This is a genomic window from Luteimonas aestuarii, from assembly GCF_004357985.1.
In the GTDB taxonomy this organism is placed as follows: Bacteria; Pseudomonadota; Gammaproteobacteria; order Xanthomonadales; family Xanthomonadaceae; genus Luteimonas; species Luteimonas aestuarii.
Genome location: NZ_SMTF01000008.1, coordinates 113,958 through 170,491, shown reverse-complemented (window position 1 = coordinate 170,491; position 56,534 = coordinate 113,958). Strand labels below are relative to the sequence as shown.

Below are 56,534 nucleotides of genomic sequence, written 5' to 3'. Positions count from 1 at the left end.
CGCGACCGCGCCGGCCCTCGCGCACGGCACCTTCTGCGCGCAGCCGTTCCAGCACGCCGGCACCGTGACGGTACAGGTCGGCTACAGCGGTGTCGTGGGTCAGTTCCCGGTACCCGCCGGCAAGCGGCTGCAAGTCGAATACGTCAGCGCGGGCCTGCGAATGTCGACCAACGAAGGACGCGGCGCATTCGCCATCGGCACTCGGGTCAATGGCGTCTACGCTTCGCATCCGCTGCCGATCCTGACCGGATACGCGCTCAGCGACCGCATGACCAGCAGCCAGGTCAGCCTGTATGCCGACCCGGGCTCGTACGTTTCGGTCGAAATCAACCGCGCCACCGGGACCAACGTGGCTGCAGTCGGTCGTTTCGTCGTGACGGGGTGCCTCTACGACGTCTGAGCTCAGATCGACGCCATCCGCCCGCCGTCGACGGCGAGGCTGACGCCGGTGACGTAGGCGGCGGCGGGTGAGCACAGGAACGCGATCACGCCGCCGGTCTCCTCCGGCCTCGCCAGGCGCCCGACCGGTACGTTGGCACGCATCGCGTCGCGGATGTCGGCTTCGGTCTGGCCGGTCGCGGCCACGCGGTCGCGCACGATCTGGTCGATGCGGCCGGTTTCGGTATAGCCGGGCAGGACGTTGTTGACGGTGATGCCGTCCGGGGCCAGTTCGCGCGACAGGGTCTTGGCCCAGCTGGCGACTGCGCCGCGGGTGGTGTTGGACACGCCCAGCCCGGCGATGGGCTCGTACACCGAGGTCGAGACCACGTTGACGATGCGGCCCCAGCCGGCGGCGCGCATGCCGGGCACCACGGCCTGCACCAGCACCTGGTTGGCGAGCACGTGCTTGCCGAAGGCGTCGATGAAGGCATCGGCTTCGGCGTCGAAGACCGTGCCACCGGGTGGACCGCCGGTGTTGTTGACCAGGACGTGCACAGGCGCCTCGGCAACCAGCGCGGCAAGCGCGGTGCGCAACGCCTCGCGATCGCCCATGTCGCCCACCACGCTGCGGTGTACCTGGCCGCTTTCGCGGGGCAAGGCGGCGACCACCGCATCCAGCGCGTTCTGGCGACGCGCCAGTACGGTGACGTTCGCGCCCAGCAAGGCGAGCTCGTGCGCGGTGGCGCGGCCGATGCCTTCCGATGCGCCGCAGACAAGCGCCTGGCGGCCGGTGAGGTCGAGATCCATGGTCATTGCTCCGGTTCGGGGGAAGTGTTCTGGCGCATCAGCGCGGCCACCGCATCGGCGTTCGTATCGCCCAGCGCCTCCAGCGCCGATGCCACGGCGACCTGGTTGGCTTGCGGATGGTTCTGGCTGAGCTTGGCCTTCAGGTCGATCCGCATCGGCACGAAACGGAAACCGACGATGCCGCGCAGCTGCGCGCGATGATCGTCGCGCTGCGGTTCGAACCGCCAACCCTGGCCCACGCTGGCCTCGAAGCGGTCGCTGAGGCGGGAAACGATGTCGGCAAGCCCGGCCTCGTCGTCGAACCGCTGCAGCGTGCCGTGCAGGTGGGCGGTGGCGTAGTTCCAGGTAGGGACGCGAGCCGCCGTTTCCTTGTCGGGGTACCAGCTGGCGGAAATGTAGTGGTGCGGGCCTTGCACGATCACCAGTGCACTGTCGCCCTGCCGCGCCTGCGGATTCGGCTTCGCCCAGTGGCCTTCGATCAGGACGGCATCGCCTTCGCGGCGGTACAGCACCGGCAGGTGCGAGGCGAACGGCGCGCCCTCGGCGTCGGTGGTGACCAGGGTCACGAAGGGGTCGGCAGCGACCAGCGCATCCAGCAGCGCAAGGTCGGTCCCGGCGAAGGCGCGCGGCAGGTACATCGCTAGCGCCCGTCGCGCATCGACCGGCCCTAGGCGCGCGCGCCGAGCGACTGCACCATGCGCGGACGCAGCGCATCGTCGTGCGTGCCGACGGGTAGGGCGAGTTCGGCCAGCGAGAAGCCCCGCTCCAGCGCATCGGCTTCGTCGAGGCCGTCGAAGGCGACGAAATCGGCATCGAGCAGCATCGAACGCGCGGTGTCCTCGCTGTCGTAGACCAGCGTGTTGCCGTCGCTGTCGAAGACATCGGCGGTGCCGGCCTCGCGCACGCGAAGCCGCGCCCACACCACGGTGCGGCCCAGGCTGGCCAGCCACCATTCCTCGTGCACGTGCCGGATAGGGTCGTCCATCGTCTCGCTCATCGGAATGCAATCGCCCACAGCAGCATCAGCGCGGACATGCCCAGCGCGAACAGGGTGACGACGGCCGACACCCGCGCCGGCGTGGCCAACCCTGTGAACTGGCGGTCGGCCACCTCGCGGTAGCGCCCGGTCAGCAGCCAATGCAACGCAGACGGGCCGAGGAAGGGGCTGTCCCCCAACGCCTCGCGCACGGCCGGATGGCGGTCGCGCAGGTGCACCAGCGACAGCGGCCAGAAGATCACGAAGGCACAGATGCCACCGATGGCGATGCCCACGAAGCACAGGCCGAGGAACAGGAACATCAGTACTCCGCCGTACCGGGCGCACGCGGGTAGGGGATGGCATCGCGGATGTTGGACAGGCCGCAGACGTACACGATCAGGCGTTCGAAACCGAGGCCGAAGCCGGCGTGCGGCACCGTGCCGTAGCGGCGGAAGTCGCGGTACCAGCCATAGTGTTCGGCATCGAGCCCGAACTGCGCCATGCGCGCGTCCAGCACGTCGAGCCGTTCCTCGCGCTGCGAGCCGCCGATGATCTCGCCGATGCCCGGCGCCAGCACGTCCATCGCGGCGACCGTCTTGCCGTCGTCATTGAGGCGCATGTAGAACGCCTTGATGTGTTCGGGGTAATTGGTCACCACCACTGGGCGGCCGACATGCTGCTCGGTCAGCCAGCGCTCGTGCTCGGTCTGCAGGTCCAGGCCCCATTCGACCGGGAAATCGAACTTCTGGCCGGACTGCTGCAGCAGTTTGACCGCATCGGTGTATTCGATCCGCTCGAAGGGCGCGTTGATGAAACCCTCCAGTCGCGTGATCGCATCCTTCTGCACGCGCTCGGCGATGAAGGCCATGTCGTCGCCACGTTCGTCCAGCACCGCGCGGAACAGGTACTTCAGGAACTCCTCGGCCACGCGCGCGTCCTCGGCCAGGTCCGCGAAGGCGATCTCCGGCTCGATCATCCAGAACTCGGCCAGGTGGCGCGTGGTGTGGCTGTTCTCGGCGCGGAAGGTCGGACCGAAGGTGTAGACCTTGCCCATCGACAGGCAGAACGCCTCGACGTTGAGCTGGCCCGACACCGACAGGAACACTTCCTTGCCGAAGAAGTCGCGGGAGAAGTCGACGTTGCCCTTGCCGTCGCGCGGCAGGTTGGCCAGGTCCAGCGTGGACACCCGGAACATCTGCCCGGCGCCTTCGGCATCGGAGGTGGTGATGACCGGCGTGTTGATCCAGTAGTAGCCGTTCTCGTGGAAGTAGCGGTGCGCGGCCTGCGCCAGGCAGTGGCGGATGCGCGTGACGGCGCCGAACAGGTTGGTGCGCGGACGCAGGTGGGCGACTTCGCGCAGGAACTCCAGCGAGTGCGCCTTGGGCTGGATCGGGTACGTTTCAGGATCGTCCACCCAGCCGACGACTTCGATGGCCGATGCCTGGATCTCGAAACTCTGGCCCTGGCCCTGCGACGCCACCAGCGTGCCGGTGGCGATGACCGCGCAGCCGGCGGTCAGCCGCTTGACCTCGGATTCATAGTTGTCCAGCGTCGCCGGCGCCACCACCTGGATCGGCGCGAAGCACGAGCCGTCGCTGACGTTGACGAAGCTCAGGCCCGCCTTGGAATCGCGCCGGGTGCGCACCCAGCCGCGGACCGTGACTTCGCCGCCGGCGGGCAGCTTGCCCGCGAGCGCGTGTTCGACGCTGGAAACCGTCATGCCTTGAATCTCTGAGGAGGAGGATCGATATCGGATGAACAGTTTACCGTGCCCTCGCGGGCGACCGCTGGCAACCGGGCCGCTCATCGCTCGCCGACGTCCTGTCGATCGTCATGCCCGCGAAGGTGGGCACCCGTGGGCGTTCGAGGTCACGAAGGCCAGGCCCATGGATCCCCGTCGTCGCGGGGATGACGATACTTTCAATGATCTTCAGCCCTCCGGCGTTAGAATTGCACCATGGCCATTCACCTGACTCCCGCCGCCTTCGACCGCATCCGCCAGTTCCTCGCGGCCAACCCCGACGCGCTCGGCCTGCGCTTCGGGGTCAAGCGCACCGGCTGCTCCGGCTGGGGCTACGAGGTGGAACTGGCGCAGGCAGAGCAGGCTGGCGATACGGTCAGCGAGCAGGACGGCGTGCGCATCTACGTCGACGCCACCAGCCAGCCGATGGTCGATGGCACCACCATCGACTTCACGCGCAAGGGGTTGAACCAGGAGTTCGTGTTCGCCAACCCCAATGCCGCCGCCGAATGCGGCTGTGGCGAGAGCTTCACCACCGACGCCGACAAGGCCGCCTGACGATTCCGCGAGCGCGTCGCGAGGCACCCCGACGGTGGGTCGTCATCCCCACCGCGCAGGCGGGGATCCAGGACGTCGCTGTTCGACGTCGACACGCCCATGGGCCCTGCCTGCGCGGGGGTGGCGAGCGTAGTCCGATTGCTGCCCGGCGCCTCGCGCCGGGTCTCCTCAGCACTGAAACGGTAGACTCCGGCCATCCCATCTGAGCGCCCGCGATGTCCCGTCTCCCGCTGCTTGCCCTGTTCCTGTTCCTCGCGTGCTTCGCCGCGCCGCCCGCTGCTGCCAACGACACCGGCCAGGCGCTGCACGCCTTCTTCGAAGCCGAATGGGAGCGCGGCCTGCGCGAGAGCCCGGAGGTCGCCAGCTACCGTGGCGACCGCCGCTACAACGACCGCTGGACCGACCTCTCGCTGGACGCCATCGCCGCGCGCCAGGCCGCCGACCGCGAGGCGCTGGCAACCCTGCTGGCCTTCGACCGCGAGGCGCTGAATGACGCCGACAGGCTGCATTTCGACGTGATGCGCTGGCAACTGGAGAAGTCCATCGAGCGCCAGCAGTACCGCGAGTACCTGCGCCCGGTGAACCAGCGCGGCGGCCCGCAGACCATCGCCCAGATCGCCGAGGTGCTGCCGTTCGCCACCACCCGGGACTATCGCGACTGGCTGGCGCGGATGGCGGCGTTGCCGCGGCGGCTGGAGCAGGTGGTCGTGCTGATGCGCGAAGGCCTGGCGGCCAACGACACGCCGCCGCGGGTGCTGATGGAACGCATTCCGGCGCAGATCGCCGCGCAGGTCGTGGACGACCCCACGCAAAGCCAGTTCTACAAGCCGTTCCTGCGGTTCCCGGACACCGTGCCGGCGGCCGAGCAGGCCGCACTGCAGAGCGAGGCGCAGCGGCTCGTCGCACAGGGCATCGTGCCGGCCTATCGCGCTTTCGGCGAATTCTTCGCCAATGAATACCTGCCCGCGACCCGCACCGAGACCGCCGCCGTCGACCTGCCCGGCGGCAAGGCCTACTACGACTTCCTGGCATCCACCTTCACCACCACCGACATGACCACCGACCAGATCCATGCGGTGGGCCTGGAGGAAGTGGCGCGCATCCGCGGCGAGATGGAGGCGATCCGCAACGAAGTGGCGTTCGAAGGCGACCTGCGGGCGTTCTTCGAGTACCTGCGCACCGATCCGAAGTTCTTCCACGACACGCCCGAAGCGCTGTTCGACGCCTACCTCGCCGTGTCCAAGCGCATCGATCCGGAACTGGTGAAGGTCGCCCGCATCATCCCGCGCCTGCCGTACGGGCTGCGGCCGATCCCGGACAACATCGCGCCCGACACCACCACCGCGTACTACCAGCCAGGCGCACTCGACGGCAGCCGTGCCGGCTTCTACTACGTGAACCTGTACAGGCCCGAGGTGCGGCCGAAGTGGGAGATGATGGCGCTGTCGCTGCACGAGGCGGTCCCGGGCCACCACTTCCAGATCAGCCGCGCGATGGAACTGCCGGACATGCCGACCTTCCGCCGCACCGGCTACTTCACCGCCTACGGCGAAGGCTGGGCGCTGTACGCCGAGCGCCTGGGCTACGAGATGGGGCTCTACGACGACCCCTACGACCGCATGGGCCAGCTGGCCTACGACATGTGGCGCGCGGTGCGGCTGGTGGTCGATACCGGCCTGCACAGCAAGGGCTGGAGCCGGCAGCAGGCGATCGACTACTTCATGGACAACGCGCCCAAGACCGAGCAGGACGTGACCAACGAGATCGACCGCTACATCGGCTGGCCGGGGCAGGCGCTGGCCTACAAGATCGGCCAGCTGAAGATCTCGGAACTGCGCGACCGTGCCGAGGCACAACTCGGCGAACGTTTCGACATCCGCGATTTCAACGATGCCGTGCTCGAGACCGGCTCGGTGCCGCTGGAGACGCTGGAGCGCCACATCGACGCCTGGATCGCGGCGCGAAAGGGGTAGGGCGGGGCCCGGCGCTCCGAACCCCGGCTTTCCCGGCAGTCCCCCACCATCCCGAAATCCAGTCATCCCGGCGCAAGCCGGGACCCAGCGTCTTTTGGCTCTTCACCCAAGTGCGGGGACGCCGGGGGCGCCTGCCGGGGCCACGCCGAGTCGCGGCCCGATATCCGCTTGGTCGGCGCGGCCCCGGCAGGCGCCTCCACACATCCGGCGAACGGAACGGAAAGCCGGGGCAAAGACAGCGTCGCTTCTGCTTTTCTGAACGGGCGACGGTCTATCCGGCGCAGGTCCGATGCCACCGCAACCAAGCGGATATCGGGCCGCGACTTGCGGTGGCATCGGACCTGCGGGCCCTGCGTCGGAGCCTTTCCCTCGGTCGGGAGAGGAACCTTTTTCCCCAACGCGACCTGGCAAAGTCCGGCAGCCATACCCGCCACGCTGCAACGCGCGGGCCGCCGAAGTCCATGGGTCCCGGCTTGCACCGGGACCGGTATTCGGGGCGTCGCCCTTGCCCGGCGCCCGGTACGACGCCGGCTCGAGGGGAGAGGGAAGTCCCGGGTCCCATTTGCAGCCAAGTCCTTGATCCTCCATAATGCGCGGCTCCCTGCGGCCAGGCCGTCGGGAGCCCTTGCTCCACCGCGTCCACTCCGGGCAGCGGGGAGCTGTCCGGCCCGCCCGTCGCGGCGGCCGAATACCCGAAAGGAAACCACAATGCGTCATTACGAAATCGTGTTCCTGGTCCATCCGGACCAGAGCGAGCAGGTGCCCGCGATGATCGAGCGCTACAAGGCGCTGATCGAGGGCGGCGAAGGCAAGATCCATCGCCTCGAGGACTGGGGCCGCCGCCAGCTGGCCTATCCGATCGACAACCTGGTCAAGGCCCACTACGTGTTGTTCAACGTCGAGGCCGGCCAGTCCGTGCTCGACGAACTGGTCGAAGGCTTCCGCTTCAACGACGCGGTGCTGCGTCACCTGGTCATCCGTCGCGATGGCCCGGAGACCGAGCAGTCGCTGATCATGAAGAACAAGGACGAGAAGGGCGACAAGCCCGAGCGCGGCGAGCGTCGCCGTCGCGACGACGACGAGTCGCCGTCCACCGACAACGACAACGACAGCAGCAGTGACGGCGACAAGGCCGACACCGCCGAAGCCGCCTGAGGAGCACACCCATGTCCAAGTTCTTCCGCCGCCGCAAGTTCTGCAAGTTCACGGCCGAGGGTGTCAAGGAGATCGACTACAAGGATCTCAACACCCTGCGCCAGAACCTCACCGAGAACGGCAAGATCGTGCCGAGCCGCATCACCGGCACCAAGTCGCGCTACCAGCGCCAGCTGGCGACCGCGGTCAAGCGCGCCCGTTACCTCGCGCTGATCCCGTATACCGACAACCACAACGTCTAGGAACGAGTGGCGCCTGTGGCGCCTGGAGGAACGAGAAACGACAAGGAAAGCCTTCCTCTCGTTCCTCTTCATTCGTTCCCCATTACACCCGTCCGATTCGGACAGCCACCGTTGCGGCGCCGATGCGCCGCTAACGAATCCGGAGACACCCCATGGAACTGATCCTCCTGCAACGCGTCACCAACCTCGGCAACCTCGGCGACAAGGTCAAGGTCAAGCCCGGTTACGGCCGCAACTTCCTCGTCCCGCAGGGCAAGGCCGTACCGGCCACCGCCGCCAACTTGGCCGAGTTCGAAGCCAAGCGCGCCGATTACGAAGCCAAGGCCAAGGCCATCTCGGACGAGGCGCAGTCGCGCCTGGCCAAGCTGGAGGGCGCCAGCGTGACCATCTACGCCAACGCTTCGGCGGAAGGCAAGCTGTACGGCTCGGTCGGCCCGCGCGACATCGCCGAAGCCCTGACCAAGGCCGTCGCCCCGGTCGAGAAGTCGGAAGTGGTGATGGGCGAAGGCCCGCTGCGCAACATCGGCGAATACGACATCGTGGTGCACCTGCACGCCGACGCCGAAACCACCGTCAAGGTGGTGGTGGAGCCGGAAGCGGCCTGATCCAGGCCGCCATCGCGTGAACCGGACGGGCGCCTTCGGGCGCCCGCTTCCGTTGCGGCGCGCGATCGTCGCAGGATCTGCGATGCCCACCGGTTATCCACAGCGTTATCTGCAACGCTTTACGGCCGGGGTGGTTACGATGGCAGTCCAGTCCATCGCACCACGGGACCGCGAAGACGGTCCCGACACGGGAGTCACTTTTCAGATGTCAGCGCGCCCGGAGTTCCGGCAGGACCGGTCCGACAGTCGTATCGAGCAGCTCCGCGTGCCGCCACAGTCGATCGAGGCCGAACAGGCGGTCCTCGGCGGCCTCATGCTCGCGCCCGAGGCCTACGACCGCGTCGCCGACCTGCTGGTCAAGGACGACTTCTATCGGCGCGACCACCAGCTGATCTGGCAGGCGATCTCCGAGCTTGCCGAAAAGAGCCGCCCCTACGACGCGGTGACGCTGGGCGAGTGGTTCGATTCCAAGGGCCTCTCGGAACAGGTCGCCGGTGGCGCCTACCTGGTCGAGCTGGCCAGCACCACGCCGTCGGCGGCGAACATCAAGGCCTATGCCGACATCGTGCGCGACAAGGCGGTGCTGCGGCAGTTGATCGAAGTGGGCACCGAGATCGTCAACGATGGCTTCCAGCCCGACGGCCGCGAGAGCGGCGAGATCCTCGCCAAGGCCGAGCAGCAGGTGTTCCGGATCGCCGAGGCGGGCGCGCACGGCAAGCAGGACTTCACGCCGATCCGTCAGGCGATGCAGACCGCATTCGACCTGCTGCAGAAGCGCTACGACGCCGGCGGCGGCGTCACCGGGCTGTCGACCGGCTATGACGAGTTCGACCAGATGACGGCAGGGCTGCAGCCGACCGACCTGATCATCCTCGCCGCGCGACCGGCCATGGGCAAGACCACGCTCGCGCTGAACATCGCCGAGTACGCCGCCATCAACCCGAACAACAAGAAGTCGGTCGCGGTGTTCTCGATGGAAATGTCGAGCGACCAGCTGGCGCTGCGGCTGATCTCCTCGGTCGGCCGCGTGAATGCCACGCGCCTGCGGACCGGCCAGCTCGAGGACGAGGACTGGAGCCGCGTCAGCAGCGCCATCTCGCTGATCAAGGGCTCGAAGATCTTCATCGACGACACGCCGGCGCTCTCGCCGGAAGTCCTGCGCGCCAAGGCACGACGGCTCAAGCGCGAGCACGACCTCGGCCTGATCGTCATCGACTACCTGCAGCTGATGGCCGTGCCCGGCAACAGCGAGAACCGCGCCACCGAGATCTCCGAAATCTCGCGCTCGCTCAAGGCGCTGGCCAAGGAACTCAAGGTGCCGGTGATCGCGCTGTCGCAGCTCAACCGCTCGCTGGAAACCCGCACCGACAAGCGCCCGGTGATGGCCGACCTGCGCGAGTCGGGCGCCATCGAGCAGGACGCCGACATGATCTGCTTCATCTACCGCGACGAGTACTACAACAAGGATGCGTCGCCGGACAAGGGACTGGCCGAGATCATCATCGGCAAGCAGCGTAGCGGCCCGACCGGTGCGTTCAAGCTGAAGTTCTTCGGCGAGTACACGCGCTTCGACAACCTGGCGCACGACTCGATCGGCAGCTTCGAATAGCATCCTCCGGATGAACCTCCCGGTCGCGCAGCGTCCCAGCCGCATCGTGGTCGACCTCGACCGCATCGCCGGCAACCTGTGCGCGATCCGCGCCCACGTCGGCGTGCCGGTCATGGCCATCGTCAAGGCCAATGCCTACGGTCACGGGCTGGTAGCGGTGGCGCGGCACCTGCAGGCGCAGGGCGCGGAGCGTTTCGGCGTGGCCTTCGTGGAAGAGGGCATCGCGCTGCGGCAGGCGGGCATCACCCTGCCGATCCTGGTGATGGGTGGCATCTTCGGCCACCAGGTGTCGCAGTTCCTCGCGCACGACCTGGAGATCACCGTGTCGTCGCTGGACAAGCTGCGCCAGGTGGAGGCCGCGGCCGAAGCCGCCGGCAAGCGCGCGCAGGTGCACCTGAAGATCGACACCGGCATGGAGCGCATCGGTGTGCACAGCTACTCGTGCGGGCCGTTCATCGAAGCGGCGGTCGCCTCGCGCTGGTGCGGACTGGCCGGCGTGTACTCGCACCTGGCCTGCGCCGACGATCCCGCGTCACCGATGACCGCGCTGCAGCTGGAGCGCTTCCTTGAAGCCTGCGGGCACTTCACGCGGATTGGTGCGCCCATGCCCGTGCGCCACCTCGCCAACTCCGGCGGCGTGCTGCATTTCCCGGACACGCACCTCGACATGGTCCGTCCCGGCATCGCGCTGTACGGCGTGCTGCCCGATGCCGCGTCGCGCCGGACGATCCCGCTGCAACCGGCGCTGTCGCTGGTCTCGCACGCGGTGTACTTCAAGGTGGTCAAGGCGGGCAATCCGGTCAGCTATGGCGCCACCTGGGCGCCGTCGCAAGACACCCGCGTGGTGACGGTGCCGGTGGGTTATGGCGATGGCTATCCGCGTGCGCTGTCGTCGCGAGGGCAGGTGCTGATCCGGGGCAAGGCCCATCCGATCGCCGGACGCGTCTGCATGGACCAGTTCATGGTCGACATCGGCAAGGACAGCGCGTGGAACGAGGACGAGGTGGTGCTGGTCGGGCACCAGGGCGACGTGTCGATCAGCGTGGAAACGCTCGCCGAGGCCGCCGGCACGATCCCCTACGAGATCCTGGTGGGCCTTAACGAACGCATCCCCCGCGACTACCGCAGCGATTGACGCAGTTTCCACCTTGGCAGGCGATACTGCGCCATGGCCAACGCACTGGTGTGGTTCCGCAGCGACCTGAGGCTTGCCGACAACCCCGCGTTGCAGGCGGCGCTGGCGGCCGGCCAGGTGCCGGTGTGCGTATACATCCACGCGCCGAAGGAAGCGGGCGAATGGCGGCCGGGCGCCGCATCGGACGCGTGGCGGCATCGTTCGCTGCAGGCGCTGGACGCCGACCTGCGCAGCCGCGGCAGCCGCCTGCGCATCTTCCGCGGTCCCAGCCTGGCGATCCTGCAGACGCTGGTGGATGGCTTCGAGGCCGAGGCGGTGTACTGGAACCGCCGCTACGAGCCTGCGTCCGAACGGCGCGACGCCGAGGTCAAGAAGGCGCTGCGCGGGCAAGGACTGCAGGTCGAAAGCTTCAATGGCGCATTGCTGTTCGAGCCTTGGCAGCTCGCCACCCGGCAGGGCGATCCCTACCGCGTGTTCACCCCATTCTGGCGCAGCGCGCTGGCGGACTGGCGCGAGCATGCACTGCACGATGCGCCGAAGGACTGGCCGGTGGTCGATGGCGGCATGGAAGGCGTCGAACTCGACGCGCTGGCGCTGGCGCCGTCGCCGCGCTGGGATTCCGGGTTCTGGGAAGCCTGGACACCGGGCGAGGCGGGTGCGCGTGAAGCGCTGGAAGTCTTCATCGATGGCGCGCTGCGCGGCTACCGCACCGATCGCGACCGACCCGATCGCGTCGGTACGTCGCGGCTGTCGCCGCACCTGCACTTCGGCGAGATCGCGCCGTGGCGGATCGTGGCTGCGCTGGAAGCGGAGCGCACGGCGGGCACTGCGACCGATATCGACGGGTACGTGCGCGAGTTGGGCTGGCGCGAATTCGCCCACCACCTGCTGCACCATTTCCCGAAGACGGTCGACACCAATCTCAACCCGAAATTCGATGGTTTTCCGTGGGCTCGTCGCAACGGCCGCATGCTCGAGGCCTGGCAGCGCGGGATGACCGGCGTGCCGATCGTCGATGCCGGCCTGCGCGAGCTGTGGCACACCGGCTGGATGCACAACCGCGTGCGCATGATCGCGGCCAGCTACCTGTGCAAGCACATGCGCCAGCACTGGCTGGAAGGTGCGCGCTGGTTCTGGGACACGCTGGTCGATGCCGACCTCGCCAACAACACACTCGGCTGGCAATGGGTGGCGGGCACCGGTGCCGACGCCGCGCCTTACTTCCGCGTGTTCAACCCGGCGACGCAGGCGCGCAAGTTCGATCCGGATGGTCGCTACATCGCGCGATGGGTGCCGGAACTCGCCGGACTGCCGCCGTCGGCGATGCACGAACCGTGGAGCGACCCCGCGCTGCTGCGCAGGCACGCGCCTGACTACCCTTCCAGGCCCATCGTAGACCTGGCCGAAGGTCGCGAGGCGGCACTGGCGGCCTACCAGTCGATCCGCTGACACCGCCAAATTGACGCTCCGTCCGGGGCCGTGATTCACTCGCGGCGACGGAGGGGGCATGGCGAAGCAGGACAAACGCGGCAGTCCGAAGCGTGAGGCGATGTCGAAGGTCGATACCGCCTGGCTGCGCATGGAGCGCGACACCAATCCGATGATGATCACCGGCGTGCTGATGTTCGCCGAGGCACTGTCGCTGGACGAGCTGAAGCGCATCATCCGCTCCCGGTTCCTCGCTTACGCACGGTTTCGGCAGCGCGCGGTCGACAGCGGCGCCGGCGCCTTGTGGCTGGACGATGACGCCTTCGACCTCGACTGGCACGTGCAGTCGATGGCGCTGGCGGGGCGCTCCCCGGGCAAGCGCGCGCTCGAACGGCTGGCGGGCACCCTGGCATCGACCCCGCTCGACAAGGCGCGGCCGCTCTGGCAATTCCATCTGGTCGAACAGTACCGCGGCGGATCGGCGGTGATCGCCCGAATCCACCACTGCTACGCGGACGGAATCGCGCTGGTGCAGGTGTTGCTGTCGTTGACCGATACCGCACCGGAGGCAGGTCGTGACGAAGATCTCGCCAACGCATGGCTGAAGCAGGATGGTGCCGGCGTGGCGCGCCGCGTCGGTGCAGTTCAGCGCTACACGCGACTGGGCGGCAAGATGCTCGGCAAGGGCATGGAGATGGTGCAGGATCCGTCGCTCGCGGCCGTGCTGGCGAAGGAGGGCGGCGAGATCGGCAAGGAGTTGCTGCAGGCGCTGGCCCTGCCGGACGATCCCGCTACGTTGCTCCGTGGCCGTCTGGGGACCCGCAAGCGCGTGGCCTGGGCCGAGCCGCTGTGCCTGGACGAGGTGAAAGCCGTCGGCCGTGCCTGCGGCTGTACCGTCAATGACGTGCTGATGGCGGTCGCCGCCGGCGCCCTGCGCGCGTACCTGCAATCGCGCGGCGAACCGGTGGACGGGCTTTCGCTTCGCGCCACCGTGCCGGTCAACCTGCGTCCGCTGGAGCACGCCCGCAAGCTGGGCAACCACTTCGGGTTGGTGTTCCTTGACCTGCCGGTGGGCGAGGACAACCCCATCCGGCGGGTAGAGTACGTCGCAGAGTGCATGAAGCAGTTGAAGAATTCTCGACAAGCCATTGTCGCATATGGCTTGTTGGCCGCGCTAGGCATGGCGCCGCAGCCGCTGCAGGAAATGGCGCTGGAACTGTTCAGTCGCAAGGCGACCGCCGTGGCGACCAATGTGCCCGGGCCGCAACAGCCGCTCTACCTGGCCGGCCGACGCGTCGACGAAATGATGTTCTGGGTGCCGCAAACCGGTTCCATCGGGTTGGGGCTGTCGATCCTGAGCTACAACAACCGGGTCCATTTCGGACTGATCGGGGACGGCCGGCTGGTGCCGGACCCGGATGCAGTGGCCAACCGCTTCCAACCACAGTTCGAAACCCTGCTGTATCTCGCGCTGATGGGCGGCTGGGACCGGGACTTTGATTCAACGGACGCTGAAGCGGTATTGCGCAGCTATGTGCTATCCCCCTGATTTTCCGTGCTCGCATTGGGGTTTGTGAAGGCTGTTCGGGTTGCCGTCATCCGACCTTGATCCCGCCGTGGTTAGCTTGTGCCGGTCATCACAACGGCGGCCCTGCCGCACCATGGAGCACGACATGCGCAAGAGTCTCGTCCTCGCCACCACTGCCCTGACCAGCGCCCTGATGCTGGCAGGCTGTGCCACCTATACCGGCCAGACCACCGATCCCGACGACCCCAACCGTACCCGCACCGGCGCGCTGGTGGGCGCAGGCATCGGTGTTGCTGCGGGTCTGTTGAGCGGCTCGAGTGCCACCGAACGCCGCCAGCGCGCCATGGTGGGTGCCGGCGTGGGCGCCTTGGCCGGCGGGGCCATCGGCGCTTACCAGGATCGCCAGGAAGCCGAGTTGCGTCGCCAGACGCAGGGCACCGGCATCGTGGTCGATCGCGAAGGCGACATCATCAAGCTCAACCTGCCGGACGGCGTGACCTTCGACTTCGGTCGGGCCGATTTGAAGTCCCAGTTCTACCCGGCGCTCAACAATGTTGCGTCCACGCTGCGTGAGTACAACCAGACGATCGTCGAGGTGAGCGGCCATACTGACAGCGTCGGTACCGATGCCGTCAACCAGCGCCTGTCCGAGCAGCGTGCCCAGAACGTGGGCAACTACCTGATCGGCCAGGGGTTGCAGCGCGAGCGTTTCGAGATCGTCGGGTTCGGCAAGCGCTACCCGGTGGCCGACAACAGCACTGAGCAGGGCCGCGCCCTGAACCGTCGCGTCGAGATCCGCATCGTGCCGCTGCAGTCCTGACCGACGCACGGCAAGCGACAACGAAAAAGCCCGCGCGAGCGGGCTTTTTCGTCTCTGGAAGATGGTGGGGTGGGGCCACCCGAAAACTCGCCGCAACGGGCTGATTTGCGCGAACTTTTCCGAAGCAGGGAAGGGTGCATACCCCCGTTCGTACCCCCGGAATATTTGGTTGCCAGGGTTCAATTCCGGGCGATACCCCCAAGGTGGATCAGGCAGTTGGCCGGCGTAAGATGACATTCGTTTGGGTGGAGCGGCGAAATGGCTGACCAAGATGCAGCACCAGATGAGATCGGACACCTAGTGTCGGTGAACTCTCTTGTCGCTATCGCGTTGGCGCTCGCCGCCAAGAATCACCCTGACCCGCGTGGTTTGCTTCTCGATATCATCAGGGACACCGAAGAAGACCTCGGCCATCAGATTGCCAAAATGCGAGGCATCGTCGATGACGCGAAGATTGAGTTGATCAGGGACGCGGCTCAGCACAATACGATCGCTGTCGGAAAGATGGCCGATGCGCACCTTCGGCATATGGGGGTCCCGCCAGCCGAAAGCGCGGATCACTGATCAGAGGCTTCACATCGCCTCCCGAAGTCCGAAGCGGCTTTTGGTTGCGCTGGCCACGATGCCGCCTTGGTCGATGTTGTTGGAGACGATCGAGAGCACCAGCCTCTCCAGAATCCTGCCGTCCGGCTGCCGCTCTGTCTCTCTACGCGCTTCCACACGATCGTTGCCGTGGTTGTTCACGATCACCTGCAACTGCCCGCCGGCACCACCACCAGCGGCCTTGTTCATCAGTGGCGAGACCACGCCGCCCTGAGCGCCAGTCATCAGGATCTGCCGGCCACCCATCTGCAGCAGCTCCGGGCCGTGCTCGGTGACGTCGTAGGCGCTGTACGGGCGTACCTCACCGCCGCCGGCGCGCTTCCCGTCCGTGGTCATGGCGGACCCCATGCCCCGAATGAAATTGCCCCAGCCGCCCTGGCCTTGGTAGCCGGTCATCGCGATGCCGACGAGCTCGAACAGCCTTGCGGCCGCGGCCTCGGCCAGCATGCGCCGGATCGCTTCCGAGAAGCCCTTCACCATGCCGTTCACGCCGTCCTCGAACGGGTTGAACAGGAAGTCAGCGAAGTGGCCCTGCATGTTCCTGGCGGCCTGGTCGGCCATCACCGAGATCGAATTGAAGCGCTCACCAGTCCTGCTGGCGTGCTCGGCTGAAATCTTCTCGATCTCCGCGTCGACGACGGCCATGTGGTCCAGCCAGTCCAGCCACTTCGCGGCTTCATTGAGCGAGAGCTTCTGCGCATCGGTGAAGTCGCGTAGCGAGCCGGTGGCGGTGTCGTATGCCATCGCGGCAGCGCGGCCCACCTCGCCGTGCAGGGCGATCTCACGCGCCTGTGCCGCCGCCATGTCGTTGTACTGCTCCAGGCGGCGCTCGGCGATCTTCTCCGCTTCGTTGGTGGCCTTGGTCGCCTCTCGGGTCGCTGCCGCGGCGTTCCGCGTTGCCTGAGCGTTCGCTTGCTGCGCCGCTTCAGTCTTGCGGATCAGCCGGACGCCGAGTTCGATCTGCCGGTTGTACTCCGCGCGCTGTTCTGGGGTCAGCGCATCCACGCCGCCGGCCGCGTTGATCTGCTGGCCGATCTGCACCCTGAAAGCTCTCTCGGCACCATCCCGGATGCGCACCAAGTTGACGATCTGGCTGTCGGTGCTGCTGCTGAGCGAGCGCAGGTTCTGGTCGACAGTGGCGACAGCGTTTGCCAAGCCAGTGAGCGCTGCGGTACCGGCGCCCGCCTTGCCGGCGAGATTTCCGGTCGCGGTACCGGCCTCTTCGCTTGCTGCCTGCATGCCGCCCAGGCGGCCGCGGTAATCATCGGCCGAGCGTCCGGACTGCTGGAACGCTGCCGCTTCCTCGATCAGCAGCTTGGCCAGGCCAGGCGAGATCTTGCCTTGCGCTTCGAACCGGCGAATGCTTGCCACCATGTCGGTTGCGGCCTGGTCGATCGACAGCGCACCGGCGCGCACGTTGTTGTCGATCTCGGTGAAGAAGTCGTACATCACGGCGCCGCCAGAACTGCGAAGGCGCTGCAGGCTCAGCTCGTAGGCCTTGGTCTGGCGATCGAGCTCCTTCTGCGCATCCATCTGCGCGATGGCCTGCTGCGCGGTACCCAGCTCCCGGTACTTCTCGATGATCTCGTCCAGCGGTCCTTTCATGTCACGCAGGGAGCGCGTGGCGTCGTCGGCGTTGTCCCGGAACATGAGCCAGCCCGCGGCTACAGCACCCACCGTCATCGCAAGGCCAGCAGGGCCACCGAACACACCCATCGCCAAGCGGCCTGCTGCAGCCATCCTGCTCTTCGCAGCAGCGTTCGCGTTCTCTGCCGCCGTCAGGCTGTTGATGCTCGCCAGATGCGCCGCGTTGGCGCGTGAGGCGTTGTCCGTCGCAAGCTGCAGGCGGCGGGTCGCGTACTCCAGTTCGGTCTTCGTCGTGGCCTCGGCCACCATCCCCGCGTAGAAGGCCTTCTGCTGGAACATCCGCGACTTGTGCATCGCGGCTTCCACTACCGAATGCTGGGCATCGGCAACGCGGGCCGCGGTCAGCGTCTGCTGAGCGGTGCGGGCTTCCATCATGCCGCGGGCCATCTGCACCGCATCGCGGCCAGCCAGGATCATCTTGCTGCCGACCAGACCGACGCCGCCGGCGATGGCCGCCGTGGCCAGCAGGTCCATGTGCTTGGTCACCAGCGCGATGCCATCGACCAGCGTTGCCGTGGCACCCGTCGCGGTGTTGGCGCCGCCGGCCCACTTCTGCATCGCGTCCAGGAAGCGATTGGTGGCGTCCTGCACCGTGGTCGGCATCCGGTCCACTTCCTCGCCCAGCTTGCCCATCTGCGAGATCAAGGCGGGCACCACCACCTGCGCCGTCAGCTGGCCGTCACGGGCCATCTGCTGCAGCTCGCCGGTCGTCTTGCTGAGGGCATCGCCAAGCGCTTGTGCGACGCGAGGCGTCTGCTGCAGCAGGGTCTGGAAGCGGTCGACATTGATCCGACCATCAGCCATCGACTTCGACCAGGCATCCATCGCCGACCGGCTGCGCTGCGCATCGGAAGCACCGGCCACCAGCGCCAGGCCCAAGGCCTCGGCGGAATCGAGGGTCTGCGAGATCGAGAAGCCCAGCTCCTGCATCGGCCGGGCGTTGGCGGCGAACTGGTCGGCGGCCTCCGAGTACCGGCGGAACGTGCGGCTGGCGATCTCTTCGAGCCGCTCCTGCGCCAAGCCGAACTCCGCACTGCTGGCGGTGGCGTTCTGGATCCTCGCGCTGATCTGGCCGTAGTCGTCGGCCATCTGGATTAGCTTGCCGGCACCGAACAGGCCTGCCGCCATGCCGACGTACCGGCCAAGGGCCTGCTGGGATGCCTCCAGCGCCGTGGCGTGTGTCTTGGCTGCCGCGGTCTGCAGGTCCCATGCGCGGGTCCCGTCTTTGCCTGCTCGCGAGACCGTGTGCCCGAAGCTCACCGCATGCTGAGAAGCAGCAGCCATTTCGCGCTGGTAGGGCTTGGTATCCGCGGTCACGCGACAGATCAGTTCACGCAGGCTGCTGGCCATGGGACCTCCTTTCGGCTCGCGAATTCGCGCTTTTCAAAATGCCAGTTCGACGCTGAAAACAAGGGATTTTTCCCCTGAAATCACCCGTTTTCTGATTATTCAAATCACGGGAAAAAAAGTTGCGCGTGGGGGGAGTACCGGTTTACGCCGAAGGCGCTTTTTTGCTTTCGACCCACCCCTCCCGCCGAACCCGGCCACTTGGGCCGGGCTGCGGATCAGGCGCGATCAGGGAGCCTGGGTCGCTGCGGTGATGGCTTCCGTGAAGTCGCCGTAGATGAAGGCGTTCGGCTTGTAGACCGCAAGGGCCAGTCGCTCTTCGGCGAGGATCATCACCATGTTGCGGGTGAAGAAATCTGCATGCTCGGTAGCCACCTCAATACGCGCCTGCCAGCGGTCGAATACCTGCGCGCCTCGCTGGCCATCACCGACGAGGAACTTGCCGGGGGCGATGCCCTTGGTCGGGACCACTGCCGTCTGCCACAGGCGGGCCACTTGCTCTGCCGAGAACGGGCCGTTGGCGAGGTAGCGACCCTGGTTATCCTTGAGTGCCTGCAGGCGACGCCAGTCCAGCGGGTTGATGGCGATGAAGTCGGCCTCGAAGTCCGCCGCCTCGTTCTGTGCGATCGCCAGCAGCAGCACGTCGATCATCGTGGGCGCCGGCACGGAGAACGGTGCAGCGAATGCAGTGGCCTGCGGCACGATGCCCAGGATGTTGGAGCCGCTGCCATTACCGTTGAGCAGTTGGAGCTCTTCGACATCCTGGAGCATGTAGCGCAGCTCGCTGTCGACCAGAGATGCCAGCATCGGCGCATCCGACATGATCTGGCGACTGGCCGGCAGCGTCACCGCGATGGTGCGCACCGGAGCAGTCTGCAGGTCGAAGGTCAGCGCGGCTTCCGGCTTGAGTCCAAGCTCAGCAACAGTCGTTGCGGCGTTGGTGCGGGTCACCTGCTTCACGAACTCCACCGAGCTCGAGTCCGTGCGGCCGGCAGCGAGCACATCACGAATGCGGATGCGGCGCTGCTGGAGCATCGTCGCGCCCGGAACGCGGGTCGGCGTCACCAGGTCACCGGCAGAGGCAGGATCCAGCGTCAGGGTCGACTTGATGGTCACGCTCGCGGTGCCGCGGCCTCGCTCCTGCAACGAGCTGAACTCGTCGCTCTTGATGAAGATCTGGCCTGCAGTCTCCGCGGAGAATCCGCCACCGAAGCCCTCTGCGAGGTTCGCCATCTTCGCGATCACTTGTTCCGTGGCTTGGAGATTGGCTCGCAGCTCGGCGTGTTGGCTGTCCAGCTCCTCTTGGCGCTTCTCGATGCCATCGACTTTCTCGGCGGCTTTGCGGACCAGTGCGACGGTCTGGTCTTCCTTCTGGACGTTCAGGACGCGGAGTCGCGGGTTCTTCTTCAATGCGGTATTCATGGGGTTGCTCCGATCAGTTGGCGAAGTGCGGCGTTGAGTTCGTCGCCCTCGTTGGAATTGGAATCGATCACGGGCCAGGCGGCGTGGGCGGTTTTGCGTGCAAGGCGGTTGGGCATGCCGGCAACATCTCTGAGCAGCCGCTCCAGATCGCGCTGGGTACTGACGTCGGTCCAGGACTTCACATCGCTGATGCGGGCGCCGAAGTTCTTGCCCTGTAGGCAGAGGCTCACCTCTTCGAGCTTCATGTCGAAGAAAACGTGGCCGCTGCCGTACTTCTCGGCCATGGCCTCTGCGCCGATCGACAGGCACGGAAGTTCACCCGACTGCATCTTCTCCATGGCGCCGCGCCCGATGGTGCTTCCCATGTCGACCTGGCCCGTGACCTCGAGGCCTCGGTCTGTGAGATGCATATCGACGATCGCACCGGCCAGAAGACCCTTGTCGTGCTCGATCAGTACGTCGGGACGCGTGCGCGCCTTCGTGTGCCGCTCGATCGCGGACTCGATGGCAGAGGGCAGGATGATGTCGCCCGAGATATCAGGCTGGTGCGCGAGCGACCAAGCAACGCCTTCGAAGCGTCCCTGACCAAGGGCTTTCACAGAACGGAATGGGGTTGTTCGTGCGAGCACGCGCATTACCTCAGCAGGCTGACCAAGTGGACTCATTGGCCGCTGCCGGAGCGCGTCGCTCGCGTCTTGCGGTATCGGGACTGCTGTCGCCGATGTAAGTAGATTGGAGATGGCCTGCGGCGATGTCAATCACTGCAGGGGAACTCCTGCATCGGCGACGGTCATGATTCGCCTCAGCTGCCCCTGATCGTTGATCGTCGCCCACCAGATCGTCGGACGATGCAGGTCGGTCTCGATGGCGATCACCATCCGTTCGCCGCGATCCAGACACTGGGCAATCTTCGCGGCGAGCTCTGGGTTCGTTGCCTCCAGCTTGGCCAGCATCGCGATCCAGAGCGCGGTTCCGGTTTCGGTGAAAGCCCGGGCTGCATGCTCGATCTTCCTGTCGGTGTCGGTCATTTCTGCTTCCCAGTGGTGAGTGCCTTCCAGGCAATCTCGGCTTGGACATGCACCGGCAGCTTTCGCCACTGCTGCTCGTGCGGTAGGCGCTCTGCGACAGCCTCCGCTTCCTTCTTCGGTGATCCGGCTCGCATCAGCTGCTTGGCCAGCGCGCGCTTCGTCAGTGCGACCTTCAGGGTGTGGTTGGTCATGCCTTTCTCCTGGTGACGCTCTTGGCTTCTCAGCTCTTCGTGTTCTTGGTCATCAGGGGATGCGATCTGCGAAGCAGATTGCCCCCAGTTCTTGAATTGAGTTCTTGAATCAAGTTCTTAAAGCAAGTTCTATGGGCTCATTTCTGACACCAGTTAGGTGTCATCGGTGACACCGGTCGGTGTCATCCCTGCTACCGGTTGGTGTCATTGGTGACACCACCGCAAACCGTTTCGAAACCCTTCCGCCGCTCCCAAACTGGTGTCATCGGTGACACCGGTCAGAAAGTGAAACTGGTGTCACACCTGACACCGGTCGGCAGGTCTTCGACGTCCGTGATCGAGTAGACGTTGGAACTGCCATGTCGGCGCTCAACGCTCAGGTATCCGAGCCTCTCAAGGCGATCAACCGCCCTCACTGCCGTGCTCTTCGAGATTCCTGCCTTCGAGCAGATCTTCTTCATGCCGGGCCAGGCATCTCCGTCTGGGTCTACATGGCCGAGGATCACCGAGAGCACGACGCAGTGCCCGCGGCTGAGCGAAGGGTTCTTCAACGCATGCTCGATGATCTGGTAGCGCGAGAGCAGGTTGTAGGGCTCATGTGGCATCCGCGCCGGCCTCGCGCTGCAGTGCCTCACGCAGGCGCAGGATCGTCTGCTGAGCACCGCGGAGATTGATCAGCGCGCGCTCGCAACGCTCCGGCGTGCAGTCTCGGGATAGGTCTGCCATCTGACCGGACAAACCCTCGCCGATCTCCGGAAGCTGGCCACGGATGTGGTCGGCGACGATGCTCATGCCTGCACCTCACCCAACGCGCGATTGATCTCCTTGATCGCGGTGTCGCAGTTGTCGCGCATGCCCTTGCAGAAGCGCAGATGCTGCTCAGCGCCTCCGATCGCGTCGGCGAACTGCTTCCGCATCTCCATCTGCGAGGTGCGCATCTCGCGCAGCACGTTGCGCCCGTTCGGCGTTGCGAGGATGCCTTGCACCTCGTGCCGGCTGAGCGGGTCGGGAACGTGTGGGCACTGCGTCGGCGGTGCCGGCTTCTTTCGTCCGAAGATCATGCGGCGCCAGCCTGATCGCGTTGCGCGACCGCTGCAGCGAGGAATGCATCGATCTCGGATTCCAGCCAGCCCGTCGAGTTGGGGCCGAGCTTGATCGGGCGTGGGAAGGTGCCAGCTCTGGCACGCTTGTAGAGCGTCGGGCGCTTCAGCCCCGTGCGCTCGACGACCTCAGCGATCCGTAGGACGCGGTCGCCCTTGCTGGGCAGGGTAGTGCGGGTTTCCATGGGCGCTCCTGTTGATCCGTGATTACCCGGCAATCGCCGGCAGGGACAGGTTGGAGCGCCATGAAGAGGGTGTCACTGAACTACTTTTTTTCTTCTGTTCCCCAGAAGAATTCTTCTAGCACCGCGATCTGCTCGGGGTACTTCTTGAGCAGGTTCCAGATGGCTTTGTCTGACTTCCCGAGTTCGTCAGCAACTTCCAGCACCGCGTTCGTCTTGTTGAGGCCTTTGCCCCTGATCTTCTCGTGGAGCATCGGGATCACTTGAGCGGGATCGATTTCAGGCTCAGGCCCTTTGCGCGGTGGCTTGAGGTAGACCTGGGAGGCGTACGCACGTACGGCGCCAGCAATCCACATGCGTTCCATGCTCGTTAGCGAGTCATCACCGCGCTCGACGCGATCGGCGAACTCGAGAAATGCGCGCATCGAAGAGAGCGCCTTCTCCCGGTACTCTTGGTCGGTCACCAGACGCGGAATTCCTTCTTCCTTCGTAGTGTCGGGAGTCAGTGGGCTGTCAGGCAGGCGAATCGTGACGGCACCGAAGGTATACGCAGATGGCGCCGTGTACTCGCCGTTGCCGGCCCCCGCTTTCGCAGGGGCTTTCTTCGCTGGCCGCTTCGTGGTCACTTGCGTCTCGCTCGTTGCAGCCGCTCAAGCTCTGCCATGAAGTTGCGGGTGAACGTGCGTGCTTCCGTCTCGCTCATTGGTTGGCCCAGCTGTTCGTGCACTTGGCGGACCACTTCAACGTTGAGATCGACAGGGTTCCCGTGCTTCCATGGGAACTTCACCACGCGCGCAGTCATATCTGGCTACCGAGCATGATGCTGTCGTCGCCGCCGCGCCTGTTGCGGATTCTGCAAAGGTGTTGGGAAATTGCATCGCAGAGGTTTTTGAGGTGAGCGCCTGAATCACCAGACTCGTGGGGTGCCTCGTAGTTTCCGCCAACGAAGGCCAGAGAAAGAGCCTTGTTGAAATCGTCGATGTCATCCTCGGTGAGCGTGATGCTGGTTACACTGTGAATTGCCATGATCGAAGTCTCCTTTCGATTGTGGAAGGTGTGGCGGCGGTGATAGCGCACCGCCGTCGCACCGCTTGCTACCGGCGCGTGCCGGATCTCTTGAACTCTAGGACCTTGCCGGTGTCTTCGCGGCGGCGATCGAGGTAGTCGCTCCACGCCTGCATCATCTTGCGACGCTCGGCGAGGTGTGACGTGCGGTTGTAGGCCCTGCCGTTCGGATCCTTCACGGCATGCGCCAGCTGGTGCTCGATGTAGTCGGGCCGGTAATGCAGCACTTCGTCCAACAGCGTGCGTGCCATTGCGCGGAAGCCGTGCACGGTCATCGAGCCCTGTTCATAGCCCATGCGGCGCAGCGCCGCGGTGAGCGCGTTCTCGCTCATGGGGCGCTTCGGGCTTCGGCCGCCGGGGAAGACGTACTGGAACCGGCCGGTGAGCGGCTGCAGCTCCTCGAGGATCGCCACGGCCTGCTTCGACAGCGGGACCAGGTGAGGCTGGCGCATCTTCATCTTGTGCGCCGGGATGTTCCACTCAGCAGCCTCTAGGTCGATCTCCGACCATTCGGCCTGGCGCAGTTCGCCCGGGCGGACGAAGAACATGGGGGCCAGCTGCAGCGCGCAGCGCGTGACGTGGCCGCCCTTGTAGCCGTCGATGGCGCGGAGCAGGGCACCGACGCCCTCCGGATCCACGATGGCCGCGTGGTGCTTCTCTGGGGCCGGGGCGAGGGCGCCCTTGAGATCGGCAACGGGGTTGCGGTCGGCGCGGCCGGTGGCGATGGCGTAGCGCATGATCTGGCCGCAGTTCTGCAGGACGCGGTGTGCGCTCTCGATCGCGCCGCGGTCCTCAATGCGCCGGCCGACGCGCAGGAACTCCGGGGCGGTCAGGTCCGCCACCGGACGGCTGCCGATGTACGGGAAGACGTCACCCTCGAGCCAGGCTGTCACCTTGCCGAGGTAGTTCGGCACCCAGTCGCGCTTGGCCAACCATTCACGGGCGACCACTTCGAAGCTGTTGGCGGCACGCTCCACGCCGGCCGCCTTCTCGGCTTGCCGGTGCTGGCCGGGGTCGACACCGTTCGCGAGTAGCTTGCGCGCCTTCTCGCGCCGCTCGCGCGCCTCTGCGAGCGTCACGTCGGGGTAGGTGCCGTGGGCGAGTAGCTTCTCCTTGCCGGCGAAGCGGTACTTCTGGCGCCACCGCTTGCCGCCCGCTGGAGTGATCTCCAGGAACAGGCCGCCGCCGTCGAAGAGCTTCTGCGTCTTGTCGGTCGGCTTTGCTTTCCGGAGGGCGGTGTCGGTGAGCGGCATTGGGGGTATCCAGCCCGGGCCGAAGCCCTGATACCCCCAGTCATACCCCCATGATTCTGGTATTGCAAGAGCGGGGGTGATCCGGCAATAGACACAAAAAAGGCCGGAAACCTTGATTTTATGGGGTTTCCGGCCTTTCTTGATCCGTCAGTAGACGGGTTTCTGGTGGAGGTGGGGGGAATTGAACCCCCGTCCGAAGGCACTCCATCCCCGGCACTACATGCTTAGCGTTCCGTTAGGTCTCGTTCCCGGGCAGCACGGCACGCAAAGCGCACCCGGTCACCAGCCTGTTTTGTTCAAGCCGTGGCTGACAGGCAGCCGCCACGGCCGGTTCCGTGATGATGACCCTACATCCACGAGCACGGGCACAAGTGGGTTCGGGGCTTACGCCTTAAGCGGCGAGAGCGTAGTTGTCGTCGTTGGCAACTAGAGTTTTGCCGCTGGATTAACGAGGAAAGCTGCCCCCTCGGCATGCGCCAAGTGATTTCGCGACCCCCGTCGAAGCCAGTGCACCCCCGGGAGCGTCGATCACGCTGACAGCACGAGTATAGGGGCGGGTGGCCGCGGCGCAAGGTGGCTGGTATCGATCGAGGGCGCGCGTTCAGCACCGCCTCGCAATGTCCGCCGGGTATGCTGTGGACATGCAGGGAGAGACAGGCAAGCCGGCATCGACCCCGGTGGCGGCGACGCGCTGGCGTTTCCGCCGCGGCTACCTGCTTGCCGTCCTGGTGCTGGTGGCTTCCCTGATGGTGGTCGCGTTGTACGCGCGCAAGGCGAGCGAACGCGAGGACCGCCTGACCGAGGCCGAGTACGTCGCCATCGCAGAACGCACCGCGAACGCGCTGCAGGAGCGGATGTTGCGCTACGAGCTGGCGATCAGGGGGGGCGTGTCCCTGTTCGCATCCGTCTCCCGGCCAAGCGAACGGCAGTGGCAGGCGTACGTGGACGGGCTGAACCTCCATGCCCAGTTCCCTGGCCTGATGGGGCTGGGCTACGTGCCCTACCTGGACAGCGAGGGGCTGAAACAACTGCAAATGGAGAAGCAGCAGCAGGGAGACGGCCTGTTCGTGCTGCGACCTGCGGGCATCCGGGAGTTCTATGGCCCCATCGTGTTCCTGGAGCCACGTACCATCGCCAACCGGGAGGCGCTCGGCTTCGACATGTTTTCCGAGCCCGATCGGCAGGCGGCAATGGTCGCGGCGCGTGATACGGGGCAGGTCAGCCTGACCGCACCCGTTGCGCTGCTGCAGCTGACCGGCCAGGACGAGCGCACCGGATTGTTGCTGTATGCGCCGATCTACGCTGGCGGCGTCACCCCGTCGAGGCAAGCCTCGCGTCGCACCACGATGGCGGGCTGGATCTATGTGCCATTCGCGGTCAACGCCTACGTCGGGGGCGTGACGTCCGCTTCGCCCGGGCAGTTTGCACTGCGTATCGTCGATACTACCGCTGCACCTGCCGAGGTCTATCGCGACCCGCGGTTTTCCGGCGAAGTGCAGGGCGGCGCGTGGCGATATTCACTGGAGCGCGCCGTCTATGGCCGTACCTGGCGACTCGAGTTCGAGGAACTGGCACCATCGCGCAGCGCAAGGATCGACGACCTGCAGATGACCCTGGCGGCCGGGCTGGTGGTGTCGCTGCTGCTGTTCGCCGTGGTACTGAGCCTGGCACACACGCAGACGCGCGCGGAACGCATCGCCGCGCGGATGGCGGATTCGTGGCGCCGCAGCGAACTGCGATTCAGGAGCGCAATGGAGTATTCGGCGGCCGGTGTCGCGCTGCTCGATGCGGACGACCGGATCGTCGAGGCCAATCCCGCCCTCGAGGTGTTGTTCGGCGCGGCGCCGGACTCGCTGGGGGGCACGTCGCTCACGCAGCGTTTGCTCGATCCGGACGCTCCCTGGCGTGCCGAGCGCGGCCCGAGGGTCGCCGAGGATGGCGCGTACCGCACCACGCAGCGCGTGCTCGACGCGAAAGGCGACGAACGCAGGCTGCTGCTGGTGTTTTCCGCGGTTCCCGGTGATGCCGGTGGAGATGCCGCCTGGCTGGTGCAAGCCGAGGACATCACCGATCGGCTCCGTGCCGAGGAGCAAGTCCGCAGCATGAACCGGCTGCTGGAAGCGCGGGTGACGCAACGCACCCGTGAACTGACGCAGGCCAACCGCGAGCTGGAGTCGTTCGCCTACAGCGTGTCGCACGACCTGCGCGCACCGCTGCGCTCGGTGGAAGGGTTCGCCAGGGTGCTGGCCGAGCGCCATGCCGCGACCATGGACGAGGATGGCCTGGGCTATCTGGCGCGGATCCGCAACGCCGCACGGCGCATGGATGCGCTGATCGACGCACTGCTCAAGCTGTCGCGGATCGGTCGTGACACGCTGCGGCTCGACGAGCTGGACATCAGCAGGATCGCCAGCGACATCGTTGGCGAACTCCGCCAGGCCGAACCGGACCGCGAGGTCGAGGTATGGATCGAGGCCGGCCTGCGTGCCGCCGGTGATGCCGCACTGGTGCGCGACCTGCTGCAGAACCTGATCGGCAATGCATGGAAATTCACTCGAGAGTCCGCTGCGGCGAAGATCGAGCTCTGCGCTGCACCGGATCTCGCCGATGCAACGGCGCATGGCGCAGGGGAGGGGGGGCGGCTGTGTGCGTTCATTGTCCGCGACAACGGCGCAGGATTTGATCCGGACTACGCCGGCAAGCTGTTCCGTGCCTTCCAGCGCCTGCACGAAGCCGATCGGTTCGCGGGGCACGGCATCGGGCTTGCCACCGTCAAGCGCATCGTCGAGCGCCACGGCGGGCAGATCGAGGCCGACGGGCGTCCAGGCGAGGGCGCCAGCTTCCGCTTCACGTTGCCACACGTCGATGCCGCAGGGCACGAGCCGGACGCTGGCTGATCGACGCTACGCCCGTTCAGGGGTTTCGCGGCGCGCCGGCCATCGACACCACAACGGGCATGGCGAAACGTCGTCCGCACGCGATCGTCGCGCCTACCCACACGGGAAACGGATCAGTTGTTCTTGTTGTGGGCCCGCATCACGCGCTGCTTGTCGCGCTGCCAATCCCGGTCCTTGCTGGACTGCCGTTTGTCATGCGCCTGCTTGCCCTTGGCCAGGGCGAGCTCGGCTTTCACCTTGTTGCCCTTCCAGTACAGCGCGGTGGGTACCAGCGTGTAGCCGTCACGCTGGATGCGGCCGACCAGGGTGTCGATTTCCCGACGGTGCAGCAGCAGCTTGCGGCTGCGATGGGCGTCGGCCACCACGTGGCTGGATGCCGAGATCAGCGGGGTGATCTGTGCGCCGATCAGGAACAACTCGCCCTGCAGCACCATGGCGTAGCTTTCGCCGATGTTGGCCCGACCGGCGCGGATCGCCTTCAGTTCCCAGCCCTGCAGCGCCATGCCGGCCTCGAAACGCTCCTCGAGGTGGTACTCGTGGCGCGCGCGCTTGTTCAGGGCGATGGTCCTGTCGCCGTTTGCCTTATCCTTGCCGGTCTTCTTCGCCATCCCGCCATTGTCCCCGAAGCCGGCCACGCACGCGAGCATGCCCAGGATCGAACGCAGCGCCCTCGTCGAACATTCCGTCTGCCGGATGTTCGACCTGGTCAACGACATCGACGCGTATCCGCGCCGGTTCGGCTGGTGCGAGGCGGCCGAGGTGCTGGAGTCCGGCGACACGCGGTTGGTTGCACGGCTGGAGCTGGGGCTGGGTGGACTGCGCACCTGGTTCACCACCGAGAACACACTGGAGCGCCCGCACCACATCGACATGCAGCTGCGCGATGGCCCGTTCAAACGTCTCGAAGGGCGCTGGTCCTTCCACGCACTGGACGAATCCGCGTGCAAGGTCACCCTGGTGCTGGATTTCGAGCCGCAGAGCAGCCTGCTGCTGCCGGCGATGACGCTTGGTTTCCGCGGATTGGCCGACCGCATGGTCGACGACTTCGTGCGCGTGGCGGACCGGGGCGGCTGACATGCGCGTCTGCGTGGTCATGGCGTGGCCCGACCGCTGCCAGGGCGTCGAGCTGGTGCTCGAGGACGGCGCAACCGTCGCCGATGCGATCATCGCGTCAGGGTTCCCGCTGGACGGCATTGCGGGCCAGGCGGTGCATGGCGTGCGCGCCGAGCCTGCCACGACACTGCGCGACGGCGACCGGCTCGAGCTTTTGCGTCCCTTGCGGATCGACCCCAAGGACGCACGCCGCAGGCGCGCGCGGGCCCGCGCGCAGGACTAGCGGTTAGCGGCGGCGGTTGTTGCGCTCGCGCGGCAGGTTGTGGCCGAACTTGCGCACTTCCTGCGCCAGCGCGGCGTCGTCCTCCGGGAAATACTCGCCTTCCCAGCGTGCCAGCGCGTCATTCTCGAACCACAGCGTGAGGTTCTTGATCTCGGTGGTACCGCGCCGATTGGTGCGACGCGTGGCGGTGTAGTCCCAGCGCTGGTGGTGGAACGGCGAGGCGACGGCCGGCGTGCCCATCAATGCCATCACCTGCTGCTTGTCCATGCCGGCCTGGAGTTGGTCGACCGACGACTGTTCGATCAGGTTGCCCTGGTAGATCGGTTGCTTGTAGAGGATGCCGCAGCCGGACACGGCAAGGGCGACGAGGGCGGCGAGGATCAGTCTGGACATTCGGCTGCTGGGACGGCGGGGAACCGGGCGATGATACACTCCCGGCGACCAGCGGAACCGCGACCCAGGCTGAACGGAACGGCGATGGAATCGAGTGAACTGAAGAGGGCGGGGCTGAAGGTGACGCATCCGCGGATGCGCATCCTGGAACTGCTGGAACAGCGCACCCCGCGCCAGCACATGACCGCCGAGGACATCTACCGGCAGCTGCTGGAGCAGGGCGACGAAATCGGCCTGGCCACGGTTTACCGCGTGTTGACCCAGTTCGAGGCAGCCGGCCTGGTCGTCAAGCACAACTTCGAGGGTGGTCACGCCCTGTACGAACTGGACCGCGGCGACCACCACTACCACATGGTGGACATGGCCACCGGACAGATTTCGGAGTTCGAAAGCCCCGAGATCGTCGACCTGCTGGGCCGCATCGCCGACCAGCATGGGTACGTGCTGGATGAGCACTCGCTGGTGCTGTACGTGCGCAAGAAGCGCTGATCGCGTCTACTCACCGAGGATTGTCGGTGCTGAAGCCACTGGCGGCCGGCGTGGCCTGTCGCATCGGCGAGTGAATGCGGTTGCGTTTTTGTCCAGAGCCGAGAGCAAGAGTGTTCCGCCCACAGGCGGGCGGGTTGCTTTCTCTGCTGGCCCACTGCAGGCGCAGGAGCGCCCGCGAACGGCGAAGCCGGCCCCGAACGGGCAAGCGCCATGGATGGCCCGAGTCAAGAAAGTAGCCAAAGAAATGCCTTTCCTTGACGGAGCTAACCGGGTGTACCGGCCTCGACGGGATTTTTCGACAGGACATCCCTGTCCCGTCGAAAAACGGCCGGCATCCCTGCCGGCCGCCCTTCGGGTCTTCCAGCAGCATTGCTGCCAAACGCAGGTCAAGGACCCAACAGCCGGCATCCCGGCGCAAGCCGGCACCTGGTGCCTTTCGATTGCTTGCATGATCCGGCAGGAAAAGTCGCTGGGTCCCGGCTTGCGCCGGGATGACCCTATGGAGAACTTGAACCACGACAGCACGCTCCAGACCCGTGGGTCGCCGCACACGGATGTGCGGCGTTCTCCGACCGAGCCGCGCCAAACTTGTCCTTTCGCCGCGACCGAGATGAGCGCGTCGCCACGCGCGACAAGATCAACGCGCCGAAGTATCTGCTCCGTGGCGAGTCGGAAAATCCCGACGCACTTCAAAGCCGGAACGTTAGCCCTGTCGGGGAAGGCCCTTTTTCTTTGGTTCGTTTCCTTCTGGGCCAGCAAACAGAAAAGGACTCGCCCGCTTGCGGGTGAACTGCTTCTGATCTCAACAGAACCCGTATTGATCAAGAGCCATCAATCGACTGGCCAAGATCCAAGCGGCAAATGCACAGCCATGACCGCAAGGCGAAGAAGAGCCACGAGGGGCCAACCGAACCTACTGCGCGCCCGCCAGCAACTTCCTCGCCGCCGCCCGCGCTTCCTTGCCCACATCCACGCCCCCCAGCATGCGCGCCAGCTCTTCCGTGCGCTCGCTGTCCGCCAGTCGCTGCACGTTGCTGCGCGTGCTGCCGCCATCCTCGGACTTGCTGACGCGGTAGTGCGCGTGGCCCTGTGCCGCCACCTGCGGCAGGTGGGTGACGCACAACACCTGCCGACTGGCACCGAGCGCGCGCAATTTGCGGCCGACGATGTCCGCCACCGCACCCCCGATGCCGGAATCCACTTCGTCGAAGACCATCGTCGGCACCGCATCCAGCCCCAGCGCCGCGACCTCGATCGCCAGCGAGATGCGCGACAACTCACCGCCGGAGGCCACCTTGCGCAGCGGGCGCGGCGGTTGGCCGGCATTGGCCGAGACCAGGAACTCGACGCGCTCGCCGCCCTGCGGATCGGGCCGGTCGCCGGCAACGGGTTCCAGGGTGGCATCGAATACGCCGCCACCCATGCCCAGTTCGCCGAGCAGGGTGCTGGTGGCGGACGAAAGCCGCGTTGCGGCCTGCCGTCGCGCCTCGCCCAAGGCATCCGCCGCCTGCCGCCACGCGCGGGTGGCGGCGGTGATCTCGTCGTCGAGCGCGTGCAGTCGCTCCCCGGCGCCCTGCAATTCGGCAAGCTCGGAGGCGAATGCGTCGCGACGTGCCGGCAGTTCATCCACGGTGACACGGTGCTTGCGGGCCAGCTCGTGCAGGCGGCCCAAACGTGCGTCGAGGGCTTCCAGCTGCGCCGGATCCACGTCCAGGTCGTCCCGGATGCGTTGCAGCAGGAGGGTGGCTTCGTCGAGCTGGATCGCCGCAGCGTCGAGCATGCCATCTACCTCGGCCAGGCGGGGCTCGTGCGCCTGTTCGCGGGCGATGGCACCGCGAACCTGCTGCAATTGCCGCGGAAGAGACGGCGTTTCATCGCCCGCCAGACGGGCAATGGCATCGTCGCAGGCGCTGATCAGGCCTGCAGCGTGCGCCTGACGGCGGTGGCTGGCGGTCAGTTCGGCCAGGGCATCCGGCGCCAGCGATTCGCGCTCGAGCTCATCGAGCTGATGCTGCAGCCAGTCGATCCGCTCACCCACGTCGCCGGCCTTCGACAGGCGTTCGCGTTCGGCCAGCAACGCGCTCCATGCCTGCGCCGCATCGCGAACGGCGGCAAGCGCATCGCCATGGGCGCCGAAGGCATCGAGCAGGGCCAACTGGCTGGGGCGCGACAGCAGCGCCTGGTGTTCGTGCTGGCCGTGGATCTCGACCAGCAGCGCGGCCAGTTCCGCAAGCTGCGAGAGCGTGGCGGGACGGCCGTTGATCCAGGCCCGCGAACCGCCATCGGCGCGCAGGGTGCGGCGCAGCACGCAGGCCCCCTCGTCGTCGAATTCCTGCTCGCTCAGCCAGGTCGCGGCAACGTGGCCGGCATCGACCGTGAATTCGGCATGCAGTTCCGCGCGCGCGGCGCCGTGGCGCACCATGCCGCTGTCGGCACGCATGCCCGACAGGAACCCCAGCGCATCGACCAGCAGCGACTTGCCGGCGCCTGTTTCACCGGAGATCACGGTGAGTCCGGGGCCAAAATCGAGCTCGGCGGCGGCAGCCACGGCGAAATCTCGCAGGGTGAGTCGGGTCAGCATGGGCGGCATTGTAGGGCGGGTCTCGACCCGCCATTACACCCCCGGCCAATCGCAGGCGACGCGACGGCAAACAGCACGAGGCCTGACAGATGGCGCGCCCCGGACGTTCGTCGATGTACGAAGGGGGCGGTCGAGTCCGGCGCTTCCGGGACCAAGCGCAACGTCATGGCAGGGCAGGCCCCGCCATGCGTTCGCATGCCTGATGGACTGCCTTGGCGCGCCGGCGGGCTTGCCTCGACGCGCGGCGGCGGTTTATACCGACCGGCGTGGCCAGACCTCCCGACGACCGCCATCCACTCGATGCACGCGCACGCCACCTGCTGCGTTCGCTGATCGGGCATTACATCCGTGAAGGCGAGCCGGTGGGCTCGCAGACGCTGGCCCGGCATTCGGGACTGGATGTCAGTGCGGCCACCATCCGCAACATCCTGTCCGACCTGGAGGAGCAGGGCCTGCTCTCGGCGCCGCATACTTCGGCCGGGCGGGTGCCGACGGCGCAGGGCTATCGGGTCTTCGTGGACTCGCTGCTGCAGGTCAGGCCGCTGCCCAGTGGCGAGATCGCGCGGCTGCGTAGCGAACTGCCGGGCGGCAGCGGCGCCCAGGCGCTGGTAGGCAACGCCTCGGAACTGGTGTCGGCGATGACCCGTTTCGTCGGCGTGGTGTCCGTGCCCCGGCGTGAACAGTTCGCCTTCCGCCACATCGATTTCGTACCGCTTGACGGCCAGCGGGTGATGGCCATCCTGGTCTTCGCCGACCACGACGTGCAGAACCGCATCATCCAGACGCGTCGGCCTTACGACCCCGCCGAGCTGGAGCGCGTCGCCAACTACCTCAACACCCATTTCGCCGGACGCCCGGTGGCCGATATCCGCGCCACGCTGTTGGCGGACATCCGCGCCGCCCGCAGCGAGATGGAGGGCCTGCTCACCGAAAGCGCCGAACTGGCCGAGCAGGCGCTGGCCCCGGCCGAGGACGACGACATGCTGGTCGCCGGACAGTCGCGCCTGATCGGCCTGCAGGACCTGTCGGACCTCGACCGGCTGCGCGACCTGTTCGAGGCGTTCGCGCGCAAGCGCGAGATACTGCAACTGCTGGAACGCACGGTGCGCGCGCCGGGCGTGCGCATCTTCTTTGGCGAGGAAACCGGCGTGGCGCCGCTGGAAGGCATGTCGCTGGTCACCGCGCCGTACTCGGCTGGCGGCAAGGTATTGGGCGTGCTCGGGGTCATCGGCCCCAGCCGCATGGCCTACGACCGGGTCATCCCGGTGGTGCAGGCCACCGCCGACGTGCTGGGCGCTGCCTTGAATCCGGACCAGTCGGCCCCATAGCTGCGGGGCTGGCGGCACCGCGACCGCCGAACATCCCCGAACAATGACAGCCGACCCCATGCAGCAAGACCCCATGCAGGACGCCGCCGACGCCGCGGCCGAAGACCAGGCGCAGGCCGACACGATCGAATCGCTGCGCGCCGAACTCGAGCAGCTTCGCGCGCAATCGCTGGTCGAGCGCGCCGATCTCGAGAACCAGCGCAAGCGGTTGGAGCGCGACGTGCGCAATGCCTGCCGTTTCGCCAACAAGCAGTTGCTCGGCGACCTGCTGCCGGTGTTCGACAGCCTGGAAGCGGCACTGAACGCCGCCCCGGCGGACGACCCGCTGCGCGATGGCGTGGTGCTGACCCTGCGCGAACTGTCGCGGGTGTGCGAGAACAACGGCCTGGTCGAGGTGGCCCCGAACCCCGGCGATGCCTTCGATCCGGAGCGCCACCAGGCGATGAGTGCCGTGCCGTCCGAAACCATCGCGCCCGGCGGCGTGGTGCAGGTGTTCCAGAAGGGCTACGTGCTGAACGAGCAACTGCTGCGCCCGGCCATGGTGGCGGTCGCCTCGCAGGATTGATGGCGCCTTCCCCTTGAAGGGGAGGGCTTGGCCCCCAGATACGCACCATCGGCGGCATGGCCGCCCCACAGACTCAGATTCGAGAGGGAATCGCAATGGCAAAGATCATCGGCATCGACCTCGGCACGACCAATTCGTGCGTGGCGATCATGGACGGCGGCAAGGCCAAGGTCATCGAGAACAGCGAGGGCGACCGCACCACGCCGTCGATCGTGGCCTACACCAAGGACGGCGAAGTGCTGGTCGGCGCAAGCGCCAAGCGCCAGGCCGTCACCAACCCCAAGAACACCTTCTACGCGGTGAAGCGCCTGATCGGCCGCAAGTTCACCGACGCCGAGGTGAAGAAGGACCTCGACCTGGTGCCGTACGGCATCGTCGAGCACGACAACGGCGATGCCTGGGTGGCCACCAGCGACGGCAAGAAGCTGTCGCCGCAGGAAGTGTCCGCGCGCATCCTGGAAAAGATGAAGAAGACCGCCGAGGATTACCTGGGCGAGAAGGTCACCGAAGCGGTGATCACGGTACCCGCGTACTTCAACGACAGCCAGCGCCAGGCGACCAAGGACGCGGGCAAGATCGCCGGCCTCGACGTCAAGCGCATCATCAACGAACCGACCGCAGCGGCGTTGGCCTATGGCCTGGACAAGGCCGGCGGCGACCGCAAGATCGTGGTCTATGACCTCGGCGGCGGTACCTTCGACGTGTCGATCATCGAGATCGCGGAAGTCGACGGCGAGAAGCAGTTCGAAGTGCTGGCCACCAATGGCGACACCTTCCTCGGCGGCGAGGACTTCGACAAGCGCGTCATCGATTACCTGGTGGAAGAGTTCCAGAAGGACCAGGGCATCGACCTGCGCAAGGATCCGCTGGCCCTGCAGCGCCTGAAGGATGCGGCCGAGCGCGCCAAGATCGAGCTCTCCAGCGCGCAGCAGACCGAAGTGAACCTGCCGTACGTGACCGCGGATGCGTCGGGGCCGAAGCACCTCAACATCAAGCTGACGCGCGCCAAGCTCGAAGCGCTGGTCGACGACCTGGTCAAGAAGACCATCGAACCCTGCCGCACTGCGCTCAACGACGCCGGCCTTCGCGCCAGCGACATCGCCGAGGTGATCCTGGTCGGCGGCCAGACCCGCATGCCCAAGGTGCAGGCCGCGGTGACCGAGTTCTTCGGCAAGGAACCCAAGAAGGACGTGAACCCCGACGAGGCCGTGGCCATCGGCGCGGCGGTGCAGGGCGGCGTGCTGGCCGGCGACGTCAAGGACGTGTTGCTGCTCGACGTGACCCCGCTGAGCCTGGGCATCGAGACCCTGGGCGGCGTGTTCACCAAGATCATCGAGAAGAACACCACCGTGCCGACCAAGGCCTCGCAGACCTTCAGCACCGCCGAGGACAACCAGTCCGCGGTGACCGTGCACGTGCTGCAGGGCGAGCGCGAGCAGGCCCGTTTCAACAAGTCGCTGGCCCGCTTCGACCTGACCGGCATCGACCCGGCGCCGCGCGGCATGCCGCAGGTGGAGGTGTCGTTCGACATCGACGCCAACGGCATCGTCCACGTCACCGCCAAGGACAAGAAGACCGGCAAGGAACAGAAGGTCGAGATCAAGGCCGGCTCGGGCCTGTCGGACGAGGAGATCCAGCGGATGGTCGCCGATGCCGAAGCGCATCGCGAGGAGGACAAGAAGTTCCAGGAACTCGTGGCCGCCCGCAACCAGGCCGATGCGTTGATCCACGCGTCGCGTAGCGCGATCAAGGACAACGGCGACAAGGTGCCGGGCGACCTGATCGGTCGCGTCGAAGGCGCGATCGCCGAAGTCGAGACCGCGATGAAGGGCGACGACAGGGGCCAGATCGAATCCAAGACCAAGGCGCTGGAAGAAGTCGCGCAGTCGCTGTTCGCAGCGGCGGCCGCCGGCCAGCAGGCGCCGGCCGACGGCACCGAAGGCTTCGATGCGCCGCCGAAGAACGACGACGTGGTCGATGCCGAGTTCACCGAAGTCAAGGGCGACGACAAGAAGTCCTGATCCGCCATCGCCCCTCTCCCGTCGGGAGGGGGGTTGGGGTGAGGGCCGGGGATCATCGCGATCCCGGGCCCTCGTCGCATCACCGACCCCACCCCAGCCTTCCCGGAGCGGGAAGGAGAGGAACGCATGAGCAAACGCGACTATTACGAAGTCCTCGGCGTCGCGCGCGACGCCAGCGAAGACGACCTGAAGAAGGCCTACCGCCGCTGCGCGATGAAGCACCACCCGGACCGCAACCCGGGCGATGCCGCGGCCGAGGCCGCGTTCAAGGAGTGCAAGGAGGCCTACGAAGTGCTGTCGGATGGCGGCAAGCGCCGCATGTACGACCAGCACGGCCATGCCGCCTTCGAACACGGCATGGGCGGTGGCAATGCCGGCCCCGGCTTCGGTGGCGCCGACATGGGCGACATCTTCGGCGACATCTTCGGCAACATCTTCGGCGGCGGTGGTGGACGTGGCGGCCCGCGGCGCGGCGCCGACGTCGGCTACATGATGGAACTCGACCTGGAAGAAGCGGTCGCGGGGGTCGAGAAGCGCATCGAGCTGCCCACCCTGGCCGAGTGCGACGCCTGCGACGGCACCGGCTCCGAGGACCGCAAGCTCGAGACCTGCGGCACCTGTGGCGGGCGCGGGCAGGTCCGGTTCCAGCGCGGCATCTTCGCCATGCAGCAGGCGTGCCCGACGTGTGGCGGGCGCGGCCAGACCATTGCCAACCCGTGCAAAGCCTGCCATGGCAATGGCCGCATCGAAGAGGAAAAAGTCCTGTCGGTGAAGATCCCGGCGGGCGTGGACAGCGGCGACCGCATCCGGCTGGCCGGCGAAGGCGAGGCCGGCCCGGCCGGTTCGCCGCCCGGCGACCTGTATGTCGAGGTCCGCGTGCGCCCGCACGCGATCTTCGAGCGCGACGGCGACGACCTGCACTGCGAGGTGCCGATCCGCATCTCGCAGGCGGCGCTGGGCGACAGCGTGCGCGTGCCCACGCTGGGCGGCGAGGCCGAGATCCGCATCCCGGCAGAAACCCAGACCGGCAAGGTCTTCCGCCTGCGCGACAAGGGCGTCAAGTCCGTGCGCAGCCGCAGTGCCGGCGACCTGTACTGCAAGGTGGTGGTGGAAACGCCGGTCAACCTCACCGCGAAGCAGCGGGAGCTGCTGGGGCAGTTCGAGGAAACCTTCACCGGCGACGGTGCACGCCGCCATTCGCCGCGGTCCAGCACCTTCATCGATGGCGTGAAAGGCTTCTGGGAGCGGATGAAGGCCTGATGCCCCGGGCGCCCGGCTGCGCGACGCGCTTGTTGATTGCCTGCCGCACCGCTAGCCTGCGCGCATGCCCAAGTCCACCCTCGATCCAGGCCTTACGCCAACGCGACTGCTGATCCACGGCGCCTCCGGACGCATGGGCCAGGCCCTGCTGCGGCTCTGCGCTGCCGATGATGGCGGCCCATGCACGGTGGTGGCCGCGTCCGCGCGCACGGTCAGGCAGCGCGTGGTGGATGGCGTCCCGTACTTCGCCTCGTCGGAGCTTGCAGGCACGCCGGTCTTCGATGCGGTCATCGATTTCAGCTTGCCGGAAGCCTTCGATGCGCCGCTGGCGCTTGCGCTCGATCGCGGCGCTGGATTCGTGTCGGGCACCACCGGGCTCTCGGACGCGCAGCGGGCTGCACTCGCGGCCGCTGCGCTGCGCATCCCGGTGGTCTGGGAAGCGAACTTCAGCCTCGGCGTCGCCGTGCTGGGCGACCTTGTGGAACGTGCGTCGGCGGCATTGCCGGGCTGGGATTGCGACATCGTCGAGGCCCATCACGTCCACAAGCAGGACGCGCCATCGGGCACCGCGCTGGCGCTGGGGGCCGCCGCGGGGCAGGGCGGGGCGACGCCCCGCTATGCCAGCCTGCGCGCTGGCGACATCGTCGGCGAGCACACCGTGCAGTTCGCGGCGACCGGCGAGCGGATCGAGCTGGTGCATCGCGCCACCAACCGCGACATCTTCGCGCGCGGCGCGCTGCACGCCGCACGGCGCCTGGCCGGGCGCGACGCGGGTCGGTACCGGCTGCGCGACCTGCTTTGATTCACGCTTCCTGGCCGCGGCGCTGGCGCGCGATGCGTCGTGCCGGTATCATTCCCGCTCGCCTGATCCCACTTGCCTCCGGACCGGTTTCCGCGCTCCGGCGGCGTCTTGCAACCCCGCGTAGGCGAAGCCAGTGACCGAAACCGCAATCCTCGTCCTCGAAGACGGCACCGTATTCGAGGGCATGTCCGTGGGCGCCCCCGGCCAGTCGGTCGGCGAAGTGGTGTTCAACACCGCCATGACCGGCTACCAGGAAATCCTGACCGATCCTTCCTACGCGAAGCAGATCGTCACCCTGACCTATCCGCACATCGGCAACACCGGGTGCACCCCGCAGGACGACGAGGCGTCGAAGGTCTGGTGTTCCGGCCTGATCGTGCGCGACGTGCCGCGTCGTCCCAGCAACTGGCGCAGCCAGGCCTCACTGCAGGACTGGCTGCGCGCGCGCGACATCGTGGCCATTGCCGGCATCGATACGCGCAAACTGACCCGCCTGCTGCGCGAACGCGGCGCGCAGAACGGCACCATCGTCGCCGGCAACGACATTGACGTCGACGCTGCGCTGGAAGCCGCGCGCAAGTTCCCGGGCCTCAAGGGCATGGACCTTGCGAAAGTGGTGAGCACGAAGGAACCCTACCGCTGGACGGAGGGCCAGCTGGACCTGGATAGCGGCGAGTTCATCTCCGCCGAGTCCAGGCACAAAGTGGTCGCCTACGATTTCGGCGTGAAGCACAACATCCTGCGCATGCTGGCCGAGCGCGGATGCGACGTGCATGTCGTGCCGGCGCAGACGCCCGCTGCCGATGTGCTGGCGATGGCACCCGACGGCGTGTTCCTGTCCAACGGTCCCGGCGATCCCGCGCCCTGCGATTACGCCATCTCGGCGATCCGCGAGTTCATCGACCGCAAGGTCCCGACGTTCGGCATCTGTCTCGGCCACCAGTTGCTGGCACTCGCCGCGGGCGCCAGGACCATGAAGATGGGGCATGGCCACCATGGCGCCAACCATCCGGTGCAGGACCTCGACAGCGGCCGGGTGATGATCACCTCGCAGAACCACGGCTTCGCGGTGGACGAATCGTCGTTGCCCGCCAACGTGCGCGTGATCCACCGCTCGCTGTTCGACGGCACCAACCAGGGCATCGAACTGACCGACGCCCCCGCATTCTCGTTCCAGGGACACCCCGAGGCCTCGCCGGGCCCACGGGATGTGTCGCCGTTGTTCGACCGGTTTGTTTCGATGCTGCAACGTCATCATTCCAGGGGGGGGACGCAATGACATTGATCGTACGGATAGCGCTGATGTGTCTGCTGTTGTCTGGCTCCGTGTCCGCCAGGGTGCCGGTGGAGGATTTCTTCAAGGACCCCGAGTTCACCTCGGTCTCCCTTTCACCGACCGGTGAATACATCACCGTGTCCGTCCCGCAGGGCGACCGGACACTGCTCGCCGCCTTCCGCACGGCAGACATGACTCTGGTCGGCAAGTGGGATTACGGCGCCAGGCGCCATATTGATCGCGTGGTCTGGGTCAACGACACGCGGTTCTTCATGTATGTCAGCCTGAAACTCGGACGCTACGATTTCCGGGTGGGGACGCCGGATGTCTACGCTTCCGACGTCGATGGCAGGCGCCGCGCGGACATCCCGAATGGGGGAACCTACCGTATCGTGGACGTGATGCATGACGATCCGTCCACGGTCCTCGTGCAGCGCTCGATCGAATCCGCGTTCCTTTCGCGTATGAATGTACAGAACGGCGTGGTCCGAACGGTCGCCACCGCGCCCCTGGATTACGGCAGCTTCCTGGTCGACCACGACCGGAAGGTCCGCTATGCCATTGGCCAGACCAAGGACCTCACCAACGTGACGTTGCGCCGCGACGGCGACCGTTGGACGGAAGTGCATCGTGCCGCCATGGGCGAGTCGCAGTTGTTCCCCATTGCATTCGACCGTGACAACAAGCGCGTCTACGTGGCGGCGAGCGAGGCCGGAGAGCCGGCGGCGCTCTACCTGCTGGACCCCGAGACCAACCAGCGCGAACGGGTGTCGGAGAACGCCAATGTGGTGGCGTCCCGCATGCTGTCGAGCAGCGACGAGCGTGACCAGCTGGCCGTGATCTACGAGGACGGCCTCCCGAGCATCGACTTCCTCAACGCCGACCATCCGGAATCGCGCACATACGCGGGCCTGGTGAATGCGTTCCCCGACCATGCGGTGTCGTTCGAAGGCATCAGCAAAGACGGTCGTTATGTACTGGTCAGGACGTACAGCGACGTGGATCCGGGCTCGTACTACCTGTTCGACCGCAGCAATGGGCAGGCCAAGTTCCTGCTGGCTTCGAGGGACTGGATCAAGCCCGGGCAGATGTCGGAGATGCGGCCGATCAGCTTCCCGACACGCGATGGCACGATGGTCCACGGCTACATCACGATCCCTCGCAACAGCAGTGGCAGGAACCTGCCGCTGATCATGCATCCGCATGGTGGCCCGCATGGTCCGCGTGACTATTGGGGGTTCAATCCTGAAGTCCAGTTCCTCGCTGATCGTGGCTATGCCGTCTTGCAGGTCAATTTCCGCGGGTCCGGCGGGTACGGCAATGCATTCGAACGCGCGGGTTACAAAAGATGGGGAACATTGATGATCGACGATATGGCTGATGCCGTCGATTGGGTGGTCTCGCAAGGTATCGCTGATAAGGATCGGGTTTGCAGCTACGGGGCTTCCTATGGCGGATATGCTGCCGTGCAGTCCGTCATCCGCTATCCGGACAAATACCGCTGCACCATTGGGTTTGTCGGAGTTTATTCCCTTGGCCTGATGTATTCGGACGGCAGTAGCAACACGCCCGCTTCGCGTGCTTTTCTCGATCGAGTTGTTCCATCTGCGGAGTCGGAGAGGCAGGCGCAGTCACCGATCAACAACGCTGCTCGAATCCGGGTCCCGGTCATGCTTGTCCACGGCGGCAAAGATGAGATTGTTCCGATAGTTCACTACAACAGGATGAAGAGGGCTCTGGAGGACGTTGGGAATCCACCCGAAGTGACTCTTGTCAAGCCCAACGAAGGTCATGGTTTCTACGACTTGAGTAATCAGGTCGAGTTTTACGACGCCATGGAGGCATTCCTCGACAAGCATATCGGCAGCAAGGCTGCCACCGCCGGAAACTGAGTCCAGAAATGCCCAAGCGCACCGACATCCAGACCATCCTCATCATCGGCGCCGGCCCGATCGTCATCGGCCAGGCCTGCGAGTTCGACTACTCGGGCGCGCAGGCCTGCAAGGCGCTGCGCGAAGAGGGCTACCGGGTGGTGCTGGTCAACAGCAACCCGGCCACGATCATGACCGACCCGGAGATGGCGGACGCGGTCTACATCGAGCCGATCAACTGGCAGACGGTCGAGAAGATCATCGCAAAGGAAAAACCCGACGCGTTGCTGCCCACCATGGGCGGACAGACCGCGCTCAACTGCGCCCTGGACCTTGCAGACAACGGCGTGCTGGAGAAGTACGACGTCGAATTGATCGGTGCCAAGCGCGATGCGATCCGCATGGCCGAAGACCGCGAGCTGTTCCGCGTGGCAATGGGCGAGATCGGGCTGGAATGCCCGAAGGCCGCAGTGGCGCATACGCTGGACGAGGCGCTGGAGATCCAGGCGACGGTGGGCTATCCGACCATCATCCGCCCCAGCTTCACCCTGGGAGGCAGCGGCGGCGGCATCGCCTACAATCGCGAGGAACTGGTCGAGATCGTCAATCGCGGCCTGGAGCTGTCGCCGACCACCGAGGTGCTGGTGGAAGAGTCGGTGCTGGGCTGGAAGGAATTCGAGATGGAGGTCGTCCGCGATACCGCGGACAACTGCATCATCGTCTGTTCCATCGAAAACCTCGACCCGATGGGCGTGCATACCGGCGACAGCATCACCGTCGCGCCGGCACAGACGCTCACCGACAAGGAGTACCAGCGCCTGCGCGATGCGTCCATCGCGGTGCTGCGCAAGATCGGCGTGGACACCGGCGGCTCGAACGTGCAGTTCGGCATCAGCCCCACGACCGGGCGCGTGGTGGTGATCGAGATGAACCCGCGCGTCTCGCGCTCGTCGGCGCTGGCGTCCAAGGCGACCGGGTTCCCGATCGCCAAGGTCGCGGCCAAGCTGGCGGTGGGCTACACGCTGGACGAGCTGAAGAACGAGATCACCGGCGGCAGGACGCCGGCCTCGTTCGAGCCGTCGATCGACTACGTGGTGACCAAGATCCCGCGCTTCGCCTTCGAGAAATTCCCGCAGGCCGATGCGCGGCTGACCACGCAGATGAAGTCGGTGGGCGAGGTGATGGCGATGGGCCGCACCTTCCAGGAATCGATGCAGAAGGCGCTGCGCGGGCTGGAAACCGGCAAGGTCGGCTTCGACCCGACCGGGTTGGACCTGGCCGACGAGTCCGATCTGGCGACCATGCGTCGAGAAGTGAAGGAGCCGGGCCCGGAACGCCTGTTCTACCTGGCCGATGCCTTCCGCGCCGGACTGTCGGTCGAGGACGTCTATGCGCTGTCGTATGTCGACCCGTGGTTCCTCGACCAGATCGAGGAAATCGTGTCGACCGAGGACGAGGTGGCCGCCGCCGGCATCGACGCGCTCGACAAGTCGCGCCTGCGCGCGCTCAAGCGCATGGGGTTCTCGGACGCGCGGCTGGCACAGCTGGTCGGCAGCGATGAGCAGGCCGTGCGCGCCCTGCGTCGCGCGCATGGCGTGAGGCCGGTCTACAAGCGCGTTGACTCGTGCGCGGCCGAGTTCGCGACCAGCACGGCCTACCTGTATTCGACCTACGAGGACGAGTGCGAGGCGCAGCCGACGTCCCGCGAAAAGATCATGATCCTCGGCGGCGGACCCAACCGCATCGGGCAGGGCATCGAGTTCGACTACTGCTGCGTGCATGCCGCGCTGGCGCTGCGCGAGGACGGGTTCGAGACCATCATGGTCAACTGCAATCCCGAAACCGTCTCCACCGACTACGACACCTCCGACCGCCTGTACTTCGAGCCGCTGACGCTGGAAGACGTGCTGGAGATCGTCGAGATCGAGAAACCCAAGGGCGTGATCGTGCAATACGGCGGGCAGACGCCGCTCAAGCTGGCGCGAGCGCTGGAAGCCAATGGCGTGCCGATCATCGGCACGTCGCCGGACTCCATCGACCTGGCCGAGGATCGCGAGCGCTTCCAGAAGCTGGTCGATGATCTCGGCCTCAAGCAGCCGCCCAACCGCACGGCGCGCAATCCCGACGAAGCACTGGTGCTGGCGCGCGAGATCGGCTACCCGCTGGTCGTGCGCCCCAGCTACGTGCTCGGCGGCCGCGCGATGGAAGTGGTGCATGCCGACAGCGACCTCGCGCGCTACATGCGCGATGCGGTCAAGGTGTCGAACGATTCGCCGGTGCTGCTGGACCGCTTCCTCGACAACGCGGTCGAGTTCGACGTCGACGTTATCGCCGACAGCACCGGTGCTGTGCTGATCGGTGGCGTGATGGAGCACATCGAGGAGGCCGGGGTGCATTCCGGCGACTCGTCCTGCTCGCTGCCGCCGTACTCGCTGGGCAAGGACGTGCAGGACGCGCTGCGCGAACAGGTGGTGGCGCTGGCCAAGGCGCTGAACGTGGTCGGCCTGATGAACACCCAGTTCGCGGTGCAGTCCGAGGACGACGGCAGCCACACCATCTTCCTGCTGGAAGTGAACCCGCGCGCCTCGCGCACGGTGCCGTTCGTATCGAAGGCGATCGGGTTGCCCCTGGCCAAGATCGCGGCGCGCTGCATGGCCGGAAAGTCGCTGGCCGAGCAGGGCGCCACGAAGGAAATCGTGCCCGACTACTACTCGGTCAAGGAAGCGATCTTCCCGTTCGCCAAGTTCCAGGGCGTCGACCCGATCCTCGGCCCGGAAATGCGCTCGACCGGCGAAGTAATGGGCGTGGGCCGCAGCTTCGGCGCTGCGTTCGCGCGCGCGCAGGAGGCGGCCAGCATCAAGGCGCCGCCGACGCCGGACAAGGCCGCCAAGGCCTTCGTCTCCGTGCGCGACCCGGACAAGCAGCGCGTGCTGCCGGTCGCGCGCGACCTGCAGGCGAAGGGCTACACCATCGTCGCCACCTCGGGCACCGCGAAGTGGCTGCAGCGCAACGGCATCGCCTGCGAGCAGATCAACAAGGTGATCGAGGGCCGGCCGCACGTGGTCGACCTGATCAAGAACGGCGAGATCGCCTACATCGTCAACACCACCGAAGGCCGGCAGGCGATCGCGGACTCGTTCTCGATCCGCCGCGAGGCGCTGCAGCACCGGGTCACGTACTCGACCACCATTGCCGGCGCCAAGGCCTTGCTGCATTCTCTGGAGTATCGCGGCAGCGGCCCGGTCTGGGCGCTGCAGGAACTCCACGAAGAACTGCGCGCGGACGCATAAGGACCCCATCCGATGAGAGCACCCATGACCCTGCAGGGCGCGCAGCGCCTGCGCGCAGAACTGGACGAACTGAAGTCCGTCCAGAGACCGGCGGTGATCAACGCCATCGCCGAAGCGCGTGCGCACGGCGACCTGAAGGAAAACGCCGAGTACCATGCGGCCCGCGAGCAGCAGGGTTTCATCGAAGGCCGCATCAAGCAGCTCGAAGGCGAGCTGTCGCATGCGGACGTGATCGACGTGAGCAAGCTCGATGCCGGCGACCGCATCGTGTTCGGCGCGAAGGTGACCGTGGCCGACGTGGAAACCGACGAAGAGCGGCGCTACCAGATCGTCGGCGACCTCGAGGCCGACATCAAGCTCGGCCTGATCGCGATTTCGTCACCGGTCGCGCGTGCGTTGATCGGCAAGCACGAGGGCGACAGCGTCACCATCGAGGCCCCGGGCGGCACCCGCGAGTACGAAGTGATCGAAGTCAGCTACAAGGACTGACCCGGTGAAGGCGACGCTGCTGCTGCCTGCGTCGCGCCGTTTCGGAGCGCAGTCGCTGTCGCCCGAGGTTGCGCGCGCACTCGGGCGCGCCGACCGCCTGCCGGTGGTCGCCGAAGGACGTCGCGCCTTGCTCTCCCGGCATTTCCGGCTGTTGCCCAACGGCTGGCCGGTGGCTGCACTGACGCGCGAGGCCGATGCCGGCGATGCCGCCGGCGCCATCTGGCTGCGCGCCGACCCCTGCCATGTGCTGCCCGACATCAACGGCGCGCGCCTCCTGGCGCATGGCGAATCGTTGGCGTTGACCCGCGAAGACGTGGACGCGCTGCTGCCGCCGCTGCGGCCGATCTTCGGCGATGCCGGCGTGCCCATCGACGCGCCCACGCCGTCACGCTGGTACCTGCGGCTGCCGACAGGAAGCATCCCGCCCGATTTTTCCGAACCAGACGATGCGCTGGGCACCGATGTTTTCGATCACCTGCCGGGCGGGAGTGCCGACGGGCGTCGCTGGAGAACACTGCTGAGCGAGGCGCAGGTGGTGCTGCACAACCATCCCTGGAACGCGCGCCGGGTGGAGCAGGGCAAGCCCGCGGTGAACTCGCTGTGGTTCTGGGGCGGCGGCGCCTTGCCGGATCGCGTGCAGTCGCCGCACACGCGCTATGCGGGCGATGACGAAACCGGCATTTCACTGGCGCACGCCGCCGGCATCCTTGCGCCGCCCCGCGAACGGTTCGAGGCAGGTGAAGGCGATGTCGCCTTCGACCTGGTCGCGACGCGCGACCTGGCGGCGCTGGAGCGCGAGTGGCTGGCGCCTGCGCTGGCAGCACTGCGCGACGGGCAACTCGAGGCGCTGGGACTCGACAGCGAAGACGGCGTGCGCCGCGTACTGCACCGCAGCCATCGCTGGCGATTCTGGCGCAGCCCCTTGGCCGGCCCAAGCGTTTGAGCGCGATCGGGCCAAGGATCCGGCGCCGCGATCCCGTCCAGCCCATCGATGGCTGGGGCGAAGACGTACTGCCGCTGCTCCGCCGCGTTTACACCGCACGCGGCATTTCGGACCCCACCCACGCGAAACCTTCCGCCTCGCAGCTGCTGCCACCGGATGCGCTCGGCGGCATCGAAGCGGCCACGTCGCTGCTGGTGGAAGCCATTGCCGCGCGCAAGCGCATCCTGGTGGTGGGCGATTTCGATGCCGATGGCGCCACCGCATGCGCCGTCGCGGTACGCGGCCTGCGCATGCTTGGCGCCAGCGACGTGGTGCACGCGGTGCCCAACCGCATCGTGCACGGCTACGGCCTGTCGGAAGCGCTTGTGGCAGAACTCGTGCCGCTGGCACCATCGCTTCTGGTCACGGTCGACCACGGCATCGCCTGCCACGCCGGCGTCACCGCCGCCAAGAGGCATGGCTGGCAGGTGCTGGTCACCGACCACCACCTGCCCGGCGAGGCGCTGCCGCCGGCCGATGCCATCGTCAATCCCAACCTGCCTGGCGACGCGTTTCCCAGCAAGACCCTGGCGGGCGTCGGCGTGGTGTTCTACGTCCTGCTTGCGCTGCGACGGCGCCTGCGTGAGGCAGGCGTGCCGGGCTCGGTCGATGCCGACCTCGCCAGCCTGCTCGACCTGGTCGCCGTGGGCACCGTGGCCGACCTGGTTCCGCTGGATGCCAACAATCGCGCGCTCGTGGCCGCAGGCCTGCGGCGGTTGCGTGCGGGCAGGGGCTGCCCGGGGCTGAACGCCCTGATCGACGTGTCCGGACGCAACGCTGCCACGCTGACCGCCGGCGACATCGGCTTCGCCGTTGCGCCACGCATCAACGCCGCGGGACGACTCGAAGACATGGCCTTGGGCATCGAATGCCTGCTGGCCGATGACGCCACGCGCGCCCGTGAACTGGCGGAAATCCTCCACGGCATCAATGCCGAACGACGCGGCGTGCAGCAACTGATGCTGGAGGACGCCGAAGCGGCGTTGGCGACGCGCGCGCTCGACGGCGCGCACGCGGCCCCCGTTGCGGTCTGCCTGCATGACGCCGATTGGCACCCCGGCATCGTTGGACTGGTGGCGTCGAAGGTGAAGGAGCAGTTGCATCGCCCGGTCGTCGCCTTCGCGCCCTCGGAGCCGGGCAGCGCACAGCTGCGCGGGTCGGCGCGTTCGATCCCCGGGCTGCACATCCGTGACGCGCTGGCGGCGGTGGATGTTGCCCACCCGGGACTGATCACGAAATTCGGCGGCCATGCGATGGCGGCGGGGCTGACCCTGCAGGCCGATCGCTACGATGCGTTCGCCATCGCGTTCCGCGACGCCGTGGCGTCGCTGGTTGCGCCGGATCTCCTGCAGGCCGAACTGCTGAGCGACGGCGAGCTGTCGGCGGAAGAGTTCACCCGTCGCCACGCCGATGCCCTGCGCGATGGCGGGCCATGGGGGCAGGGCTTTCCCGAGCCACTGTTCGACGGCGTGTTCGAGGTGCTCGATACCCGGATCGTGGGCGAACGCCACCTCAAGCTCTCGCTGCGCTGCGAGGGCGTGCGTGATGCGCTGAATGCGATCGATTTCGGTGGTGGTTCGGGAGAAGCGCCGTGCGGCCACGTGCGGCTGGCCTATCGGCTGGCTGCGGACGACTGGCGCGGTGCCCGCGCCATCCAGCTGATCGTCGAGCACCGCGAGCCTGCCCGAGGCGGCCAAGGTGCCTCGGGATCAAGGCAAGCGTTCGCGCCAGCGCAAGCCGAACAGCGGCCGCAATGGCGCAATGCGACGCACGATCTCGTAAGCGGCGAAACACAGCCCGAAGGTGAGCAGGACCAGTAGCGGTCCTTCCACCAGCGGCCTCAGCCCCAGCGGCTTGGCGTTGTGCGCCAGCACCACGGTCACGGTCTGGTGGAGGATGTAGACCGGAAAGATCGCGGTCGAAAGGTAGCGCAGCAACGGACTGTCGCCAGGCGCGAGGCGGCGGGCGAATCCCAGGATCGCCACGATCGCGCACCACTGGTTCAGCGCCCAGGTCCCGCGCATCGACAGCCGCAGGCCGTCGGGCGGTGCCGCGTCGCGGAACCACGCGAAGTAGGCCGTGATCGCCAGCCAGCTGGCGAACCACAGCGTGAGGGCCGGCCAACGGACACGCTCGGTGGCCTGCCAGACGCCATCCGCCCGGGCGATCAGGAAACCCAGCAGGAAGACGCCGAAGTACTGCGCATGGTTGTACCAGTCGTCGACCAGGGCGTGGGTCGACCCGAAGGTGCCGATGAGCGCGATGCGTGCGGCCGCCAGGAACAGGATCGGCCAAAGCAGTAGGCCCATTGGCGAGGACAGTGCCGTCGCCATCATCGTTCCGGCACGTTCCAGCGCGGCCGGTATCGACTTGGCCAACGCCCAAACCGCCACGGTGTAGACCCACAGGTAGGCGACGAACCACAGATGGTTCCAGGTCGGCACGACCAGGCAACCATCGCCATCGCAGAAGCTGTCGTCCGCGGCGAGGTAGCGGCCCCAGAACGAGAGGTAGCCATCGTGGAAGCCTCCGGGTAGTTTCTCGACCACCTCGTAGTACGACTGCGGGGGCACGATCACCAGCATTCCGAACGCCAGCGGCACCAGCAGCCGCCACGAACGCGGCCCGAGGAACCGCCCGCCGTGTCCGGCAGCCGCCGACTCGCGCGACTTGCGCAGCAGGAACGCGGTGGCGACGCCCGAGACCACGAACAGCAGTGACAACCGCCAGGGCGAACTCATCATCATCACCGGTTCCAGCGCATGGCTGGCGAACGGGCTGTTGACGTGCCAATCCCAGGTCACGTAGTACATGCCGACGTGGTACAGGACGAGCAGGGCGAAGGCGTAGATGCGGACCCAATCGAGATCGTGGCGGCGTTGCATGCAGGTTCCTGCAGTTGGTCGGTGAGCGCTCACCGTGCGCCCGTCTTGCTCACCATGCCAGCGCCAAGTGATTGACCGACAAGCGTTTGGGACGAACCGCGGCCGGCAGGGACGAGTCGAGTGACGCCGCCAAGTAGAATCGGTGCCATGACCAGTTCGCCCACTGCATACGAGCGTTACCGGCCGTGGCGGCGGTGGGTCGAGGTCGGGTTCGTCGGCGCGATCCTCGTGTCCAACGCCTTGGGCAACAGCATCACCGTCTGGATGGACCACAATCGCTCGGGCGCCACCACGCTGCAGCCGTGGGAGCCGTGGGCCTGGGAGATCAGCAGCGCGCTGCTCTGGGCGCTGGTCATTCCATTGATCGCACGGTTCACCGAGCGCTATCCCATGCATCGGGACAACTGGCGGCGGATGCTCGGCGTGCACCTGGCAGCGAGTGTCGTGGTCTCGCTGGTGCACGTCGCGGGGATGGTGGCGCTGCGAACGCTCGCCTACCGCTGGCATGGCATGGACTACGATTTTGGTCCGTGGCCCCGCAACCTGTCCTACGAATACCTCAAGGACATCCGCAGCTATGCGGCCATCGTGGTGGTGATCGAGGGCTATCGACTGCTACTCCGGCGGCTACAGGGCGAGGTGAGGCTGCTCGGGCGTCCCGACGAAGGGGCTCCGGTCGAACCGGTCGATCGGCCGGAGCGCTTCCTGGTACGCAAGCTGGGTCGCGAGTTCCTGTTGGCGGCCGACGACATTGAATGGGTGCAGGCCGCCGGCAACTACGTCAACTTGCGCGTGCGTGGCCACGATTACCCCCTGCGCAGCACCATTGGCGGGATCGTCGAGAAGCTGGACCCCGCAAGGTTCGTGCGCATCCATCGCAGCTATATCGTCAACCTGGACCAGCTGGTGTCGTTCGAGCCGCTGGAGACGGGCGACGCACGCGTGCACCTGAAGGATGGCACTACGCTGCCGGGCAGCCGCAAATACCGGAGCGAACTGCGTGGGCGATTAGCGGACGCGTAGGCGATCCTGGCGATTGAAGCCGCGGGCCGACTAGGTGGTTGCGGGCGGAGCCCCATTGCCCCGCGCCCTGCGGTCGGCGACCGAGCTGAGGCCGGGGCGTCCTGAGGAGAGCATCAGGTCGCCGCTGGAGATCGCTGCGGCGGGATCGTCGAGTGCCTCGTCAATCGGCCGGCTCGTGCCTGCGCGCCCCCACAAACCGACCCATGTGTCGCGGCCGCCACGTTTGGCGGCGTAAAGCGCGCGGTCTGCCAGCACCACGGCATCCGGCCAGTGGCCCGACGCCACGCCTGCAACGCTGCCCCCTGGTGGTGGAAAGACGGGCGCCGCGGCAAACCCGATCGACACGGTCATGCTGCCAACACCGCCGCCAACTCGCATGTCCGCGATTGCCTGGCGCAACCGTTCGGCCATCCGGCCCGCGGCGGAGGCATCCAGCCCGCCCATCCCGACCAGGAACTCCTCGCCACCCCAGCGCGCCACCACGCCGTCGGGGCCACACGCGGTCGTGAGTGCATTGGCAACCGCAAGCAGTGCCATGTCACCGGCGTCGTGCCCGTGGCGGTCGTTGATCGCCTTGAAGTGGTCGATGTCGATCAGGAAGACAGCGAGCCGTGCATCACCGGCGTCGACACGGGTGGGCACCATGGCCTCGAGCCGTTTCCCGGCGGCGTGGCGATTGAGTAGCCGGGTCAGGCTGTCCTGCGCGCTGAGGTTCCGCAGGCGGCGCGTGATCCGGCGCTGATAGGCGACGAACCCCACCGCCAACAGCAGCAGCAGGCCCAGTGCGGCAACCGCCAGGTTGCGCTGGCGACGCTGGTGGGATGCCTGCAACTCACTGATTGCCCCCTGTTGCCGCGCCAGCAACAGCTCCTCGAGGTTGTGTTCGTCCACCAGCGTTGCCTGCACACGGGCCATGTTGCCCAACTGCATGCTCCGCAGCCGCTGCAACTGTTCGTCGTGCACCTGGTTGCTGGTGCGATATGCCGACTGCCAATCCCCCCGTGCGATCTCGGCGGCGGCCACCAGTTCAAGCGATTCGCGCCGGACGGCGCCGAACACCGACTCCGGCAGCATCTCCACGGCGCGCTGCGCATCGGCCAGCGCGCCGGCGTGGTCGCCTGCCTCCAGCGCAAGTCGCCCTTGCAGCAACGCGCTGCGCGCAGCGCCGGAGACGTCGCCGCTGCTGCGCTGCCTGTCGAGCAGTCGCTGCAGCGCCGCCCTCGCGTCCTGCGCACCGGACATCGCGACCAGCTCGGCCTCGGCCCGTCTCGCAATCACTTCCTCGCCACTGGCGCGCGCGCCGTCGAGTGCCTGCTGGAACTGCACGCGTGCATCCGCCAGGCGTTCCCTGCGCAGCGAATTGATCGCCCGGTTGTAGGACAGGGACGCCTTGCGGTCACCGTGGGCGTCATTGATCGCGGCGGCCTGCGCGAACAGCGCTTCGGCCTGGTCGTAAGCGGCGAACTCGTCGCCATGCAGCAACGCCATGTTGACGAGCGTGCTGACCTGGGCCTCCCAGGCGTCCTCGCGAGCGGCTGCGCGCAATGCTCGTTCGTAGGCCTCGAGTGCGCCGGTGACATCGCCCGCCAGTTGCAGTGTTGCCCCGGCGTTGGACAGGGCCCGCAATTCGAAACCCGGTGGCATCGGGTGCGCGGCCAGCAGGGTCTCGACGGCTGCAACGCCAGCGCGCGCGCCGTCCGCATCGCCCATGATCGCGAGGGAAATGGCGCGGCACGCCTGGAAGACCAGCGCGTCCGGCGGCAAGAGATCAGCCTCGGCCAAGCGCTGTTCAGCAAGGCGCGCCGCTGCGTCCGGGTCATCGTGGCGCAGCTGGTAACAGCGCACGGCCTCCGGGTCCAGTGTATGCGCCGGCTGCGCGGCCACCCCGCTGGCGGCAACCGTCAGCATCAGCACCAGCAGCCAGCGATGGTGGGGCGTCATCCGTGGGGACATGGGTGCGTTGGCGCGGATCCGGAGGAGGGGTCAAGATTGCTAGAATCGCATCCTTTCGCCAAGCAGGCATCTGGACACTATGATCGAGCTCAATCCCGTCCGCCAGCGCATCGCCGACCTGACCGGTCGGCTGGATGCGCTGAGGGGGTATCTTTGACTACGACGCCAAGCGTGAGCGCCTGGAGGAAGTAGAACGCGAACTGGAGCATCCGGACGTCTGGAACGATCCGGAGCGCGCGCAAACGCTGGGGCGGGAACGTTCGCTGCTGGACAAAACCGTGAACGGCATCCGCGACCTGACGGAGGGTTTGGCCGGGGCGGGCGAACTTCTGGACCTGGCCGAAGCCGAAGGCGACGAGGACACCGCGCAGGCCGTGGTGGATGACGTGGCGCGCTTCGCGGGCGAGGTGGACAAGCTGGAGTTCCAGCGCATGTTCTCCGGCAAGATGGATGCGGCCAGTGCCTTCGTCGACATCCAGGCCGGTGCCGGCGGCACCGAGGCGCAGGACTGGGCGGAGATGCTGCTGCGCATGTACCTGCGCTGGGCCGAGTCGCGCGGCTGGAAGACGGAGCTGATGGAAGCCAGTGGCGGTGATGTCGCCGGCATCAAGTCGGCCACCGTGCGCGTGGAGGGCGATTTCGCCTACGGCTGGCTGAAGACCGAGACCGGGGTGCACCGGCTGGTGCGCAAGTCGCCGTTCGATTCCGACAATCGCCGACACACCAGCTTCACCTCGGTATTCGTGTCGCCGGAAGTCGACGACAACATCGACATCACCATCAACCCGGCCGACTTGAAGACCGATGTCTACCGCTCCTCGGGCGCGGGCGGCCAGCACGTCAACAAGACCGAGTCGGCGGTGCGCATCACCCACGTGCCCACCGGGATCGTCGTGGCGTGCCAGAACGGCCGAAGCCAGCACCAGAACCGCGACACCGCGATGAAGATGCTGGCCGCCAAGCTCTATGAGCTGGAGATCCAGAAGCGCAATGCAGAGCGCGATGCCGTGGAGGCCACCAAGTCCGACATCGGCTGGGGCAGCCAGATCCGCAACTACGTGCTGGACCAGAGCCGGATCAAGGACCTGCGTACCGGCATCGAGCGCAGCGACACGCAGAAGGTGCTGGATGGCGACCTGGACGAATTCGTCGAAGCCAGCTTGAAGTCCGGCCTGGAAGCCGGGTCCAAACGCGTCGATGCGGTCTGATCCCCGTCGTTCCCGCTGACGCGGAATCGCGCGCTACGAAAAACCTCCTCCGTCCCAACGCCCACGCCATGACTGACCCGACCTCCCAGCCGCAAGCCCACGCCGACGAGAACGCGCTGATCGCCGAGCGGCGGGCGAAACTCTCCGCACTGCGCGGGCAGGGCGTGGCATTCCCGAACGACTTCCGTCGCCATGATCATGCCGGCGACCTGCAGGCCGAGTTCGACAGTGCCGAGCGCTGGACCGGCGAGGCGCTCGAGGCCGAGGGTCGCAGGGTGACGGTCGCGGGGCGCATGCTGGCCAAGCGGGTCATGGGCAAGGCTGCGTTCGCGCAGATCCAGGACGTGACCGGCCGTATCCAGCTGTTCCTGCAATCGGCCGCGCTGGGCGAACGCTACGACGCGTTCAAGGGCTGGGACGTCGGCGACATCATCGCCGCCGAAGGCACGCTGATGCGGACGAAGACCGGCGAGCTGTCGGTCAAGGCCGGGTCGCTGCGCCTGTTGACCAAGTCGCTGCGGCCGCTACCGGACAAATGGCATGGGCTGGCCGACGTGGAGCAACGCTACCGCCAGCGCTACGTCGACCTGGTGGTTTCGCCGGAGGCACGCGAGGTGTTCGTGAAGCGCTCGCGGATCATCGCCGCGATCCGCCGCTGGCTGGACGCACGCCGCTTCCTGGAAGTGGAAACGCCGATGATGCATTACATCGCCGGCGGCGCCGCCGCGCGCCCGTTCGTCACCCACCACAACGCGCTCGACCTCGAACTGTACCTGCGCGTCGCGCCGGAGCTGTATCTCAAGCGACTCGTCGTGGGCGGCTTCGAACGCGTGTACGAGATCAACCGCAACTTCCGCAACGAGGGCGTGAGCACCCGCCACAATCCCGAGTTCACGATGCTGGAGCTCTACGAGGCCTACGTGGCCTACGAGGAGGTCATGGACCTGACCGAAGCGCTGATCCGCGACGTCGCACGGGACACGCTGGGCCGCACCGCCGTCGAGTGGGACGGGCATGCCATCGACCTCGGCCCGGCGTTCCGCCGCTGGAAACTGGAGGAAGCGGTGCGTGAGCTCAACCCGCACATCACCACGGCCGACTGCCGCGACCGCGATGCGCTGGCGAGTCACTGTGCGGCGCTGAAGATCCCGGTCAAGCCATCGTACGGCTGGGGCAAGCTGCTGCTTGAAATCTTCGAAAAGACCGTCGAGGGTGGGCTGGTGCAGCCTACCTTCATCACCCATTACCCGGTCGAGGTCTCGCCGCTGGCGCGCGAGTCGGACACCGAGCCGGGCATCACCGACCGCTTCGAGCTGTTCATCGGCGGCAAGGAGATCGCCAACGGCTTCTCCGAACTGAACGACCCCGAAGACCAGGCGGCAAGGTTCCGCGCCCAGGTCGATGCCAAGGCCGGCGGTGATGACGAGGCCATGCATTACGACGCCGACTACATCCGTGCCCTCGAGGTTGGGTTGCCGCCCACGGGTGGGCTGGGGGTCGGCATCGACCGGCTGGTCATGCTGCTCACCGGGTCCTCGTCGATCCGCGACGTGCTGCTGTTCCCGTACATGCGTCCCGAGGGCGGCGGCTAGAACCGACCTGCGGCGGCAGCCAGGGGCAGGAAGTGACCTTCCTATGGCGGATTTGCCGTGGGAACCGGGAGAACGGTCACATTCAGGGCCTGAACAGCGCGGCACGCCTCTTGCTTGCATCCACCCTGTCCGGCGGCCATCCTTGCCGGACGGATTTGGGGAAGCCGCCCCCGCGGCATGGGAACCAGATGAATATCGTCATCGTCGACGACCAGACCTCCGCCCGCACCATGTTGCGGCACATCCTCGAGGACATCAGTCCCGAGCTGGAAGTGCTCGACTTCGGCGACCCCCAGGCGGCACTGCGCTGGTGCGAGGAAAACCGCCCGGACCTGCTGCTGCTGGACTACCGGATGCCGGTGATCGACGGGCTGGAGTTCGCCCGCCGGTTCCGTCGCCCGCTGCTGCACCGCGACGTGCCGATCGTGCTGGTCACCGTGGTCGGCGACGAACCGATCCGCCAGGCTGCGCTGGATGCCGGCGTGATCGACTTCCTGGTCAAGCCGGTGCGTCCGCGCGAGCTGCGCGCCCGCTGCCGCAACCTGCTGCAACTGCGCCAGCAGTCCGAATCGATCAAGCAGCGCGCGCTGTCGCTGGAACAGCGCCTGCTGTCGAGCATGCACGAGGTGGAAGAGCGCGAGCGCGAAACCCTGAACCGTCTCGCGCGCGCCATCGAGTACCGTGATTCCGGCACGAGCGCCAACCTCGCGCGGCTTGCCGGCGTGGCCGGGATCATCGCCGAGGAGATGGGGTTGTTCGAGGACGAGGTGCGGATGATCGAATTGGCCGCGCCGCTCCACGACATCGGCAAGATCGCGATTCCGGATGCTTTGCTGCAGAAACCCGGCCCCTTGTCGCCCGAGGAGATCGAGGTAATGCGCACGCACCCGCGCATCGGCCACGAATTGCTGACCGGTAGCCAGAACCGTTTCATCCAGATGAGCGCGACGATTGCGTTGTACCACCAGGAGCGCTACGACGGCAGCGGCTACCCGGAAGGGTTGGTCGGCGATGCGATCCCGCTCGAGGCGCGCATCGTTGCCGTGGCCGATGTGTTCGATGCGCTGATCTCGCGTCGTCCGTACAAGCCGGCCTGGAGCATGGATGCAGCGTTTGACTACATTCGCGACCAGAGCGGCAAGCTGTTCGATCCACGCTGTGCGGAGGCGCTGATGCGCGCGCGCGGCAAGGTCGAAGCGCTTTGCCTGCGCTACGCGACCCAGATCCAGTCGGCGCAACCCGCCCAGGGAACGGTGCAGTGAGCGCCACCCTCGTCGACGCCGTGCGCCAGCGGATGGGTAGCCGCCCGGACAGCGAGCACGGGCAGGCGACCGTACGCATCGTGATGCTGGTCGTGGTGGTGGCGTACCTTTACTTCGTGGTCTCCGGTCGGCCGGGCGTGGAGACGGCGTTGACCACCTCATACCGGTTCCTAGCGGTCGAGTTCATCGTGGCAGGCGCAATCCTCGGGTGGCTGTTCGCACGCCCGGGCAT

General features: G+C 66.6%; 54 protein-coding genes and 1 other RNA gene (2 of these 55 cut by a window edge). 32 read left to right on the top strand and 23 right to left on the bottom strand.

Features of this window, described 5'->3' with window-relative positions; translation table 11 throughout:
- A protein-coding gene (locus tag E2F46_RS11090) for a hypothetical protein (RefSeq protein ID WP_133322144.1) crosses the window boundary here: on the top strand, positions 1–400 show its 3' portion. Its footprint begins 47 nt before the window's first position; the window shows 400 of its 447 coding nt (coding positions 48–447); the start codon falls outside the window, past its left edge; it ends in the stop codon at positions 398–400.
- Between the two features lie 2 nt (positions 401–402).
- On the opposite strand, the gene E2F46_RS11085 is transcribed toward E2F46_RS11090, so the two are convergent.
- Genes E2F46_RS11085 through asnS form a run of 5 tightly spaced genes read right to left on the bottom strand, consistent with a single transcriptional unit; the run spans position 403 to position 3,887 of the window.
- On the bottom strand, positions 403–1,188 hold the full coding sequence (locus E2F46_RS11085; protein ID WP_133322143.1) for an SDR family oxidoreductase: 786 nt from the start codon (positions 1,186–1,188) through the stop codon (positions 403–405).
- A 2-nt stretch (positions 1,189–1,190) separates the two neighbouring features.
- Positions 1,191–1,826 carry an FMN-binding negative transcriptional regulator gene (locus tag E2F46_RS11080; RefSeq protein WP_133322142.1) on the bottom strand — a complete coding sequence of 212 codons (636 nt, stop codon included), beginning with the start codon at positions 1,824–1,826 and terminating at the stop codon, positions 1,191–1,193.
- A 29-nt stretch (positions 1,827–1,855) separates the two neighbouring features.
- Positions 1,856–2,173 (bottom strand): hypothetical protein, encoded by a 318-nt coding sequence (locus tag E2F46_RS11075; RefSeq protein WP_133322141.1) that lies wholly within the window; start codon positions 2,171–2,173, stop codon positions 1,856–1,858.
- 8 nt (positions 2,174–2,181) lie between these two features.
- Positions 2,182–2,487 (bottom strand): hypothetical protein, encoded by a 306-nt coding sequence (locus E2F46_RS11070; protein WP_133322140.1) that lies wholly within the window; start codon positions 2,485–2,487, stop codon positions 2,182–2,184.
- A complete protein-coding gene (gene asnS / locus E2F46_RS11065) occupies positions 2,487–3,887 on the bottom strand; it encodes an asparagine--tRNA ligase (RefSeq protein WP_133322139.1) in 1,401 nt (466 codons plus the stop codon). The genes E2F46_RS11070 and asnS overlap by 1 nt, the downstream gene beginning before the upstream one ends.
- 237 nt (positions 3,888–4,124) lie before the next feature.
- On the opposite strand from asnS, the gene E2F46_RS11060 reads away from it, so the two are divergent.
- From E2F46_RS11060 to E2F46_RS11010, 11 genes are all read left to right on the top strand, one after another.
- Positions 4,125–4,466: a HesB/IscA family protein gene (locus E2F46_RS11060; RefSeq protein WP_133322138.1), complete on the top strand. Its 342-nt coding sequence runs from the start codon at positions 4,125–4,127 to the stop codon at positions 4,464–4,466.
- Positions 4,467–4,681: 215 nt separating this feature from the next.
- Positions 4,682–6,439 (top strand): DUF885 domain-containing protein, encoded by a 1,758-nt coding sequence (locus E2F46_RS11055; protein ID WP_133322137.1) that lies wholly within the window; start codon positions 4,682–4,684, stop codon positions 6,437–6,439.
- Between the two features lie 708 nt (positions 6,440–7,147).
- Positions 7,148–7,594: a 30S ribosomal protein S6 gene (rpsF, locus tag E2F46_RS11050; protein ID WP_133322136.1), complete on the top strand. Its 447-nt coding sequence runs from the start codon at positions 7,148–7,150 to the stop codon at positions 7,592–7,594.
- 11 nt (positions 7,595–7,605) lie between these two features.
- Positions 7,606–7,836, top strand: coding sequence for a 30S ribosomal protein S18 (gene rpsR, locus E2F46_RS11045; protein ID WP_047135782.1), 231 nt, complete (start codon positions 7,606–7,608; stop codon positions 7,834–7,836).
- Between the two features lie 152 nt (positions 7,837–7,988).
- Positions 7,989–8,441 carry a 50S ribosomal protein L9 gene (gene rplI, locus E2F46_RS11040; RefSeq protein WP_133322135.1) on the top strand — a complete coding sequence of 151 codons (453 nt, stop codon included), beginning with the start codon at positions 7,989–7,991 and terminating at the stop codon, positions 8,439–8,441.
- A 205-nt stretch (positions 8,442–8,646) separates the two neighbouring features.
- A complete protein-coding gene (locus E2F46_RS11035) occupies positions 8,647–10,050 on the top strand; it encodes a replicative DNA helicase (RefSeq protein ID WP_133322134.1) in 1,404 nt (467 codons plus the stop codon).
- 10 nt (positions 10,051–10,060) lie between these two features.
- Positions 10,061–11,185: an alanine racemase gene (alr, locus tag E2F46_RS11030; protein WP_133322133.1), complete on the top strand. Its 1,125-nt coding sequence runs from the start codon at positions 10,061–10,063 to the stop codon at positions 11,183–11,185.
- A gap of 33 nt (positions 11,186–11,218) precedes the next feature.
- On the top strand, positions 11,219–12,634 hold the full coding sequence (locus E2F46_RS11025; protein ID WP_133322132.1) for a cryptochrome/photolyase family protein: 1,416 nt from the start codon (positions 11,219–11,221) through the stop codon (positions 12,632–12,634).
- A gap of 58 nt (positions 12,635–12,692) precedes the next feature.
- The gene (locus E2F46_RS11020; protein ID WP_133322131.1) at positions 12,693–14,162 is read left to right on the top strand and encodes a WS/DGAT/MGAT family O-acyltransferase; all 1,470 of its coding nucleotides are present in this window, start codon (positions 12,693–12,695) and stop codon (positions 14,160–14,162) included.
- Positions 14,163–14,286: 124 nt separating this feature from the next.
- Positions 14,287–14,961: a YiaD family glycine zipper/OmpA-like lipoprotein gene (locus tag E2F46_RS11015; RefSeq protein WP_133322130.1), complete on the top strand. Its 675-nt coding sequence runs from the start codon at positions 14,287–14,289 to the stop codon at positions 14,959–14,961.
- Positions 14,962–15,219: 258 nt separating this feature from the next.
- Positions 15,220–15,525, top strand: a complete 306-nt coding sequence (locus E2F46_RS11010) for a hypothetical protein (RefSeq protein ID WP_133322129.1) — start codon at positions 15,220–15,222, stop codon at positions 15,523–15,525.
- 9 nt (positions 15,526–15,534) lie between these two features.
- Here E2F46_RS11010 and E2F46_RS11005 read toward each other — a convergent pair whose 3' ends face one another.
- The 13 genes from E2F46_RS11005 to ssrA all read right to left on the bottom strand — a co-directional run bounded on the left by E2F46_RS11005 (position 15,535) and on the right by ssrA (position 25,316).
- Complete coding sequence (locus E2F46_RS11005) at positions 15,535–18,561, bottom strand: tape measure protein (protein ID WP_133322128.1); 3,027 nt, start codon at positions 18,559–18,561, stop codon at positions 15,535–15,537.
- A 225-nt stretch (positions 18,562–18,786) separates the two neighbouring features.
- Positions 18,787–19,980, bottom strand: coding sequence for a phage major capsid protein (locus E2F46_RS11000; protein WP_133322127.1), 1,194 nt, complete (start codon positions 19,978–19,980; stop codon positions 18,787–18,789).
- Positions 19,977–20,615, bottom strand: coding sequence for an HK97 family phage prohead protease (locus E2F46_RS10995; protein WP_133322126.1), 639 nt, complete (start codon positions 20,613–20,615; stop codon positions 19,977–19,979). Before E2F46_RS10995 ends, E2F46_RS11000 begins: the two co-directional genes overlap by 4 nt.
- A 123-nt stretch (positions 20,616–20,738) precedes the next feature.
- A complete protein-coding gene (locus E2F46_RS10990) occupies positions 20,739–21,008 on the bottom strand; it encodes a hypothetical protein (protein WP_133322125.1) in 270 nt (89 codons plus the stop codon).
- Positions 21,005–21,199, bottom strand: coding sequence for a hypothetical protein (locus E2F46_RS10985; protein WP_133322124.1), 195 nt, complete (start codon positions 21,197–21,199; stop codon positions 21,005–21,007). The genes E2F46_RS10990 and E2F46_RS10985 overlap by 4 nt, the downstream gene beginning before the upstream one ends.
- 278 nt (positions 21,200–21,477) lie before the next feature.
- On the bottom strand, positions 21,478–21,804 hold the full coding sequence (locus tag E2F46_RS10980) for a helix-turn-helix domain-containing protein (RefSeq protein WP_133322123.1): 327 nt from the start codon (positions 21,802–21,804) through the stop codon (positions 21,478–21,480).
- Positions 21,794–21,991, bottom strand: a complete 198-nt coding sequence (locus tag E2F46_RS10975) for a hypothetical protein (RefSeq protein WP_133322122.1) — start codon at positions 21,989–21,991, stop codon at positions 21,794–21,796. Before E2F46_RS10975 ends, E2F46_RS10980 begins: the two co-directional genes overlap by 11 nt.
- Positions 21,988–22,260 (bottom strand): hypothetical protein, encoded by a 273-nt coding sequence (locus tag E2F46_RS10970; protein WP_133322121.1) that lies wholly within the window; start codon positions 22,258–22,260, stop codon positions 21,988–21,990. The genes E2F46_RS10975 and E2F46_RS10970 overlap by 4 nt, the downstream gene beginning before the upstream one ends.
- On the bottom strand, positions 22,257–22,484 hold the full coding sequence (locus E2F46_RS10965; RefSeq protein ID WP_133322120.1) for a helix-turn-helix transcriptional regulator: 228 nt from the start codon (positions 22,482–22,484) through the stop codon (positions 22,257–22,259). The genes E2F46_RS10970 and E2F46_RS10965 overlap by 4 nt, the downstream gene beginning before the upstream one ends.
- Positions 22,485–22,564: 80 nt before the next feature.
- The gene (locus tag E2F46_RS10960) at positions 22,565–23,107 is read right to left on the bottom strand and encodes a hypothetical protein (protein ID WP_133322119.1); all 543 of its coding nucleotides are present in this window, start codon (positions 23,105–23,107) and stop codon (positions 22,565–22,567) included.
- Between the two features lie 172 nt (positions 23,108–23,279).
- Positions 23,280–23,507, bottom strand: coding sequence for a hypothetical protein (locus E2F46_RS10955; RefSeq protein ID WP_133322118.1), 228 nt, complete (start codon positions 23,505–23,507; stop codon positions 23,280–23,282).
- Positions 23,508–23,575: 68 nt separating this feature from the next.
- Positions 23,576–24,799: a tyrosine-type recombinase/integrase gene (locus tag E2F46_RS10950; RefSeq protein WP_133322117.1), complete on the bottom strand. Its 1,224-nt coding sequence runs from the start codon at positions 24,797–24,799 to the stop codon at positions 23,576–23,578.
- A 163-nt stretch (positions 24,800–24,962) separates the two neighbouring features.
- Positions 24,963–25,316: a transfer-messenger RNA gene (gene ssrA, locus E2F46_RS10945) on the bottom strand.
- Positions 25,317–25,440: 124 nt separating this feature from the next.
- Here ssrA and E2F46_RS10940 point away from each other — a divergent pair.
- On the top strand, positions 25,441–27,696 hold the full coding sequence (locus E2F46_RS10940) for a CHASE domain-containing protein (RefSeq protein ID WP_165967438.1): 2,256 nt from the start codon (positions 25,441–25,443) through the stop codon (positions 27,694–27,696).
- Positions 27,697–27,809: 113 nt separating this feature from the next.
- On the opposite strand, the gene smpB is transcribed toward E2F46_RS10940, so the two are convergent.
- Complete coding sequence (gene smpB / locus E2F46_RS10935) at positions 27,810–28,304, bottom strand: SsrA-binding protein SmpB (protein WP_133322115.1); 495 nt, start codon at positions 28,302–28,304, stop codon at positions 27,810–27,812.
- 37 nt (positions 28,305–28,341) lie between these two features.
- Between smpB and E2F46_RS10930 the strand changes: the two genes are divergently transcribed.
- Positions 28,342–28,770: a type II toxin-antitoxin system RatA family toxin gene (locus tag E2F46_RS10930; protein WP_133322114.1), complete on the top strand. Its 429-nt coding sequence runs from the start codon at positions 28,342–28,344 to the stop codon at positions 28,768–28,770.
- 1 nt (position 28,771) lies between these two features.
- Positions 28,772–29,032 carry an RnfH family protein gene (locus E2F46_RS10925; RefSeq protein WP_133322113.1) on the top strand — a complete coding sequence of 87 codons (261 nt, stop codon included), beginning with the start codon at positions 28,772–28,774 and terminating at the stop codon, positions 29,030–29,032.
- 3 nt (positions 29,033–29,035) lie between these two features.
- Here E2F46_RS10925 and E2F46_RS10920 read toward each other — a convergent pair whose 3' ends face one another.
- Positions 29,036–29,425: an outer membrane protein assembly factor BamE gene (locus E2F46_RS10920; protein WP_133322112.1), complete on the bottom strand. Its 390-nt coding sequence runs from the start codon at positions 29,423–29,425 to the stop codon at positions 29,036–29,038.
- Positions 29,426–29,509: 84 nt separating this feature from the next.
- On the opposite strand from E2F46_RS10920, the gene E2F46_RS10915 reads away from it, so the two are divergent.
- Positions 29,510–29,914 (top strand): Fur family transcriptional regulator, encoded by a 405-nt coding sequence (locus E2F46_RS10915; RefSeq protein ID WP_133322111.1) that lies wholly within the window; start codon positions 29,510–29,512, stop codon positions 29,912–29,914.
- A gap of 913 nt (positions 29,915–30,827) precedes the next feature.
- Here E2F46_RS10915 and recN read toward each other — a convergent pair.
- Entirely contained in the window at positions 30,828–32,495 is a 1,668-nt protein-coding gene (gene recN / locus E2F46_RS10910) for a DNA repair protein RecN (protein ID WP_133322110.1), read from the bottom strand.
- A 266-nt stretch (positions 32,496–32,761) separates the two neighbouring features.
- On the opposite strand from recN, the gene hrcA reads away from it, so the two are divergent.
- The 11 genes from hrcA (at position 32,762) to recJ (ending at position 48,199) form a co-directional block, all read left to right on the top strand.
- A complete protein-coding gene (gene hrcA, locus E2F46_RS10905) occupies positions 32,762–33,823 on the top strand; it encodes a heat-inducible transcriptional repressor HrcA (RefSeq protein WP_133322109.1) in 1,062 nt (353 codons plus the stop codon).
- Positions 33,824–33,881: 58 nt separating this feature from the next.
- Complete coding sequence (gene grpE / locus E2F46_RS10900; RefSeq protein WP_243720394.1) at positions 33,882–34,388, top strand: nucleotide exchange factor GrpE; 507 nt, start codon at positions 33,882–33,884, stop codon at positions 34,386–34,388.
- Positions 34,389–34,483: 95 nt separating this feature from the next.
- Entirely contained in the window at positions 34,484–36,409 is a 1,926-nt protein-coding gene (dnaK, locus tag E2F46_RS10895) for a molecular chaperone DnaK (protein WP_133322107.1), read from the top strand.
- A gap of 126 nt (positions 36,410–36,535) precedes the next feature.
- A complete protein-coding gene (gene dnaJ / locus E2F46_RS10890) occupies positions 36,536–37,669 on the top strand; it encodes a molecular chaperone DnaJ (protein WP_133322106.1) in 1,134 nt (377 codons plus the stop codon).
- A 64-nt stretch (positions 37,670–37,733) separates the two neighbouring features.
- The gene (locus E2F46_RS10885; RefSeq protein WP_133322105.1) at positions 37,734–38,471 is read left to right on the top strand and encodes a 4-hydroxy-tetrahydrodipicolinate reductase; all 738 of its coding nucleotides are present in this window, start codon (positions 37,734–37,736) and stop codon (positions 38,469–38,471) included.
- Positions 38,472–38,604: 133 nt separating this feature from the next.
- Complete coding sequence (gene carA / locus E2F46_RS10880; RefSeq protein WP_133322104.1) at positions 38,605–39,750, top strand: glutamine-hydrolyzing carbamoyl-phosphate synthase small subunit; 1,146 nt, start codon at positions 38,605–38,607, stop codon at positions 39,748–39,750.
- Between the two features lie 23 nt (positions 39,751–39,773).
- Positions 39,774–41,639 (top strand): alpha/beta hydrolase family protein, encoded by a 1,866-nt coding sequence (locus tag E2F46_RS10875; RefSeq protein ID WP_165967437.1) that lies wholly within the window; start codon positions 39,774–39,776, stop codon positions 41,637–41,639.
- An 8-nt stretch (positions 41,640–41,647) separates the two neighbouring features.
- The gene (gene carB / locus E2F46_RS10870; RefSeq protein ID WP_133322102.1) at positions 41,648–44,908 is read left to right on the top strand and encodes a carbamoyl-phosphate synthase large subunit; all 3,261 of its coding nucleotides are present in this window, start codon (positions 41,648–41,650) and stop codon (positions 44,906–44,908) included.
- A 24-nt stretch (positions 44,909–44,932) separates the two neighbouring features.
- Positions 44,933–45,397 carry a transcription elongation factor GreA gene (gene greA, locus E2F46_RS10865; protein WP_207949567.1) on the top strand — a complete coding sequence of 155 codons (465 nt, stop codon included), beginning with the start codon at positions 44,933–44,935 and terminating at the stop codon, positions 45,395–45,397.
- A 4-nt stretch (positions 45,398–45,401) separates the two neighbouring features.
- On the top strand, positions 45,402–46,340 hold the full coding sequence (locus E2F46_RS10860; protein WP_133322100.1) for a phosphoglycerate mutase: 939 nt from the start codon (positions 45,402–45,404) through the stop codon (positions 46,338–46,340).
- Positions 46,341–46,345: 5 nt separating this feature from the next.
- A complete protein-coding gene (gene recJ, locus E2F46_RS10855; RefSeq protein WP_425599824.1) occupies positions 46,346–48,199 on the top strand; it encodes a single-stranded-DNA-specific exonuclease RecJ in 1,854 nt (617 codons plus the stop codon).
- Here the strand turns inward: recJ and E2F46_RS10850 are convergent.
- Positions 48,089–49,264: an acyltransferase family protein gene (locus E2F46_RS10850; RefSeq protein WP_133322098.1), complete on the bottom strand. Its 1,176-nt coding sequence runs from the start codon at positions 49,262–49,264 to the stop codon at positions 48,089–48,091. The genes recJ and E2F46_RS10850 overlap by 111 nt on opposite strands.
- A gap of 147 nt (positions 49,265–49,411) precedes the next feature.
- Here E2F46_RS10850 and E2F46_RS10845 point away from each other — a divergent pair, with 147 nt between their 5' ends.
- On the top strand, positions 49,412–50,287 hold the full coding sequence (locus tag E2F46_RS10845) for a LytTR family DNA-binding domain-containing protein (protein WP_133322097.1): 876 nt from the start codon (positions 49,412–49,414) through the stop codon (positions 50,285–50,287).
- 30 nt (positions 50,288–50,317) lie between these two features.
- On the opposite strand, the gene E2F46_RS10840 is transcribed toward E2F46_RS10845, so the two are convergent.
- Entirely contained in the window at positions 50,318–52,240 is a 1,923-nt protein-coding gene (locus E2F46_RS10840) for a GGDEF domain-containing protein (protein ID WP_133322096.1), read from the bottom strand.
- A 79-nt stretch (positions 52,241–52,319) separates the two neighbouring features.
- Between E2F46_RS10840 and prfB the strand changes: the two genes are divergently transcribed.
- The 4 genes from prfB to E2F46_RS10820 all read left to right on the top strand — a co-directional run.
- A protein-coding gene (prfB, locus tag E2F46_RS10835; protein WP_133322095.1) for a peptide chain release factor 2 occupies positions 52,320–53,448 on the top strand; the annotation gives its coding sequence in 2 pieces (ribosomal slippage) (positions 52,320–52,394 and positions 52,396–53,448; 1,128 coding nt in all).
- 68 nt (positions 53,449–53,516) lie between these two features.
- Positions 53,517–55,040, top strand: a complete 1,524-nt coding sequence (lysS, locus tag E2F46_RS10830) for a lysine--tRNA ligase (RefSeq protein ID WP_133322094.1) — start codon at positions 53,517–53,519, stop codon at positions 55,038–55,040.
- 188 nt (positions 55,041–55,228) lie between these two features.
- Entirely contained in the window at positions 55,229–56,302 is a 1,074-nt protein-coding gene (locus tag E2F46_RS10825) for a response regulator (protein WP_133322093.1), read from the top strand.
- A protein-coding gene (locus tag E2F46_RS10820) for an ATP-binding protein (RefSeq protein WP_133322092.1) crosses the window boundary here: on the top strand, positions 56,299–56,534 show its 5' end (the start). It continues 1,906 nt past the right edge of the window; the window shows 236 of its 2,142 coding nt (coding positions 1–236); the start codon lies at positions 56,299–56,301; its stop codon lies off the right edge, out of view. Before E2F46_RS10825 ends, E2F46_RS10820 begins: the two co-directional genes overlap by 4 nt.

Bases quoted from the DNA above. Each gene is read 5' to 3' on its own strand.
- E2F46_RS11085 (WP_133322143.1), bottom strand. From the start codon at position 1,188: ATGGATCTCGACCTCACCGGCCGCCAGGCGCTTGTCTGCGGCGCATCG.
- E2F46_RS11080 (WP_133322142.1), bottom strand. From the start codon at position 1,826: ATGTACCTGCCGCGCGCCTTCGCCGGGACCGACCTTGCGCTGCTGGAT.
- E2F46_RS11075 (WP_133322141.1), bottom strand. From the start codon at position 2,173: ATGGACGACCCTATCCGGCACGTGCACGAGGAATGGTGGCTGGCCAGC.
- E2F46_RS11070 (WP_133322140.1), bottom strand. From the start codon at position 2,487: ATGTTCCTGTTCCTCGGCCTGTGCTTCGTGGGCATCGCCATCGGTGGC.
- asnS (WP_133322139.1), bottom strand. From the start codon at position 3,887: ATGACGGTTTCCAGCGTCGAACACGCGCTCGCGGGCAAGCTGCCCGCC.
- E2F46_RS11060 (WP_133322138.1), top strand. From the start codon at position 4,125: ATGGCCATTCACCTGACTCCCGCCGCCTTCGACCGCATCCGCCAGTTC.
- E2F46_RS11055 (WP_133322137.1), top strand. From the start codon at position 4,682: ATGTCCCGTCTCCCGCTGCTTGCCCTGTTCCTGTTCCTCGCGTGCTTC.
- rpsF (WP_133322136.1), top strand. From the start codon at position 7,148: ATGCGTCATTACGAAATCGTGTTCCTGGTCCATCCGGACCAGAGCGAG.
- rpsR (WP_047135782.1), top strand. From the start codon at position 7,606: ATGTCCAAGTTCTTCCGCCGCCGCAAGTTCTGCAAGTTCACGGCCGAG.
- rplI (WP_133322135.1), top strand. From the start codon at position 7,989: ATGGAACTGATCCTCCTGCAACGCGTCACCAACCTCGGCAACCTCGGC.
- E2F46_RS11035 (WP_133322134.1), top strand. From the start codon at position 8,647: ATGTCAGCGCGCCCGGAGTTCCGGCAGGACCGGTCCGACAGTCGTATC.
- alr (WP_133322133.1), top strand. From the start codon at position 10,061: ATGAACCTCCCGGTCGCGCAGCGTCCCAGCCGCATCGTGGTCGACCTC.
- E2F46_RS11025 (WP_133322132.1), top strand. From the start codon at position 11,219: ATGGCCAACGCACTGGTGTGGTTCCGCAGCGACCTGAGGCTTGCCGAC.
- E2F46_RS11020 (WP_133322131.1), top strand. From the start codon at position 12,693: ATGGCGAAGCAGGACAAACGCGGCAGTCCGAAGCGTGAGGCGATGTCG.
- E2F46_RS11015 (WP_133322130.1), top strand. From the start codon at position 14,287: ATGCGCAAGAGTCTCGTCCTCGCCACCACTGCCCTGACCAGCGCCCTG.
- E2F46_RS11010 (WP_133322129.1), top strand. From the start codon at position 15,220: ATGGCTGACCAAGATGCAGCACCAGATGAGATCGGACACCTAGTGTCG.
- E2F46_RS11005 (WP_133322128.1), bottom strand. From the start codon at position 18,561: ATGGCCAGCAGCCTGCGTGAACTGATCTGTCGCGTGACCGCGGATACC.
- E2F46_RS11000 (WP_133322127.1), bottom strand. From the start codon at position 19,980: ATGAATACCGCATTGAAGAAGAACCCGCGACTCCGCGTCCTGAACGTC.
- E2F46_RS10995 (WP_133322126.1), bottom strand. From the start codon at position 20,615: ATGCGCGTGCTCGCACGAACAACCCCATTCCGTTCTGTGAAAGCCCTT.
- E2F46_RS10990 (WP_133322125.1), bottom strand. From the start codon at position 21,008: ATGACCGACACCGACAGGAAGATCGAGCATGCAGCCCGGGCTTTCACC.
- E2F46_RS10985 (WP_133322124.1), bottom strand. From the start codon at position 21,199: ATGACCAACCACACCCTGAAGGTCGCACTGACGAAGCGCGCGCTGGCC.
- E2F46_RS10980 (WP_133322123.1), bottom strand. From the start codon at position 21,804: ATGCCACATGAGCCCTACAACCTGCTCTCGCGCTACCAGATCATCGAG.
- E2F46_RS10975 (WP_133322122.1), bottom strand. From the start codon at position 21,991: ATGAGCATCGTCGCCGACCACATCCGTGGCCAGCTTCCGGAGATCGGC.
- E2F46_RS10970 (WP_133322121.1), bottom strand. From the start codon at position 22,260: ATGATCTTCGGACGAAAGAAGCCGGCACCGCCGACGCAGTGCCCACAC.
- E2F46_RS10965 (WP_133322120.1), bottom strand. From the start codon at position 22,484: ATGGAAACCCGCACTACCCTGCCCAGCAAGGGCGACCGCGTCCTACGG.
- E2F46_RS10955 (WP_133322118.1), bottom strand. From the start codon at position 23,507: ATGGCAATTCACAGTGTAACCAGCATCACGCTCACCGAGGATGACATC.
- E2F46_RS10950 (WP_133322117.1), bottom strand. From the start codon at position 24,799: ATGCCGCTCACCGACACCGCCCTCCGGAAAGCAAAGCCGACCGACAAG.
- E2F46_RS10940 (WP_165967438.1), top strand. From the start codon at position 25,441: ATGCAGGGAGAGACAGGCAAGCCGGCATCGACCCCGGTGGCGGCGACG.
- smpB (WP_133322115.1), bottom strand. From the start codon at position 28,304: ATGGCGAAGAAGACCGGCAAGGATAAGGCAAACGGCGACAGGACCATC.
- E2F46_RS10930 (WP_133322114.1), top strand. From the start codon at position 28,342: ATGCCCAGGATCGAACGCAGCGCCCTCGTCGAACATTCCGTCTGCCGG.
- E2F46_RS10925 (WP_133322113.1), top strand. From the start codon at position 28,772: ATGCGCGTCTGCGTGGTCATGGCGTGGCCCGACCGCTGCCAGGGCGTC.
- E2F46_RS10920 (WP_133322112.1), bottom strand. From the start codon at position 29,425: ATGTCCAGACTGATCCTCGCCGCCCTCGTCGCCCTTGCCGTGTCCGGC.
- E2F46_RS10915 (WP_133322111.1), top strand. From the start codon at position 29,510: ATGGAATCGAGTGAACTGAAGAGGGCGGGGCTGAAGGTGACGCATCCG.
- recN (WP_133322110.1), bottom strand. From the start codon at position 32,495: ATGCTGACCCGACTCACCCTGCGAGATTTCGCCGTGGCTGCCGCCGCC.
- grpE (WP_243720394.1), top strand. From the start codon at position 33,882: ATGCAGCAAGACCCCATGCAGGACGCCGCCGACGCCGCGGCCGAAGAC.
- dnaK (WP_133322107.1), top strand. From the start codon at position 34,484: ATGGCAAAGATCATCGGCATCGACCTCGGCACGACCAATTCGTGCGTG.
- dnaJ (WP_133322106.1), top strand. From the start codon at position 36,536: ATGAGCAAACGCGACTATTACGAAGTCCTCGGCGTCGCGCGCGACGCC.
- E2F46_RS10885 (WP_133322105.1), top strand. From the start codon at position 37,734: ATGCCCAAGTCCACCCTCGATCCAGGCCTTACGCCAACGCGACTGCTG.
- E2F46_RS10875 (WP_165967437.1), top strand. From the start codon at position 39,774: ATGTGTCTGCTGTTGTCTGGCTCCGTGTCCGCCAGGGTGCCGGTGGAG.
- carB (WP_133322102.1), top strand. From the start codon at position 41,648: ATGCCCAAGCGCACCGACATCCAGACCATCCTCATCATCGGCGCCGGC.
- greA (WP_207949567.1), top strand. From the start codon at position 44,933: ATGACCCTGCAGGGCGCGCAGCGCCTGCGCGCAGAACTGGACGAACTG.
- E2F46_RS10850 (WP_133322098.1), bottom strand. From the start codon at position 49,264: ATGCAACGCCGCCACGATCTCGATTGGGTCCGCATCTACGCCTTCGCC.
- E2F46_RS10845 (WP_133322097.1), top strand. From the start codon at position 49,412: ATGACCAGTTCGCCCACTGCATACGAGCGTTACCGGCCGTGGCGGCGG.
- E2F46_RS10840 (WP_133322096.1), bottom strand. From the start codon at position 52,240: ATGTCCCCACGGATGACGCCCCACCATCGCTGGCTGCTGGTGCTGATG.
- lysS (WP_133322094.1), top strand. From the start codon at position 53,517: ATGACTGACCCGACCTCCCAGCCGCAAGCCCACGCCGACGAGAACGCG.
- E2F46_RS10825 (WP_133322093.1), top strand. From the start codon at position 55,229: ATGAATATCGTCATCGTCGACGACCAGACCTCCGCCCGCACCATGTTG.